This is a genomic window from Embleya sp. NPDC020630, from assembly GCF_044334985.1.
Lineage (GTDB): Bacteria > Actinomycetota > Actinomycetes > Streptomycetales > Streptomycetaceae > Embleya.
In genome coordinates, this window is sequence record NZ_JBIRUB010000002.1 from 568,366 (window position 1) to 626,036 (window position 57,671).

The 57,671-nt window shown below is 70.6% G+C and carries 49 protein-coding genes and 1 pseudogene (2 of these 50 only partly in view); 27 read left to right on the forward strand and 23 right to left on the reverse strand.

What is annotated here, in order from left to right; genetic code table 11:
* From glyA to ACH4XV_RS08795, 13 genes are all read left to right on the forward strand, one after another.
* A protein-coding gene (glyA, locus tag ACH4XV_RS08735; protein WP_395787813.1) for a serine hydroxymethyltransferase crosses the window boundary here: on the forward strand, window positions 1-510 show its 3' end. 774 nt of this gene lie to the left of the window's left edge; the window shows 510 of its 1,284 coding nt (coding positions 775-1,284); its start codon lies beyond the left edge, outside the window; its stop codon occupies window positions 508-510.
* Between the two features lie 256 nt (window positions 511-766).
* Window positions 767-2,122: an MraY family glycosyltransferase gene (locus ACH4XV_RS08740; RefSeq protein ID WP_395787815.1), complete on the forward strand. Its 1,356-nt coding sequence runs from the start codon at window positions 767-769 to the stop codon at window positions 2,120-2,122.
* Window positions 2,123-2,356: 234 nt separating this feature from the next.
* The gene (locus ACH4XV_RS08745; RefSeq protein WP_379994976.1) at window positions 2,357-2,722 is read left to right on the forward strand and encodes a hypothetical protein; all 366 of its coding nucleotides are present in this window, start codon (window positions 2,357-2,359) and stop codon (window positions 2,720-2,722) included.
* A gap of 118 nt (window positions 2,723-2,840) precedes the next feature.
* Window positions 2,841-3,023 (forward strand): AtpZ/AtpI family protein, encoded by a 183-nt coding sequence (locus ACH4XV_RS08750; RefSeq protein ID WP_078975432.1) that lies wholly within the window; start codon window positions 2,841-2,843, stop codon window positions 3,021-3,023.
* 87 nt (window positions 3,024-3,110) lie between these two features.
* Entirely contained in the window at window positions 3,111-3,926 is an 816-nt protein-coding gene (gene atpB, locus ACH4XV_RS08755) for a F0F1 ATP synthase subunit A (RefSeq protein WP_078975431.1), read from the forward strand.
* 76 nt (window positions 3,927-4,002) lie between these two features.
* On the forward strand, window positions 4,003-4,236 hold the full coding sequence (gene atpE, locus ACH4XV_RS08760; protein WP_174861358.1) for an ATP synthase F0 subunit C: 234 nt from the start codon (window positions 4,003-4,005) through the stop codon (window positions 4,234-4,236).
* Between the two features lie 62 nt (window positions 4,237-4,298).
* Window positions 4,299-4,826, forward strand: a complete 528-nt coding sequence (locus tag ACH4XV_RS08765; protein WP_235618905.1) for a F0F1 ATP synthase subunit B — start codon at window positions 4,299-4,301, stop codon at window positions 4,824-4,826.
* Complete coding sequence (locus ACH4XV_RS08770; RefSeq protein WP_379994980.1) at window positions 4,826-5,641, forward strand: F0F1 ATP synthase subunit delta; 816 nt, start codon at window positions 4,826-4,828, stop codon at window positions 5,639-5,641. Before ACH4XV_RS08765 ends, ACH4XV_RS08770 begins: the two co-directional genes overlap by 1 nt.
* Before the next feature lie 145 nt (window positions 5,642-5,786).
* Window positions 5,787-7,430: a F0F1 ATP synthase subunit alpha gene (gene atpA, locus ACH4XV_RS08775; RefSeq protein ID WP_379994982.1), complete on the forward strand. Its 1,644-nt coding sequence runs from the start codon at window positions 5,787-5,789 to the stop codon at window positions 7,428-7,430.
* A 20-nt stretch (window positions 7,431-7,450) separates the two neighbouring features.
* Entirely contained in the window at window positions 7,451-8,359 is a 909-nt protein-coding gene (locus ACH4XV_RS08780; protein ID WP_078975427.1) for a F0F1 ATP synthase subunit gamma, read from the forward strand.
* Between the two features lie 5 nt (window positions 8,360-8,364).
* Window positions 8,365-9,813: a F0F1 ATP synthase subunit beta gene (gene atpD, locus ACH4XV_RS08785; protein WP_395787818.1), complete on the forward strand. Its 1,449-nt coding sequence runs from the start codon at window positions 8,365-8,367 to the stop codon at window positions 9,811-9,813.
* Window positions 9,814-10,020: 207 nt separating this feature from the next.
* On the forward strand, window positions 10,021-10,392 hold the full coding sequence (locus ACH4XV_RS08790; RefSeq protein ID WP_078975425.1) for a F0F1 ATP synthase subunit epsilon: 372 nt from the start codon (window positions 10,021-10,023) through the stop codon (window positions 10,390-10,392).
* Window positions 10,393-10,471: 79 nt separating this feature from the next.
* The gene (locus ACH4XV_RS08795; protein ID WP_395787820.1) at window positions 10,472-11,044 is read left to right on the forward strand and encodes a DUF2550 domain-containing protein; all 573 of its coding nucleotides are present in this window, start codon (window positions 10,472-10,474) and stop codon (window positions 11,042-11,044) included.
* 30 nt (window positions 11,045-11,074) lie between these two features.
* On the opposite strand, the gene ACH4XV_RS08800 is transcribed toward ACH4XV_RS08795, so the two are convergent.
* Complete coding sequence (locus ACH4XV_RS08800) at window positions 11,075-11,647, reverse strand: cob(I)yrinic acid a,c-diamide adenosyltransferase (RefSeq protein ID WP_395787822.1); 573 nt, start codon at window positions 11,645-11,647, stop codon at window positions 11,075-11,077.
* Between the two features lie 88 nt (window positions 11,648-11,735).
* On the opposite strand from ACH4XV_RS08800, the gene murA reads away from it, so the two are divergent.
* The 4 genes from murA (at window position 11,736) to ACH4XV_RS08820 (ending at window position 16,693) form a co-directional block, all read left to right on the forward strand.
* Window positions 11,736-13,016: a UDP-N-acetylglucosamine 1-carboxyvinyltransferase gene (murA, locus tag ACH4XV_RS08805; RefSeq protein ID WP_379994988.1), complete on the forward strand. Its 1,281-nt coding sequence runs from the start codon at window positions 11,736-11,738 to the stop codon at window positions 13,014-13,016.
* Window positions 13,017-13,128: 112 nt separating this feature from the next.
* The gene (locus ACH4XV_RS08810; protein WP_078975422.1) at window positions 13,129-13,977 is read left to right on the forward strand and encodes a 3-hydroxyacyl-CoA dehydrogenase family protein; all 849 of its coding nucleotides are present in this window, start codon (window positions 13,129-13,131) and stop codon (window positions 13,975-13,977) included.
* 159 nt (window positions 13,978-14,136) lie between these two features.
* The gene (locus tag ACH4XV_RS08815; protein ID WP_395787824.1) at window positions 14,137-14,442 is read left to right on the forward strand and encodes an STAS domain-containing protein; all 306 of its coding nucleotides are present in this window, start codon (window positions 14,137-14,139) and stop codon (window positions 14,440-14,442) included.
* A 283-nt stretch (window positions 14,443-14,725) separates the two neighbouring features.
* On the forward strand, window positions 14,726-16,693 hold the full coding sequence (locus ACH4XV_RS08820; RefSeq protein ID WP_395788654.1) for a protein meaA: 1,968 nt from the start codon (window positions 14,726-14,728) through the stop codon (window positions 16,691-16,693).
* A gap of 248 nt (window positions 16,694-16,941) precedes the next feature.
* On the opposite strand, the gene ACH4XV_RS08825 is transcribed toward ACH4XV_RS08820, so the two are convergent.
* Entirely contained in the window at window positions 16,942-19,917 is a 2,976-nt protein-coding gene (locus ACH4XV_RS08825; protein ID WP_395787826.1) for a LamG-like jellyroll fold domain-containing protein, read from the reverse strand.
* A 531-nt stretch (window positions 19,918-20,448) separates the two neighbouring features.
* Here ACH4XV_RS08825 and ACH4XV_RS08830 point away from each other — a divergent pair.
* Window positions 20,449-22,872 carry a hypothetical protein gene (locus ACH4XV_RS08830; RefSeq protein ID WP_395787828.1) on the forward strand — a complete coding sequence of 808 codons (2,424 nt, stop codon included), beginning with the start codon at window positions 20,449-20,451 and terminating at the stop codon, window positions 22,870-22,872.
* Between the two features lie 42 nt (window positions 22,873-22,914).
* Here the strand turns inward: ACH4XV_RS08830 and ACH4XV_RS08835 are convergent, their stop codons facing one another.
* On the reverse strand, window positions 22,915-23,934 hold the full coding sequence (locus tag ACH4XV_RS08835; protein WP_395787830.1) for an LLM class flavin-dependent oxidoreductase: 1,020 nt from the start codon (window positions 23,932-23,934) through the stop codon (window positions 22,915-22,917).
* Window positions 23,935-24,311: 377 nt separating this feature from the next.
* Here ACH4XV_RS08835 and ACH4XV_RS08840 point away from each other — a divergent pair, with 377 nt between their 5' ends.
* Both ACH4XV_RS08840 and ACH4XV_RS08845 read left to right on the forward strand, forming a co-directional pair.
* Entirely contained in the window at window positions 24,312-26,087 is a 1,776-nt protein-coding gene (locus ACH4XV_RS08840; RefSeq protein WP_395787832.1) for a 3-hydroxyacyl-CoA dehydrogenase family protein, read from the forward strand.
* 157 nt (window positions 26,088-26,244) lie between these two features.
* On the forward strand, window positions 26,245-26,544 hold the full coding sequence (locus ACH4XV_RS08845) for a hypothetical protein (protein ID WP_395787834.1): 300 nt from the start codon (window positions 26,245-26,247) through the stop codon (window positions 26,542-26,544).
* Here the strand turns inward: ACH4XV_RS08845 and ACH4XV_RS08850 are convergent.
* The 3 genes from ACH4XV_RS08850 to ACH4XV_RS08860 form a co-directional block, all read right to left on the reverse strand.
* Window positions 26,528-27,316, reverse strand: coding sequence for an aldehyde dehydrogenase family protein (locus tag ACH4XV_RS08850; protein WP_395787836.1), 789 nt, complete (start codon window positions 27,314-27,316; stop codon window positions 26,528-26,530). The genes ACH4XV_RS08845 and ACH4XV_RS08850 overlap by 17 nt on opposite strands.
* Complete coding sequence (locus ACH4XV_RS08855; RefSeq protein ID WP_395787838.1) at window positions 27,313-28,854, reverse strand: long-chain-fatty-acid--CoA ligase; 1,542 nt, start codon at window positions 28,852-28,854, stop codon at window positions 27,313-27,315. The genes ACH4XV_RS08850 and ACH4XV_RS08855 overlap by 4 nt, the downstream gene beginning before the upstream one ends.
* 149 nt (window positions 28,855-29,003) lie before the next feature.
* A complete protein-coding gene (locus ACH4XV_RS08860) occupies window positions 29,004-29,396 on the reverse strand; it encodes an SCO5389 family protein (RefSeq protein ID WP_395787840.1) in 393 nt (130 codons plus the stop codon).
* 382 nt (window positions 29,397-29,778) lie between these two features.
* Between ACH4XV_RS08860 and nucS the strand changes: the two genes are divergently transcribed.
* Window positions 29,779-30,438 carry an endonuclease NucS gene (gene nucS, locus ACH4XV_RS08865; RefSeq protein ID WP_078975413.1) on the forward strand — a complete coding sequence of 220 codons (660 nt, stop codon included), beginning with the start codon at window positions 29,779-29,781 and terminating at the stop codon, window positions 30,436-30,438.
* A 55-nt stretch (window positions 30,439-30,493) separates the two neighbouring features.
* Here the strand turns inward: nucS and ACH4XV_RS08870 are convergent, their stop codons facing one another.
* The 3 genes from ACH4XV_RS08870 to ACH4XV_RS08880 form a co-directional block, all read right to left on the reverse strand.
* Complete coding sequence (locus ACH4XV_RS08870) at window positions 30,494-30,937, reverse strand: hypothetical protein (protein WP_395787842.1); 444 nt, start codon at window positions 30,935-30,937, stop codon at window positions 30,494-30,496.
* 125 nt (window positions 30,938-31,062) lie between these two features.
* Window positions 31,063-32,760 (reverse strand): alpha/beta hydrolase, encoded by a 1,698-nt coding sequence (locus ACH4XV_RS08875; RefSeq protein WP_395788656.1) that lies wholly within the window; start codon window positions 32,758-32,760, stop codon window positions 31,063-31,065.
* Between the two features lie 2 nt (window positions 32,761-32,762).
* Window positions 32,763-33,197 carry a hypothetical protein gene (locus tag ACH4XV_RS08880; protein ID WP_395787844.1) on the reverse strand — a complete coding sequence of 145 codons (435 nt, stop codon included), beginning with the start codon at window positions 33,195-33,197 and terminating at the stop codon, window positions 32,763-32,765.
* Between the two features lie 338 nt (window positions 33,198-33,535).
* Between ACH4XV_RS08880 and ACH4XV_RS08885 the strand changes: the two genes are divergently transcribed.
* Entirely contained in the window at window positions 33,536-34,615 is a 1,080-nt protein-coding gene (locus ACH4XV_RS08885) for a MerR family transcriptional regulator (protein WP_395787846.1), read from the forward strand.
* 4 nt (window positions 34,616-34,619) lie between these two features.
* Window positions 34,620-34,880, forward strand: a pseudogene (locus ACH4XV_RS08890) (TetR/AcrR family transcriptional regulator); the annotation flags it as partial.
* Between the two features lie 61 nt (window positions 34,881-34,941).
* Here ACH4XV_RS08890 and ACH4XV_RS08895 read toward each other — a convergent pair.
* A complete protein-coding gene (locus ACH4XV_RS08895; RefSeq protein WP_395788658.1) occupies window positions 34,942-36,066 on the reverse strand; it encodes an NAD(P)/FAD-dependent oxidoreductase in 1,125 nt (374 codons plus the stop codon).
* Between ACH4XV_RS08895 and ACH4XV_RS08900 the strand changes: the two genes are divergently transcribed.
* A complete protein-coding gene (locus tag ACH4XV_RS08900) occupies window positions 36,062-36,730 on the forward strand; it encodes an FAD-dependent oxidoreductase (RefSeq protein WP_395787848.1) in 669 nt (222 codons plus the stop codon). The two genes, ACH4XV_RS08895 and ACH4XV_RS08900, sit on opposite strands and share 5 nt — an antisense overlap.
* Before the next feature lie 17 nt (window positions 36,731-36,747).
* Window positions 36,748-38,148: a flavin-containing monooxygenase gene (locus tag ACH4XV_RS08905; protein ID WP_395787850.1), complete on the forward strand. Its 1,401-nt coding sequence runs from the start codon at window positions 36,748-36,750 to the stop codon at window positions 38,146-38,148.
* A gap of 25 nt (window positions 38,149-38,173) precedes the next feature.
* Here ACH4XV_RS08905 and ACH4XV_RS08910 read toward each other — a convergent pair whose 3' ends face one another.
* The 12 genes from ACH4XV_RS08910 to mce all read right to left on the reverse strand — a co-directional run bounded on the left by ACH4XV_RS08910 (window position 38,174) and on the right by mce (window position 54,378).
* Entirely contained in the window at window positions 38,174-38,653 is a 480-nt protein-coding gene (locus ACH4XV_RS08910; RefSeq protein ID WP_395787852.1) for an SAM-dependent methyltransferase, read from the reverse strand.
* A gap of 17 nt (window positions 38,654-38,670) precedes the next feature.
* Entirely contained in the window at window positions 38,671-39,258 is a 588-nt protein-coding gene (locus ACH4XV_RS08915) for a GTP-binding protein (RefSeq protein WP_395788660.1), read from the reverse strand.
* A gap of 46 nt (window positions 39,259-39,304) precedes the next feature.
* Window positions 39,305-39,709 (reverse strand): DUF742 domain-containing protein, encoded by a 405-nt coding sequence (locus ACH4XV_RS08920; RefSeq protein ID WP_078979221.1) that lies wholly within the window; start codon window positions 39,707-39,709, stop codon window positions 39,305-39,307.
* Window positions 39,699-40,154, reverse strand: a complete 456-nt coding sequence (locus ACH4XV_RS08925) for a roadblock/LC7 domain-containing protein (RefSeq protein ID WP_078975402.1) — start codon at window positions 40,152-40,154, stop codon at window positions 39,699-39,701. Before ACH4XV_RS08925 ends, ACH4XV_RS08920 begins: the two co-directional genes overlap by 11 nt.
* Window positions 40,151-42,028, reverse strand: coding sequence for an ATP-binding protein (locus ACH4XV_RS08930; protein ID WP_395787854.1), 1,878 nt, complete (start codon window positions 42,026-42,028; stop codon window positions 40,151-40,153). Before ACH4XV_RS08930 ends, ACH4XV_RS08925 begins: the two co-directional genes overlap by 4 nt.
* A gap of 307 nt (window positions 42,029-42,335) precedes the next feature.
* The gene (locus ACH4XV_RS08935; protein WP_395787856.1) at window positions 42,336-43,316 is read right to left on the reverse strand and encodes an ABC transporter permease; all 981 of its coding nucleotides are present in this window, start codon (window positions 43,314-43,316) and stop codon (window positions 42,336-42,338) included.
* A 3-nt stretch (window positions 43,317-43,319) separates the two neighbouring features.
* On the reverse strand, window positions 43,320-44,420 hold the full coding sequence (locus tag ACH4XV_RS08940) for an ABC transporter ATP-binding protein (protein WP_126637283.1): 1,101 nt from the start codon (window positions 44,418-44,420) through the stop codon (window positions 43,320-43,322).
* 178 nt (window positions 44,421-44,598) lie between these two features.
* On the reverse strand, window positions 44,599-45,909 hold the full coding sequence (locus ACH4XV_RS08945; protein ID WP_395787858.1) for an AI-2E family transporter: 1,311 nt from the start codon (window positions 45,907-45,909) through the stop codon (window positions 44,599-44,601).
* 398 nt (window positions 45,910-46,307) lie between these two features.
* Window positions 46,308-47,249: a cellulose-binding protein gene (locus ACH4XV_RS08950; protein WP_020555437.1), complete on the reverse strand. Its 942-nt coding sequence runs from the start codon at window positions 47,247-47,249 to the stop codon at window positions 46,308-46,310.
* A 109-nt stretch (window positions 47,250-47,358) separates the two neighbouring features.
* Entirely contained in the window at window positions 47,359-52,116 is a 4,758-nt protein-coding gene (locus ACH4XV_RS08955; protein WP_395787860.1) for a hypothetical protein, read from the reverse strand.
* A gap of 138 nt (window positions 52,117-52,254) precedes the next feature.
* Entirely contained in the window at window positions 52,255-53,592 is a 1,338-nt protein-coding gene (gene ccrA, locus ACH4XV_RS08960) for a crotonyl-CoA carboxylase/reductase (RefSeq protein ID WP_379995034.1), read from the reverse strand.
* Between the two features lie 348 nt (window positions 53,593-53,940).
* Window positions 53,941-54,378 (reverse strand): methylmalonyl-CoA epimerase, encoded by a 438-nt coding sequence (gene mce, locus ACH4XV_RS08965; protein WP_379997255.1) that lies wholly within the window; start codon window positions 54,376-54,378, stop codon window positions 53,941-53,943.
* A 259-nt stretch (window positions 54,379-54,637) separates the two neighbouring features.
* Here mce and ACH4XV_RS08970 point away from each other — a divergent pair, with 259 nt between their 5' ends.
* The gene (locus ACH4XV_RS08970) at window positions 54,638-55,825 is read left to right on the forward strand and encodes an acetyl-CoA C-acetyltransferase (RefSeq protein ID WP_078979219.1); all 1,188 of its coding nucleotides are present in this window, start codon (window positions 54,638-54,640) and stop codon (window positions 55,823-55,825) included.
* A 140-nt stretch (window positions 55,826-55,965) separates the two neighbouring features.
* The gene (meaB, locus tag ACH4XV_RS08975) at window positions 55,966-56,916 is read left to right on the forward strand and encodes a methylmalonyl Co-A mutase-associated GTPase MeaB (RefSeq protein ID WP_395787862.1); all 951 of its coding nucleotides are present in this window, start codon (window positions 55,966-55,968) and stop codon (window positions 56,914-56,916) included.
* 331 nt (window positions 56,917-57,247) lie between these two features.
* On the opposite strand, the gene ACH4XV_RS08980 is transcribed toward meaB, so the two are convergent.
* Window positions 57,248-57,671, reverse strand: partial view of a MarR family winged helix-turn-helix transcriptional regulator gene (locus tag ACH4XV_RS08980; RefSeq protein ID WP_395787864.1) — the 3' portion only. It continues 86 nt past the right edge of the window; 424 of the gene's 510 nt are visible here — the last part of the coding sequence; its start codon lies off the right edge, out of view; the stop codon is at window positions 57,248-57,250.

The window sequence follows — 57,671 nt, forward strand, 5'->3', positions numbered from 1 at the left end:
GAGCGGATCGACCGCGCGGTGTTCCCGTTCAGCCAGGGCGGCCCGCACATGCACGCGGTGGCCGCGAAGGCGGTCGCGCTGCGCGAGGCGGGCACCCCGGCGTACCGCGCCTACGCACGCCGGGTGGTGGCCAACGCGCAGGCCCTGGCGCAGGGTCTGCAGGCCGAGGGGCTGCGGCCGGTCACCGGCGGTACCGACACCCACATGGCGCTGCTGGACCTGCGGGGGATCGGGGTGAGCGGTCTGGACGCGGAGCGCCGCTGCGAGCGGGCCGGGATCACCCTGAACAAGAACGCGATCCCGTTCGACCCGGCCAAGCCGATGATCGCGTCCGGGATCCGGGTCGGCACGGCCGCGGTGACCACGCAGGGGATGACCGAGACGGACATGAAGGAGATCGCCCTGCTCCTGGGTCGCGCGGTGCGCGAGGACGACCCGGCGGTCCTGGGCGAGGTGCGGGCGGCGGTCGGCGAGCTGGTGGCCACACATCCGGCCTACCCGGGGCGGTGAGAGCCGGCGGGAGTGTTCGGGCCGGCGGGCCCGCCGAGACCTATGCGACCGACGGGCCACAATCGCCCTGCGGGGTGGCTGGGATCAGGGTGTTTGTGGTTACGTGTGGGGCGACGGGCCGGTGGTGGCACCACCGAGCTTGGTGCGATCGTCCCTCGCCGGTGCAGGTTCGGCGATTCTCCCGGTGAGCGGCGGCACGTCTAGTCTGATGCCCGTGCTGCCGCTGGGATGTGCCGAAGCCGGGGACGGTTGAGTCTTGCGCGAATACCTGCTCACGCTGTTCGTCGCCGCCTCGGTGACCTACCTGCTGACGGGCGCCGTCCGCCGCTTCGCGATCGCCGCCGGGGCGATGCCCGAGATCCGCGCGCGCGACGTGCACAAGGAGCCGACGCCGCGCCTGGGCGGGTTGGCGATGTTCGGCGGATTGTGCGCGGGCCTGCTGATGGCCCGGCATCTGCCGGTGCTCTCCGAGGTGTTCACCGCCGCGACCGACGTGCAGGCGCTGCTGTCGGGGTGCGCGCTGATCTCGGTGCTCGGGGTGATCGACGACAAGTGGGGCGTCGACGCGATCATCAAGCTGCTCGGCCAGGCGCTCGCCGCGGGTGTGATGGTCTGGCAGGGCATCGTGATCCTGTGGTTGCCGATCCCCGGCTACGGCCCGGTCAGCCTGACGCCGACCCAGGGCACGCTGCTGACCATCGGGATAGTGGTCATCACGATCAACGCGGTGAACTTCGTGGACGGCCTGGACGGCCTCGCGGCCGGGATGGTGTGCATCGCCGCACTCGCGTTCTTCGGATATTCGTACCGCTTGTGGTTCGGTTACGGTGTCTCGTCGGCGGCGGCACCGACGCTGTTCAGCGCGCTGTTGATCGGCATGTGTGTCGGCTTCCTGCCGCACAATCTGCATCCGGCGCGCATCTTCATGGGGGACTCGGGGTCGATGCTGATCGGCCTGATGCTCGCCGCGTCGGCGGTCACCCTCACCGGGCGGATCGACCCGGAGGCGATCACCGCGCAAAACGGCGGTTCGATGGCCTTCACCACGCACAAGCTGGTGCCCGTCTACATTCCGCTGGTGTTGCCGTTCGCGGTGCTCATAGTGCCGCTGATGGACCTGGTGATGGCGGTCGGCCGGCGCGGCTGGGCCGGGCGTTCGCCGTTCGCGGCGGACAAGGGACACCTGCACCACCGGCTCCTGGAGATCGGCCACTCGCACAGTCGCGCGGTGCTGATCATGTACTTCTGGTCCGGGCTGATCGCGTCGTTCACGGTGCTCATCTCGGTGCGGCCGGAACGGCGTCCGATCGTCTACGCGGGATTGGGCCTGATCGCCATCGGCCTGGTGTTCCTGATGCTCCCGCGGTTCAAGCCGCACGTGCCGACGGAGCTGCACAACGTGGTTCCGCCGCGCTATCGGCGGCTCCGGCGCGGGAGGCGCGGTGCGAACGTTCCGGCCGACACGATGGTTCCCGGCGAATCAGACGGCGTACGGCTGAACGGGGCAACCGCCACACCCGCAACAGAGTCCTCGAAGAACCCCACGGACCCCTCCCGACCTGCGCATTTGCCTGCGGGGAGAGGGGCGCGAAAGGGTGGTGCAGGGCTGTGAGCTTGTACACACGAACGGGTAAAGCTCTGCTCAAATAGTTTGTGATATCGTTCACGAACCAGGATCAATGGCCGATGAACCCCCAGCAACGAGGGTTCTGGTCCTTCACGGCCAATCCCGAGCGTTGCGTCGCTCCGAGCCCTGCTCGGACGACTGATCCGCCCCCTGCCCCCCACTGATGCCGGAGTCACCGACATGCAGGCCAACGACGTCCGCCTTCTCCGTGGTTCGGTCGTGCCCACGACCGCCGCCGGAGTGATCGCGGCAGTCGCGGCTCTGCTCGCGGCCGGTGGCAAAGGACTTCTCGGCGCGGTGTTCGCCACCGTCGTCGTCCTGGCCTTCTTCGTGATCGGCCAAGTCGCGATCGGTCGGATCTCGCGCGACAACCCCATGATGATGATGAACATGGCGTTGTTCACCTACATCGTGCAGATCCTGCTCCTGGGGTTGGTTCTGTTCCTGTTCAAGGACACCGAGGCGTTCGACACGAAGGTGTTCGGACTCACCATCCTCGGGGCCACGCTGGTCTGGGTCGCCTCGCAGGTGTGGGTCTTCACCCGGCTGAAGATCGCCTATGTCGAACCGGATGGAGAGCGATGACATACGCACAGCGCCCTTCCGGGCCGGCGCGGTGTTCAGCCTCGCCGCCGGTACTGCTAATGTCCGGGGCGTCATGAGCGAGAGAGGCCCCCGTCCACCGGACCGAGAGAATCGGGCGATGGACGGTGCCGCATGGTCGAGTGTCGGTTATCTGCTGAGCGGCATGCTCATCTACGGCGGCATCGGCTGGCTGATCGACCGGTGGACCGGCCACTCCGCACTGTTCCTGCCGATCGGCCTGGTCGTCGGAATCGCTCTGGCCCTTGTTCTGGTCTTTGTCCGCCACGGCAGGTCCTCCTGACCGGGCCCTGTTGCGTGCCGCTCCGTGGCCCCTCGCCACGCCGACACATCGAGGTAGCCGAAAACATGCTTCACGACGAAGGAGTCGGTGGTGACTGCTGACGTCCAGACGCTCGCCAGCGAGAGCGGATGTCACCTGTTCTCCGGGTGCGGCTTCCCCTCGCCCGGGCTGAACGTCTTCGAGTTCAAGCCGATCTTCTCCATCGGGGCCTTCGACTTCACGAAGCCGATGTTGCTCGCGCTCATCTCGATGCTGCTGGTGATCGGCTTCTTCTGGAGCGCGTTCGCCAAGCCCAAGATGGTGCCGCGCGGCGCGCAGAACGTCGGCGAGTTGGGCTACCTGTTCGTTCGCGACAACATCTCGCGGGAAACGATCGGCAAGAAGGGCGACCCCTACGTCCCCTTCCTGTTCTCGATCTTCTTCTTCGTCTGGGTCATGAACGTGATGGCGATCATCCCGTTCGCCCAGTTCCCCGCGACCTCGCGAATCGCCTTCCCGGCATCGATCGTCGGCATCGTGTGGGTGACCTACCTGGTCCTCGGCATCAAGAACCAGGGCTTCGTCGGTTACTTCAAGAACATGATGTTCCCGCCCGGTCTGCCGAAGGCGATCTACTTCCTCCTCGCCCCGATCGAGCTGCTGCAGGGTCTGATCACCCGGCCGTTCACCATGGCGGTCCGACTGTTCGCGAACATGTTCGCCGGACACATGCTGATCGTGACGTTCAGCGTCGGCGCCTGGTACCTCCTGGGCTTCCACATCGGGGCGCTCTACTCGGCCACCTCGTTCATCGTGGTCGTCGTGCTGACCGCGTTCGAGCTGATGATCCAGGCGCTGCAGGCGTACATCATCACGCTGCTCGCGGCGTCCTACATCTCGACGTCGCTCGAAGCCGAGCACTGAGAGACCCACAGACCTTTCTCTCCTCGACCGTCGTCCGGTGGATCGTCCATCGGCCTCGAAAAAAGGATCAGTTCCCATGATGAACCTCGCCGCCGACGGCGTTTCTGGCAGCCTCGGTTCCATCGGTTACGGCCTCGCCGCGATCGGCCCCGGCATTGGTATCGGCATCATCTTCGGTAACGGTGTCCAGGCGATGGCCCGTCAGCCCGAGGCCGCCGGCCTGGTTCGCCAGAACATGCTGCTCGGCTTCGCCCTCGCCGAGGCGCTCGCCCTCATCGGCGTCGTCATGCCGTTCGTCTACGGCACCTGATCAACCCGCTACGGACGGAAGGTCCTCACACCGTGATTGACTTCGCCAACAGCGAGGAGAAGATGAACCCTCTTCTCCCGCCGCTCGACGAGATCATCATCGGTGGCGTGGCGTTCCTCATCGTTTTCGGTTTCCTGTGGAAGGTCCTCCTTCCCAAGATCGCGAAGACGCTGGCGGACCGTACGGACGCCATCGAGGGCGGTCTCAAGCGCGCCGAAGAGGCGCAGGCCGAGGCCCAGGCCGAGCTGGAGCGCTACCGCACCCAGCTCGCCGAAGCCCGTCGCGAGGCCGGTCGCCTCACCGAGGACGCCCGCGAGCAGGGTGCCGTCGCCATCGCGGAGATGCGCGCCGAGGGCCAGCGGATCAAGGACGAGATCGTCACCGCCGGCCACACCCAGATCGAGGCCGACCGCAACCAGGCCCAGAACGCGCTGCGTCAGGACGTCGGCAAGCTCGCCGTCTCCCTCGCGTCGCGCATCGTCGGGGAGTCGCTCGAGGACGAGGCGCGTCAGCGCCGGGTCGTCGACCGCTTCCTGGAGGAGCTGGAAGTCAAGGCTTCCGCCGGAGCGAGCTCGGAGAAGGTGCGCTGATGCAGGGCGCCAGCAGGGAATCCCTCGCCGCGGCTCGCGAGCGCCTGGACGCGCTCGCGACCGCGACCGGTACCGACATGGTCGCGTTGGCCCAGGAACTCCACTCCGTGGTGATCCTGCTCGACAAGAACGTGTCGCTGCGTCGGGTCCTCACCGACTCGACGCGCTCCGGGGAGGCCCGCGCGGCCTTCCTGGCAGAGCTTCTGTCCGGTCAGATCTCCGGAACCGCGGCGGATCTGCTCGGCGGACTCGTGCGTACGCGCTGGTCGCGGCCGACCGACCTGGTCGACACGATCGCCGAACTCTCGGTGTCCGCCGAGCTGATCGCCGCAGAGCGCGACGGCAGGCTCGACGAGCTGGAGGACGAGCTCTTCCGTTTCGGCCGGATCGTGGCGGGCGAGCGCGAACTGCGCTCGACCCTGACCGACCCGGGCGTGGCGAACGAGCGCAAGGCGGAGCTGGTCTCCGGCCTGCTGGAGGGTCGGGCCCAGCCCGTCACCCGGCGACTGGTCGCCAGGCTTGTCGCACACCCGCGCAGCCGTAATCTTGAACACGGGCTCGAGTCGTACGCGCGCCTCGCCGCCGATCGCCGGCGTCGCATGGTCGCGTTGGTCACGGTCGCCCTGCCCCTCACCGAGGAGCAGCGCACCCGTCTGGCCGCGGCGCTGGGCCGGATGTACGGCCGCGAGATCCACCTCAACGTGGAAATCGATGCCGACGTCATCGGCGGGGTCCGCGTGGAGATCGGTGACGACGTCATCGACGGCACCGTGACCACACGTCTCGAAGAGGCGGGCCGACGGCTCGCCGGTTGAGACACCGGACGACAGGGGTGTCGTCGACCATCCGGGAAAACCCCCGGACCGGACCGGCGACCCCCACAGCAGCACCGCGGTTCCGTACGACAAGCGACGGACAGCGGACCGTTAACCCCACCACCTAGGAGAGCAGGGACACCAGATGGCGGAGCTCACGATCCGGCCGGAGGAGATCCGGGACGCGCTGGAGCGCTTCGTCGCCTCGTACGAGCCGGAGACTGCCGCGCGCGAAGAGGTCGGTACCGTCACCGAGGCGTACGACGGCATCGCCAAGGTCGAGGGCCTGCCCTCGGTCATGACGAACGAGCTGCTCAAGTTCGAGGACGGCACCCTCGGTCTGGCGCAGAACCTCGACGTCCGCGAGATCGGTGTCGTCATCCTCGGTGACTTCAGCGGTATCGAAGAGGGCCAGAAGGTCCGTCGTACGGGCGAGGTTTTGTCGGTTCCGATCGGTGACGGCTACCTGGGTCGCGTCGTCGACCCGCTGGGCCAGCCGATCGACGGCCAGGGCGAGATCGAGTCCGAGGGCCGTCGTGCCCTGGAACTGCAGGCCCCCGGCGTCATGATGCGCAAGTCGGTCCACGAGCCGATGCAGACCGGCATCAAGGCGATCGACGCGATGACCCCGATCGGCCGCGGCCAGCGTCAGCTGATCATCGGCGACCGGCAGACCGGCAAGACCGCGGTGTGCCTGGACACGATCATCAACCAGCGCGACAACTGGCGCTCGGGCGACCCGAAGAAGCAGGTTCGCTGCATCTACGTCGCGATCGGCCAGAAGGGCACGACCATCGCGTCCGTGCGCCGCTCGCTCGAAGAGGCCGGCGCGCTGGAGTACACCACGATCGTCGCCGCCCCGGCCTCCGACCCGGCCGGCTTCAAGTACCTCGCCCCGTACACCGGTTCGGCCATCGGCCAGCACTGGATGTACCAGGGCAAGCACGTGCTCATCGTGTTCGACGACCTGTCGAAGCAGGCCGAGGCGTACCGCGCCGTGTCCCTGCTCCTTCGTCGTCCGCCGGGGCGCGAGGCCTACCCCGGTGACGTCTTCTACCTGCACTCGCGTCTGCTCGAGCGTTGCGCGAAGCTCTCGGACGAGCTCGGCGGCGGCTCGATGACGGGTCTGCCGATCATCGAGACCAAGGCCAACGACGTGTCGGCGTACATCCCGACCAACGTCATCTCGATCACCGACGGCCAGTGCTTCCTGGAGTCCGACCTGTTCCTGCAGGGCGTGCGCCCCGCGGTCAACGTCGGTATCTCGGTCTCGCGAGTCGGTGGTTCGGCGCAGATCAAGGCGATGAAGAGCGTCGCGGGTCGACTCCGCGTCGACCTGGCCCAGTACCGCGAGCTGGAGGCGTTCGCGTCCTTCGGTTCCGACCTGGACGCCACCTCCAAGGCCTCGCTCCAGCGTGGTGCGCGCATGGTCGAACTGCTCAAGCAGGGTCAGTTCGAGCCGTTCGCGATCGAGCTCCAGGTCGTCTCGATCTGGGCCGGTACCACCGGCAAGCTGGACGAGGTGCCGGTGCAGGACATCCGCCGCTTCGAGAAGGAGCTGCACGACTACCTGCAGCACAAGCACGCGGGCCTGCTCACCGGGATCGTCGAGACCGGCAAGCTGGAAGACGACACCGTGATGGCGCTCACCGACGCGGTGGACTCCTTCAAGCAGACGTTCACCAAGTTCGACGGCGAGCCGTTGATCCAGGACGTGGCGCCTGCCGGTCTGACGAAGGAAGACGTCGGCCAGGAGAAGATCACCCGTCACGTGGCCAAGTCCGAGTAAAGAACGGAGAACCCTGACCAATGGGAGCCCAGCTTCGGGTCTACCGGCGTCGGATCCGTTCCGTGTCGGCGACCAAGAAGATCACGCGCGCCCAGGAGCTCATCGCGGCGTCGCGGATCGTGAAGGCGCAGCAGCGCGTCGCGGCCTCCAAGCCGTACGCCGACGAGCTGACGCGCGCCGTTTCCGCGGTCGCCACCTTCTCCAGCACGCAGCACCCGCTGACCACCTCGGTGGAGCGGCCCACCCGGGCCGCGGTGCTGTTGGTTACCAGTGACCGCGGTTTCGCGGGCGGCTACAACTCGAATGCCATCAAGGCCACCGAGCAGCTGGTCAAGCTGCTCGAGGACGAGGGCAAGACGGTCGACCGCTACGTGATCGGGGCCAAGGGCATCGGATTCTTCCAGTTCCGCGATGTGGACCTGGCCGGGCAGTGGAAGGGATTCTCCGACCGCCCCGAGTACTCCGACGCCAAGAAGGTGGCAGGTGAGCTGATCGACGCGTTCGTGACGCCCACCGACGAGGGCGGTGTGGACGAGATTCACCTCGTCAGCACCGAGTTCGTCTCCATGCTCACGCAGAACCCGGTCGCGGTGCGGGTGCTCCCGTTGGCGGTCGAGGAGACGGACGAGCCGCCGGCCGGCGGTCCCTTCCCGCTCTACGACTTCGAGCCCTCGGCCGAGGGTGTTCTCGACGCACTGCTGCCGCGGTACGTGGAAAGTCGCATCTTCAACGCCCTGCTGCAGTCCGCCGCTTCCGAGCACGCGGCCCGCCGGCGGGCGATGAAGTCGGCGACCGAGAACGCCGAAGACCTCATCCGGACCCTCTCTCGTCTGGCGAACAATGCCCGCCAGGCCGAGATCACCCAGGAAATCAGCGAGATCGTCGGTGGCGCCAACGCCTTGGCCGACGCGACCGCGGGGAGTGATTAGACATCATGACTGCCACTGTTGAGACGGCCGCTGCCACGGGCCGCGTCGCCCGCGTCATCGGCCCGGTCGTCGACGTGGAGTTCCCCGTCGACGCGATGCCGGAGATGTACAACGCGCTGCACGTCGACCTGGACCTCTCGGGCCAGGGCGAGGGGGAGGGCAAGACCACGCTCACCCTCGAGGTCGAGCAGCACCTTGCCGACGGCATCGTGCGCGCGATCTCGATGCAGCCCACCGACGGCCTCGTTCGCGGCGCCGTCGTCACCGACACCGGCTCGCAGATCTCCGTCCCCGTGGGCGACGTCACCAAGGGCCACGTGTTCAACGCCCTCGGTGAGGTCCTGGACGTGGACCGGGCCTCCTTCGAGGTCACCGAGCGCTGGCCGATCCACCGCCAGGCGCCGGCCTTCGACCAGCTCGACTCGAAGACCGAGATGTTCGAGACCGGCATCAAGGTCATCGACCTGCTCACCCCGTACGTCAAGGGTGGCAAGATCGGCCTGTTCGGTGGCGCGGGCGTCGGCAAGACGGTGCTCATCCAGGAGATGATCGTCCGTGTCGCCCGTCTGCACGAGGGTGTGTCGGTGTTCGCCGGCGTCGGCGAGCGCACTCGTGAGGGCAACGACCTGATCGAGGAAATGAAGGAAGCGGGCGTCTTCGAGCAGACGGCGCTCGTCTTCGGCCAGATGGACGAGCCCCCGGGCACCCGTCTGCGCGTGGCGCTGTCCGGTCTGACCATGGCGGAGTACTTCCGCGATGTGCAGAAGCAGGACGTGCTGCTCTTCATCGACAACATCTTCCGGTTCACCCAGGCCGGTTCCGAGGTGTCGACGCTGCTCGGCCGTATGCCCTCCGCGGTGGGTTACCAGCCGACGCTCGCCGACGAGATGGGCACCCTCCAGGAGCGCATCACCTCGACCCGCGGTCACTCGATCACCTCGATGCAGGCGATCTACGTCCCCGCGGACGACCTGACCGACCCGGCCCCGGCCACGACGTTCGCGCACCTCGACGCCACGACGGTGCTCTCGCGTCCGATCTCCGAGCTGGGCATCTACCCGGCCGTGGACCCGCTGGACTCGACGTCCCGGATCCTGGACCCGCGCTACGTCGCGCAGGACCACTACGACTGTGCGATGCGCGTCAAGAGCATCCTGCAGAAGTACAAGGACCTCCAGGACATCATCGCGATTTTGGGTATGGACGAGCTGTCCGAAGAGGACAAGCTCACCGTGCACCGCGCGCGTCGCATCCAGCGCTTCCTGTCGCAGAACACCCACGTGGCGAAGCAGTTCACCGGGCTCGACGGATCGGACGTCCCGCTGTCCGAGACCATCGAGGCGTTCAACGCGATCGCCGACGGCAAGTACGACCACGCTCCCGAGCAGGCGTTCTTCATGCTCGGTGGGCTGGACGACCTCGAGAAGAAGATCGCCGAGCTCAACAAGGGCTGACGATCGCCTGATCGACGAGGGGCGGTCCCGCACGGGTCCGCCCCTCGTGTCGGTTCCCGGTACCCGCCGCGCGCGGGTACCGGAAACCCGCCGGCGTTCGAGCCGGTTGGAGCCAGGCCCGTCCGGGCCACTATCCTTGGACACCACCCGCCCCTCGAGGGCGGAGGCGAAGACCCGCGTGTCTTCGACCCGACATGAGGAGCCACGTTGGCTGAGCTGCACGTCGAGCTGGTCGCGGCCGACCGCAAGGTGTGGTCCGGCGAGGCCACCATCGTCATCGCACGCACCGCGGACGGTGACATCGGCATCCAGGCCGGTCACCAGCCGGTCCTCGGAGTGCTCGAATCCGGCCCGGTGACGATCCGTCAGGCCGACGGTTCGGTCGTCATCGCGGCGGTCCACGGCGGGTTCATCTCGTTCGCGGACAACAACCTTTCGCTGCTCGCCGAGATCACCGAGCTGGCCGACGAGATCGATGTCGCCCGCGCGGAGCGGGCGCTCGAGCGCGCCGGCGCGGCGAAGGACGCGGGCGCCGAGCGGCGCGCGGAAACGCGTCTGCTCGCCGCCCAGCGGCGCTAGATCCGGTAGCGGCACCAGAGCCCGGACCGACACACGGCCGGGACCACTGCTCAACGCGCGAACGAGGAGGTCGATCGGGATGGTCCTCGTCGTGCTGAGCGTGGTGTCGGCCGTCGTCGTGGTGTTGGTCGTCGGTGTCGCGGCGTTCGCGTTGCGTCGTCGACTCATCCAGCGACCGGGCGGCACCTTCGACTGTTCGTTGCGTACGCGCCCACCGGTATCCCCGGCCGGCGCAGCCGGTTCCACCGCCGCGGCGTCCCCCGGACAGACTCCGGGAGGCGCCGCGTCGTCGTCCCCGGAGGGTGTAGGGAAGGCGGCGGACGGCGATCCGGCCGCGCCGTCGGCCGATCCGGACCACGGCAAGGGCTGGGTCTTCGGGATCGCCCGCTACAGCGGCGACCGGATCGAGTGGTTCCGGGTGTTCAGCTACGCGCCGCGCCCGCGTCGGGTGTTGCAGCGCGCGGGCATCCATGTGATCGGTCGGCGGGAGCCGGCCGGCCAGGAGGAGTTGGCGCTGCTCGCCGGCGCGGTGATCCTGGTCTGCGAACACGCCGGCGACCGGATCGAACTGGCCCTGAGCGACGACGCGTTGACCGGCTTCCTGGCCTGGCTGGAAGCGGCACCGCCGGGACAACGCGTCAACGTCGCCTAGCGGCGCGCACTGCCGCGATCCGCCGCCGGTTCAGCGGTTGGCGCCCGGTACCCACAGGACGTCGCCGACTTCGCGGTTGGCGTGCCGGGCGAGAATGAACAGCAGGTCGGACAGGCGGTTGAGGTACTTCACCGTCAGCGGGTTCATCGAGTCGCCGTGCACCTCCAGGGCCGCCCAGGTGGTGCGCTCGGCACGGCGGGCGACGGTACGGGCCTGGTGCAGCAGGGCCGCGCCCGGGGTGCCTCCGTTGAGGATGAAGCTGCGCAGCTTCTCCAGGTTCTCGTTGTACGCGTCGCAGGCCCCCTCCAGGGCGTCGATGTAGCTCTGCTCGACCCGCAGCGGCGGATACTTCGGGTCCTCGACCACCGGGGTGGACAGGTCGGCGCCCAGGTCGAACAGGTCGTTCTGGACGCGGGTGAGCAGCGTGACGACGTCCTCGTCGAGGTTGCCGAGCGAGAGCGCGACGCCGATCACCGCGTTCGTCTCGTCCACGTCGGCGTAGGCCGCGAGCCGCGGGTCGGTCTTGGCCGTGCGCGACATGTCGCCGAGGGCGGTGGTGCCGTCGTCGCCGGTGCGGGTGTAGATCCGGGTGAGGTTGACCATGTACGCACCCTAACGGCGCGCCTGCGTCTGGCTTTGTCCCGGCTTGGTGCCGTCCGTGGGCGGGTCCCGGAATCAGTACGATTCTCCGATGGACAGGTTCCGGGTGACAGGTGGTCAGCGGCTCGCCGGCGAGGTGCGGATCACGGGCGCGAAGAACAGCGCGCTGAAATTGATGGCGGCCGCGTTGCTCGCGGAGGGCACCACGGTGCTCGAGGAGGCTCCCCGGATCCTCGACGTCGAGATCATGAGCGAGTTGTTGCGGCGCCTCGGGTGCGAGGTCGAGGGCGAGACCACCGGGACGGTGCGGATCGACGTGCCGGCCGCGCCGCGCTTCGAGGCGGATTACGACCTGGTGCGCAGCATGCGGGCGTCGATCTGCGTGCTCGGGCCGCTGCTCGCGCGCTGCGGCGAGGTGCACGTCGCCTACCCGGGTGGGGACGCGATCGGCTCGCGCGGTCTGGACATGCACATCGAGGGCCTGGTCAAGCTCGGCGCGACCGTGGAGAACTCGCACGGCGTGCTGATCGCCAAGGCGCCGAAGGGGTTGAAGGGCACCACGGTCTGGCTGGACTTCCCCAGCGTCGGCGCGACCGAGAACATCCTGATGGCCGCGGTCCTGGCCGACGGGCGCACGGTGATCGACAACGCGGCCCGTGAGCCGGAGATCGTGGACATCTGCGCGATGCTCACCGAGATGGGCGCGCGGATCGAGGGCGCGGGCTCGTCCACCCTGGAGATCGAGGGCGTCGACGGGCTCAAGCCGGTACGCCACCGCACCGTCCCGGACCGGATCGTGGCCTGTACCTTCGCGGTCGCGGCGGCGATGACGCTGGGCGATGTGACGGTGCGCAACGCGCATCCGGAGCATCTGGAGATCGCGCTCGACAAGCTGACCCTCGCCGGCGCCGAGGTCTCGCACGTGCGGGACGGCTTCCGGGTGGTGATGGACCGGCGGCCGAAGGCGGTGGACGTGGTGACGCTGCCGTACCCGGGGTTCGCGACCGACATGCAGCCGTTCTTCGCGGCGATGAACTCGATCGCCGAGGGCTCGGCGATGATCACCGAGAACCTCTTCGAGGCACGGTTCGTGTTCCTCCAGGAACTGCTCCGGCTCGGCGCGTCGATCCGCACCGACGGGCACCACGCGATCGTGCGCGGGGTGGAACAGCTGTCCGGCGCCCCGGTGTTGACCGCCGACATCCGCGCGGGCGCGGGTCTGGTGCTGGCCGGTCTGGTGGCCGACGGGGACACCACGGTGAGCGGGGTGCACCACATCGACCGCGGTTACACGGGCCTGGAGGTACAACTCCAGTCGCTCGGCGCGAAGATCGTCCGGGAGCCGGAGCCGGAGAGTACCTCGCGTTTCTGACGGGTCGTCAGGTGGGGGTGTGCGGATCCCGGGGCCGCTGCGGCTACGCTCCGGGCGAAGGGCGTTCGTGCGCGGACGCCGGCTCGGGATCGTGTACTGGAGAGGTTGCGCAGTGACCAAGAAGATCGCCGTCGTCGGGGCCGGGTTGATGGGATCGGGCATCGCCCAGGTCGCTGCCCGGGCGGGCCACACCGTCGTGTTGCGCGATGTCACCGACGCCGCGCTGGCCCGGGGTCTGAGCGGGATCGAGGCCTCGTTCGAGAAGTTCACGGCCAAGGGCACGCTGACCGCCGAGGACGCCTCGGCGGCGCTCGCCCGGATCACCACCACCATCGACCTGGACGCGGTGGCGGACGCGGACGTCGTGGTCGAGGCGGTGTTCGAGAAGGTCGAGATCAAGCAGGGCGTCTTCCGTGAACTGGACCGCATCTGCAAGGCCGACGCGGTGCTCGCGACCAACACCTCGGCGATCCCGATCACCGAGATCGCCGCGGTCACCGGACGCCCGGAGGCGGTGGTCGGCATGCACTTCTTCTCCCCGGTGCCGCTGATGAAGCTGTGCGAACTGGTCCGCGGCTTCAAGACCTCTGACGAGACGCTGGCCGCCGCGCGGGAACTCGCCGAGGAGATGGGCAAGACCTGCATCGTGGTCAACCGGGACGTGGCCGGCTTCGTGACCACCCGGCTGATCACCGCGCTCACCGTCGAAGCGGTCAAGCTGTACGAGGCGGGTGTGGCCACCGCCGAGGACATCGACATCGCCTGCCGGCTCGGGTTCGGACACGCGATGGGTCCGCTGGCCACCGCGGACCTCACCGGCGTGGACATCATGCGCAACGCGACGAGCAACATCTACACCGAGACCAAGGACGAGAAGTTCGCGCCGCCGGAACTGCTGAACCGCATGGTGGCCGCAGGCGACCTGGGGCGGAAGTCGGGCAAGGGTTTCTACGCCTACTGAGCGGGTGGCGCAACGGGTGGTGCGCAATCGGCGCATCATCCGATCAATCGTCACCGGTACGAGTGAAGTCCGCTGTGATGAGTGAGGATTATCGGGTTTTGGGTGTTCTGCTGGGGAGTCGGACCGTCATAGAACGGACGGACTCCCCAGGAGGAGACGATGCGCGTTTGGGGCGACCCGCGTGAGCTGCACTTGGAAGGCGTGCTCGACGTGCGGTCCACCGCCGACGTCCGGTTGGCGCTGCACGACGCGCTGGACCACGGCGACGGCGACCTGATTCTCAACCTCACCCATGTACCCGCGCTGGATACCACCGGCCTGGGTCTGATCGTCGGCGCGCATCGACGTGCGGGCAGACGCGAGCGCCGACTGGTGCTGATCGGGGTCAATCCCGAGGTGCACCGCGTCTTGGTGCTGACTCGATTGCACCGCATCCTCACCCTCCGCCAACCAACCGCCGCCTGATCGGGACGGTGCGTCGGCCGGCGCCGACATACTGTCAGGCAGGCCGGGAAACGACTTGCGGGCTGTGGTCGATCACACCTGTCCGGAGCGGTTACCCGTCAGTACACTCCGTGGTAAGCAGGGCCGAACCAGGCGCGGTGACAGCGGACCAGCGGGGTTGCCCAGGCCGGTAGTCGCCGAGATCCGGTCGGCCCGGAACCTCCGGAGGTATTCCGTGGCGAGCCAGACGCCCTCAGCTCAGCCCTCGCAGCCGACCCCGGTCGAGCGCGACCGCCCCTGGGTCATGCGCACCTACGCCGGTCACTCCTCGGCCGCCGCGTCCAACGCGCTGTACCGCCGCAACCTGGCCAAGGGCCAGACCGGTCTGTCCGTGGCCTTCGACCTGCCCACCCAGACCGGCTACGACCCCGACCACGAACTCTCCCGCGGCGAGGTGGGCAAGGTCGGCGTACCGATCTCGCACATCGGCGACATGCGCGAACTCCTGGACGGCATCCCCGTCGAGGGCATGAACACCTCGATGACGATCAACGCGACCGCGCTGTGGCTGCTCGCGCTGTATCAGGTGGTCGCGGAGGAGCAGGGAGCCGACGTCGCCAAGCTCACGGGCACCACGCAGAACGACATCATCAAGGAATACCTCTCGCGCGGGACCTATGTCTTCCCGCCCGGCCCCTCGCTGAAGCTGATCACCGACACGGTCGCCTACACCGTCTCGCACCTGCCCAAGTGGAACCCGACCAACATCTGCAGCTACCACCTCCAGGAGGCGGGCGCGACGCCGGTGCAGGAGATCGCCTACGCGATGTGCACCGCGATCGCCGTGCTGGACGCGGTCCGCGACTCCGGGCAGGTGCCGCAGGAGCGCATGGGCGACGTGGTCCAGCGCATCTCCTTCTTCGTCAACGCCGGTGTGCGCTTCGTCGAGGAGATGTGCAAGATGCGGGCGTTCGTGCAGTTGTGGGACGAACTCACGCTGGAGCGCTACGGCGTGCGCGACGCCCGGCAGCGCCGGTTCCGCTACGGCGTACAGGTCAACTCGCTCGGACTGACCGAGGCGCAGCCGGAGAACAACGTCCAGCGCATAGTGCTGGAGATGTTGGCCGTGACGCTGTCCAAGGACGCCCGGGCCCGGGCGGTACAGCTGCCGGCCTGGAACGAGGCGCTGGGCCTGCCCCGGCCGTGGGACCAGCAGTGGTCGTTGCGGATCCAGCAGGTGCTGGCCTACGAGTCGGACCTGCTGGAGTACGGCGACATCTTCACCGGCTCGCATGTGATCGAGGCCAAGGTCGCGGACCTGGTGGCGGGCGCGCGCGAGGAGATCGACCGGGTGCAGGCGATGGGCGGCGCCGTCGCGGCGATCGAGTCGGGCTACATGAAGTCGCAGCTGGTCGGCTCGCACGCGGCCCGGCGGGCCCGGATCGAGGCGGGCGAAGAGGTGGTGGTCGGGGTGAACCGGTTCGAGACCACCGAGGAGAACCCGCTCACCGCGGACCTGGACGCGGCGATCATGAGCGCCGACCCCGACGCCGAGCGCTCAGCGATCGAGAAGGTCCGGGCGTGGCGGGCGGCCCGCGATCCGCAGGCGGCGGAGGCGGCGATGGCGCGGCTGCGCGAGGACGCCCGGTCGTGGAAGGCGGCCGACGCGGTGAACCTGATGCCGGCCACGCTGGCGTGTGTACGGGCCGGGGTGACCACGGGGGAGTGGTCGCAGGCACTGCGCGAGGAGTTCGGCGAGTATCGCGCGCCGACCGGGGTGTCCGGGGTGGTCGGTGTGCAGGACGGCGCCGGGCTCGGCGAGGTGCGTGGGGCGGTGCGCCGGACCGGGGAGGAACTGGGCGGGCGGCTGCGGTTGTTGGTCGGGAAGCCGGGGCTGGACGGGCACTCGAACGGGGCCGAGCAGATCGCGGTTCGGGCGCGCGATGTCGGGTTCGAGGTGGTGTACCAGGGGATTCGGCTGACGCCGGCGCAGATTGTCGCGGCCGCGGTGGAGGAGGACGTGCACTGTGTGGGGCTGTCCATCCTGTCGGGGTCGCATCTGGAGTTGATCCCCGACGTGCTCTCGCGCATGCGCGGCGCGGGGATCGGTGATGTGCCGGTGGTGGTGGGCGGGATCATTCCTGCCGCGGATGCGGCGTCGTTGTTGGCGCAGGGGGTGGCGGCCGTGTTTACGCCGAAGGACTTCGGGATCACGGAGATCATGGGGCGGATTGTTTCGGTGATTCGGGAGGCGAACGGGCTGCCCGCCTGAGGGGGTTGGGCCGGGTCGTGGTGTGGGCCGAGGTCGGCTTGCCGTCCTCAAACGCCGGACGGGCTGGGATGGGTGGGCTCGGGTTTGTGGCCGGCCTTGTGAGGTTGGTGGGCTTTCCTGTGTCCTCAAGCGCCGGACGGGCTGGTTTGGGCTCGGGTTTGTGGCTGACCCTGTGAGGTTGGTGGTTTTCCTGTGTGCTCAAGCGCCGGACGGGCTGGGAAGGGTCCGTCCGGCGCTTGGGGGTTTGGTTATGGGATCGGGGTGGTCATGTCTTTGGTGATTTCTGTGGGGGTCAGGGCTCGGTTGTAGATGCGGATGTCGTCGATCAGGCCGGCGAAGTGTTCGCCCCAGATGGTGTTTCCGCCGATTTTGAGGGCGCCGCCCTCGTCGATGATCGGGCCGGTGTGTGGGGTGGCCCGGACCTGGATGCCGTTGACGTAGAGGCGCAGGGTGGTGCCGTCGTACGTGGCGGTGAGGTGGGTCCAGGTGTTGGTGGGTATTGGTGCGGTGCCGTCCGCGTAGGTGTCGTTGTTGGTGCCTGTGGTGTTGATGGACGTGTTGGGTGCGGTGGTGCCGTTCGCGTACAGGGCGTAGGACAGGCCGCCCCCGCGTTCCTTGAGGAGGATCGAGCGCCAGCCGGTGATCGCGGTGGGTTTGACCCACGCCTCCAGGGTCATGCCCGTGGTGAGGGTCAGGCGGGCGCTGTGCGGCACCGTGACCATCGATGAAGTGCCGTTGAAGGAAAGGGCGTTGCCGGTGCGGCCGGGTACCCATGTGGCGCCGGCGACGGAGCCGTCGTTGCCCTGTCCGGTGCCGTCGACCAGGACCGTGCCGCCGGCGGCGTTGAAGCCGTATTGCGCCATCAGCCCGGGTACCGGCCCGTCGACCTCGCGGAACGTGGCGGTCAGGGTGAGCGGTGTCGCGGGTGCGGTGATGTTGTGTGCCGCCGCGCCGCCGTCGGACCAGGACGCGAACTCGTAGCGTTTGCCGTTGAGCGTCTGCGGCGACGGTGCCGCGATCGACGAGGTGCCGCCGACGATCACCGTGCCGGTGAACGGTGCCGGGCGCTGGGACGAGAACAGGCCCAGGGTCAGGCCGGGCGGATTCGAGGCCAGGGTGATGTCCACCGTTCGCGGATCCAGGCGCACGCTCGTGGTTCCGGTCAGGCCGCCGGAGTCGGTTGCGGTCAACCGCAGTTCCAGCCAGGACGGGTACTCGTGGTCGACCGCGGTGAAGGTGCCGGAGGCGCCGTCCTGTGCGGTGATCTGGTGCTCGTGACAGCTGGTCGGCGTGGTGCAGTGGTGCATGACGATGCGCCAGTTCAGGCCGCTGCCGGGAATGGCGCCGTCCTGGGGGTCGGTCGCGTGCCCGGTGAAGGCGATCGGGTCGCCCACCTTCCAGGTCAGCGTCGAAGCCGGGGAGTCGATCACCGGTACCGGCGGCGAGTTGCCGGCGGTGATGGTGATCGGGGCCGAATCGCCGGTCAGCCCGACCGGGTCGGTCACCCGCAACCTGGCGCGATAGGTGCCGGGCACGGTGTACGTGTACGACGGGTTCGCCGCGGTCGAGTCGTCGAACGCGCCGTCGCCGTCGAGGTCCCAGGCGTACGTGAGAGTCTCGCCCGGATCGGGGTCGGTGGAGGCCGATCCGGTGAAGGCCACGGTCAGCGGGGTGCCCCCGGTGGTCGGCGTGGCCGAGGCGACCGCGGTGGGCGCGCTGCCGGTGTAGCGGATCCGGTGGATCGCGCCGTCCTCGAAGCCGACGTAGTACACGTCGCCCTCGGGGCCGGTGGTCAGCTGCACCGGATTGGCGTTGGTGACGAACGCCTGGCGGGTGGCCGGGTCCGGGAGGCCGTCGGCGCCCGCGCGCATGCTCCAGACGCACCGCCGACTGTGGTCGGCGAAGAACATCGCGTTGCGGTACGCGGCGGGGTAGCGCTGTCCGCTGTAGAAGGTCACCCCGGAGATCGCCGAGCCGTTGCCGGTCGGGCAGCCGTCACCCGGCGCCACCACCGCGCCGTGCTGGTACGCGAAGTAGGGCGCCTTGACCGCGCCCGTGCCCTCCGCGTACAGGTCGGCGCACAGGTTCAGGCCGATCGCCTCGTAGCCGCCCTGGCGGGCCGAGCCCTCGTAGCAGGGCCAGCCGAAGTTGGCCACGGCCGTGCTCGACGGGGTCAGTCGGTCGATCTCCTCCCACGTGCTCCAGCCCACGTCGCCGACCCAGACCTCGTTGGTGCCCGGCCGGAAGTCGAACCGGAACGGGTTGCGCAGGCCGGCGGCCACCAGTCGGCGGGCGTTGGCGTCGGCGTTGCCCGCGAGCGGGTTGCCGGGCGCGCCCGCGCCGGTGACGGGGTCGATCCGGATGATGCTGCCGTTGAGCGCGAACGGGTCGCCCGGGGTCCGGAAGTCCTGGGCCCGCAGCGCGCCGCCCTCGGCGTTCGGCGCGGTCAGTACGGTGCCCACCGCCGCGGTGCCGTCGGCGCACGGATTCGCCGGTATCGGCTCCTTGCCCGGGATCGCGCCGCTCGCCGGGGTCTGCCCGTAGTCCGCCCAGTCGAAGCTGGCGCCGTCCCCGGCGGACGCGTAGAGGTAGCCGTCCGGGCCGAAGGCGAGCGAGCCGACCGAGTGCGACGGGAACTGCTGGCACCAGCCCTCGACCAACACCTGCTCGGGACCGGCGGTGTTCCCGGTCGCGGTCAGCCTGCTGATCCGGCCGGTGATCAGACAGCCCTTCGCCTGGGCGCCGGGCGGGTCGGGACACCCGTCGTCGGCGCCGGTGGCGGTGCCCCAGTAGGGTGCGGAGCCGCCGGGGCGCGCGTCGTGCGCGTACATCACGTACACCGACGGGTCGGTCGGGAAGTTCGGGGCCAGGGCCAGGCCGAGCAGGCCGCGATCCCAGAAGTTGTGCACCTGCGCCCGCAGATCGGTGAACACCGTGGGAGTGGTGTCGGTGATCGAGTCGTACACCTTGACGACGCCGGACTTCTCGGCGACGAAGACCCGGCCGTCCTTGGCGAAGGCCACGTCGATCGGCTGGGACAGCCCGGTCAGTACCGATTCGTCGGCGAACTTCGGCGGTACGGCGGCGGCTCGGGCCGTCGCGTCGCGCGCGGCCGGCGGGGAGCCGAAGAGTTCGGGGCCGGGTGGGCGCGTGGATGTGCTCGACGTGCTCGTACTCGTGGTCGCGGCCGGCGATGCGCCGGCCGAGGGTATCGACAGTGCCAAGGAGGCGAACAGCGCGACGGCGCACGCAAGCCGGGTTCGTCCCCGGTGCACCTGCCGTCCCGCGTGTCGCGAGTGTATGGAACCGGACATATATGTCCCCCTGTTCCCCCTGTGCGCCCGGCAGTTGTGGCGCCACATCTGCACCATAGGGTGACTTGCCGGGCGCAGGCCGACTTTTCGGCAACCTCGTCCGTCTCCGGTCACCCGCGTGCGCCGGCCCCCGTGACCAGTTGCGGACGCGCGCGTTGTTGTTGTGAAGAGGGAGCGAAGGTCGGCCCGGAGACGGTCCGCTCGACGGCGGGAGGTGGCAAGGTGGAACGTGGTACGACGGGGACACACGATGCCCATGCTCGGCCGCCTCGGTGCGCGCCGCGTCGGTGCTCAACGATCTTGTCACGAACCCGGCGCCGGGTATCGGTGCGCCGGCCGCGCCCGGCACACTGATCACCGGTTTCCGCCCCCGGGTGCCCGGACTCGTCCCAGGTCGCACCGGTGCGTCGAGAAACCACGACGGGGAGCACAGGGAGTGGCATGAACGGCGGCGGCAGGCAACGGTCGGAAGAGGACGGGGAGCAGCACCTCGGGGACGAACCGCCGCGGCCGAAGGCCGGCGACCGGGAGGTCTCCGGAGGCGAACCGTGGAGCGATTCCTGGGGTGACGACGCCTATCTGGACGAGTTGTTCGGGCCGCGCCCGGGGCGAGGCGCGTCGGCGCCTCGGCAGGACGCGGACGATTCGGGCGGGTTCCGGACGGACGGCTCCGACGGGTTCGGGACGGACGGCGCGGGCGGGTTCGGCGGGAGCATGGCGGGCTTCGGCGCCGCGAAGTCGGCTGGGAACGCTCCCGGGTTCGGGACGGACGGGTCGGGCGAGCGGCCTTCGGGGCGGGGCGAGCCGATCCGGATCGACGACGACTGGTCGGACCCGGCCCCGAGCGGCCGCGCCGGCACCGACGAACCCGGGCCGGGCGTGCTCCGGCTGTACGCGGGCGACCTGCTTCTGACCTTCGGCGGCGCGGACGGCACCGACGTCGCGCCGGTGCCGGCCGGCGCCCGGCCGCCGCGCTCGTCCAGGCTGCCCGGCTCGGTGCCCTCGACCGGCCCCGAACCGCTGGGTCGCGGCGTCGAGATCGCCGAACTCACCGGGCTGCTGCAACGCGGTACGTCGGTCCGGATCGGCGGGCCCGCCTCCAGCGGGCGCACGACGCTGCTGCGCCGGCTTGCCGCGCTCGATCCCGCCCAGGCGCCGGACGGGGTGATCCTGCTCGACGGGCGCCGGCGCGGCCTGGACGATCTGCTCCAGCAACTGCACGACGCGTGCTTCGCGGGACCCGCCTACCGGCCGACACGTGTGCAACTGGCCCGGATCCTCGCCGACGTGGCCGCCCTCGTGGTGATCGACGACCTGGACATCGGCCAGGAGGACATCGCCGAACTTCTGCGTATCGCTCCGGAATGCGCTTTCCTGGTGGCCGGGCCCGAGCAGGTCGACCCGATCGCGCGCCGGGATTCGCCGCTGCACGAGATCACCCTGCGCGGCCTGCCGCAGGAGGCGTCCTTCGATCTGCTGCGCCGGGTCGCCGGGCGCGAGCTCGACGACGAGGAGCTGTCCTGGGCCTCCGCCCTGTGGTTCCAGGTGGGCGGTCATCCGGGACGGTTCGTCCAGGCGGGGGCACTGCTCGCGCGGCGCGAGCGCGGTCGTTACGGGTTGCTCGACGACGGCGCGGCGGACGGCTCCGGCGAGTTGCCCTCGCCCGGCGAACCCCGGCAGTTCGTACCGCGCCTGGTGCCTCTGGTGTCCGCGTCGGCCCAGCAGGTGTTGCGGCTGGCCTCCGCGCTGGACGGCGAACTCCCGGACCCGGTACACCTGCCGGCCCTGACCGGTGCCGTGGACGCGGTGGGCGCCGCCGACGAGCTGGTCGAAGCCGGGCTCGCCGCCTGTGAGTTCGGCCGGTATCGGCTCACCGGAGGCACCGCCGAGGCGGTCGCCTCGATCGTGCGTGGGCCGTCCTCGTGGGCGGTGGCGGCCATACAGCACTTCACCTGGTGGGTCTCCCACCCGTCGGTGACCCCGGCCGAGATCGCCCGCGAGGCGGACACCATCCTGGCCTGCCTGCGCGAGTCCGAGCGGCTGGGCAAGGCCGGTTCGGCGCGGGCGCTGGCCCGGGCGTCGGCGCCCGCCTTCGGTGCCTCGGCGCGGTGGGACACCTGGGGCGAGGTGCTGGAGCTGGGCTTGGCCTCGGCGCGCGAGGCGGGCGCCTCGGCGGCGGCAGAACACGCCTGGTTCCGCCACGAGTTGGCGATCCTGGCGTTGTGCACGGGCGATTCGGAGGGCGCGCGCGAGGAGGCGGTCGCCGCCACCCGGATGCGCGACGTCGGCTCGGACAAGCGCGGACTGGCCGCCGACCGAAGGGTGTTGGCGCTGGCCGGCGGCGATCGAGCGGCGGTCGCGGCGGTCGGCCAGGAAGGCGCGGCCGGGGCCGAGCGGGGTGGGATCGGTCGGCGCGGCGTGTTGATGACGGCCGGTGCGGCGGTGGTCCTGGTGGTCACCCTGGCGGCGGTGGTCGCGATGGGTTCGGACTCGCCGGACCGGGGCGATCATCGTAATCCGGTGGGTTCGACGGGCTCGGCGACGTACGACCCGAGCACGCCGAACCGGGGGCCGGAGGCCGACCCCAGGGTGGACCGGGACAAACCGCCGCCCCCGACGGGCAGCCGCAAGCCGGGGGCAAGCGGGACGACGTCCTCGGCCGCCACGACGGCCCGCGAGACGACGGCGCCGAACACGAGTGCCCCGGCCACCGCGCCGCGCTCGTCGAATCCGGCCGACTCGGCGTCACAGAGCACGAGTCCCGCCCCGACGAGCGCTCCACCCACCACCACGCGCGCGCCGTCGCCGACCTCGACGACCCCGCAGTCCCCCGTCGGCGACGTGAACGTGCCGGTCGGGGCCTGACCACCACCCGCGCCGGCCGGGGTGGGCGGGTCCGGCCCCGGGTCAGTGTGCCGCCTCGCGCAGGGCGGGGAGTACCTCCTTGCCGAGGCGGGCCACGTTCTCCAGGGTTGCCTTGCCCGCACCGGCGCCCTCGGTGAACAGCAGGAATCTGTTGATTCCGGTGCGCTCGGCGGTGCGCGAGAGGCGGCGGACGCAGTCGGCCGGCGCGCCGACCGGGTGGACGCGGCACAGGAAGTCGGTGTAGTCGACCGGGTCCCGCATGTGCCGCTGCCGGCCGTCCACCGTCACGTGCGCCGACAGGCCCCGGCGCAGCCACTTGGGCATCGCGTGACGCAGTACCTCGACCGCCTCGCGCCGGGTGTCCGCGACGTAGGCGACCGCCGCCGCGGCGTGCTCGACCGCCTTCGGGTCCCGCCCGCACGCGGACGCCGCGCACTCGTAGGTGCGGACCATCGCCGCCTTCTCCGCGTCGTCCGCGTGCATTCCCAGGAGCATCGGCAGCCCGTGCCGCGCGGCCAGCGACGCGGTCTCCCGGGAGGTGCACGCGACGATCACCGGAGGGTGCGGGTAGGTGCGCGGACGGGGCACCACCGGCACCTTCCGGAAGGAGAAGTGCTCGCCCTCCGCGCCCACCCGCTGGTGGGTCAGCCAGCGCATCAGCAGGTCCAGCGACTCCGCGAACGCCTCGTCGTGCCGCCGCAGCCCGGTGCCGAAGACCTCCAGGTCCACCCACGGCCCGCCGCGCCCCACGCCGAGGGTGAAGCGCCCCCCGGACAGCTGGTCGAGCAGCGCGGTCTGCTCGCCCAGGGCCACCGGATGCTGGTTGGACAGGACGCTGATCGCCGTACCCACCCCGATCCGATGGGTACGCCCCAGTAGCATGGACGCGAAGGTGACCGCCGACGGGCACAACCCATACGGCACGAAATGGTGTTCGGCGATCCACGCCTCGTCGAATCCGGCCTCCTCCGCGGCGATTCCCGCGTCCATGGCGGCGGTGAGCACCGCACCGTGGTCGCCCGCGTCGAACTGTGCCGCCAGCAGGAAGATGCCCACCCTCATCGCGTCCTCCTCGTCGTGTCGTGGCCGCTGCCGACCGGCCGGTCCCGCCGGACGTCGCCGGCGGGGACGGTGGTGTGGGGGACAGGGCGCCCACACGACAACACAACGCGTGAAGGCGTGTGTAGGTAATCCTTCACGCGTGATGGTTTTTTTACCCGATCGGGCGGATATCGGCGCCCACGACGTCATCCGTCGAACATGGGGCCGAATGTCCGAACGCACGTTCGGGACGGATCGAGGCGAACGGCACATCCCACCGGCCTGTGCCTGTTCGACAGGGACTGCGATACTCCCTGGAAACCCGCGGTACTACTTCGCAGTAACCAAGGCGTACTCCCGGTCGGGAGACGCCATTTCAGCAGCGAGGAGCACAGCAGATGAGCCGTGACATCAGCACGGTCGGCGTGGTCGGCCTGGGCACCATGGGCGCCGGCATCGTCGAGGTCCTGGCCCGGGCCGGACTGACCGTCGTGGGCGTTGACGTCTCCGCCGAGGCCGTCGCGCGCGGCCGGGCCCGGATCGCCGAGTCGACCGCCCGCGCCGCCGCGCGCGGAAAGCTCACGCAAGCGCAGCAGCACGACATCTTCGAGCGGGTCACCCTCGGCACCGACCTGACCTCGGTGGCCTCGGCCGACCTGGTCCTGGAGGCCATACCCGAGCAGCTGGCGCACAAGCAGGCGCTCTTCGCCGAGCTGGACAAGATCTGCGGCCCGGAGACGATCCTGGCCACCAACACCTCGTCACTGTCGGTCACCGAGTTGTCGGTGGCCACCACCCGCTCCTCGCGCGTGGTCGGGCTGCACTTCTTCAACCCGGCGCCGGTGATGAAGCTGGTCGAGGTGGTCCGCACCGTGGTCACCGAGCCCGACGTGCTCGCCGACGTGGTCGCGCTCGCCGAACGCCTCGGCAAGTCGCCGGTGGTGGCCGGCGACCGGGCCGGGTTCATCGCCAACGGTTTGTTGTTCGCCTACCTCAACCACGCGGCGTCGATGTACGAGCAGAAGTACGCGACGCGCGAGGACATCGACGCGGCCATGCGCTTCGGCTGCGGCCTGCCGATGGGTCCGCTCGCGGTGCTCGACCTGGTCGGCATCGATACGGCGTACGAGATCCTGGAGCAGATGTACCGCCAGTCGCGCGATCGCCTGCACGCGCCCGCGCCGATCCTCAAGCAGATGCGCACCGCGGGGCTGCTCGGGCGCAAGAGCGGTCGCGGCTTCTACACCTACGAGCAGGCCGGATCGCCGGTCGTGGTGGCCGAGCCGGGCGGGGCCGCGGCGGTCGCAGGCACCCCGCGCGAGGTGCACGCGGTGGGCGTGGTCGGCACCGGGACGATGGCCACGGGCATCGTCGAGGTGTTCGCCAAGTCCGGCTACGACGTGGTCTATGTGGCGCGCAGCGAGGACAAGGTCGAGCGCGTGCGCGGGGCGCTGGTGCGCTCACTGGACAAGCAGATCCAGCGCGGTCGGCTGACCGAGGAGGCCAAGGCCGAGGCGCTGGCCCGGGTGACCGGTACCACCCGGCTCGACGATCTCGCCTTCGCCGACCTCGTGGTGGAGGCGGTGGTCGAGGAACTGTCGGTCAAGCAGGCCCTGTTCGAGAACTTCGACGAGATCTGCAAGCCCGGCGCGATCCTGGCCACCACCACCTCCTCGCTGCCCGTGATCGACTGCGCGGTGGCCACCTCGCGGCCCGCCGACGTGGTCGGCATGCACTTCTTCAACCCGGCGCCGGTGATGAAGCTGGTCGAGGTGGTGCGGACGGTGGCCACCTCCGACGACGTGGTGGCGACCATCCACGAGGTGTGTCGACGCACCCGCAAGCACGCGGTGGACTGTGGGGACCGGGCGGGCTTCATCGTCAACGCGCTGCTGTTCCCGTACCTGAACGACGCGGTGCGGATGCTCCAGGCCAACTACGCCGGCGCCGACGACATCGACACCGCGATCAAGCTGGGCGCGGGATATCCGATGGGCCCGTTCGAACTGCTCGACGTGGTCGGGCTCGACGTCTCGCTGGCCATCCAGAAGGTGCTGTTCGCGGAGTTCCGCGAGCCGGGCTGGTCGCCGGTGCCGCTGCTCGAACACCTGGTCACGGCGGGCTACCTCGGGCGCAAGACCGGGCGGGGCTTCCGGGACTACGCGAAGCGGTAGGCGAGCGGTCGCCGGGCGAGCCGGCGGTCGGACCGCGTCGGACCGCGTCGGACCGCGCCGGACCGCGCCGGACCGCGCCGGACGGCGTGCCGGGCGGAGCTAAGTAATACGAGAGGGGTACGGGCGCATGCGGTGCGTGCACCCGTACCCTTTTTGTGTGCCGCGTCGTAACAAGCCAACCAGCCGCTCCCGGTTCGTCGACCGGGGCGAGCCCCGCGACCCCGGCCTCGGTTTCGAGGAGCGCGAGTCGGGGGCCGACGGGGAGTGGCTGGTGCGCCCGATCAGCGGGCAGGCCGCGACCAAGACCTATCGATGCCCGGGGTGCGACCACGAGATCGCCCCGGGTGTGCCGCACGTGGTGGCGTGGTCGGCCGACGGGCGGGTCGAGGAGCGTCGGCACTGGCACCGGCCGTGCTGGAACAGCCGAGGGCAGCGGCGAATCACCCGGCGGCGGTAGCGGCCTCGTCGACGGCGGGCATCCGGGTGCCCCGGGCCGGCCGGGTGGCGGCGGTGGCGGCGCCCAGGAGGGCGAGCGCGGGTACGGTCACCGCGAGGACGAGCGGCACGAGCAGCGCGGCGGCGGAGACGGCCACGTGCAGGCCGGCCGAGCCGACCAGGCCGGCCCGGGAGCGGGCGCCGGTACGCAGTCGGTCGCGCAGGTTGAGCGCGGCCCAGACCGACCAGATCGCGACGACCAGGCCGAGCAGCGCGAAGAAGCCGATGCCGACCGAGCCGACCAGCGCGCGGTTGTCGGTGCCGCGGTCGTTCAGGGTCTTCAGGACCAGGATCGGCGCGACCACGCCGCAGCCGAGGACCGCGGCCACTGCTTCGGCGAACAAGGTCGCGATGGCCGCGTACGTCACGATCCCCCGGGTGAACGTCATAACGCGCGATCGTGCCGGTTGGGCGAGGGTTTGTCGAGAGTGCGTTCGAGAGGTCGGGGTGTGTTCCAGGCCGAGCAGCAGTTCCAGGAACGCGTCGTCGTGCGGCTTGCCGTTCTCCTCGTGTACGAGCAGGCCCAACGCGTGTCGGGAGCGGACGAGTTCGGCCGCCCACGCGCGCATCCGGCGGCGCCGCTCGGCCGGTCCGAGGCCGGCCCACCACGCGCCGCCGACCCGGGCCCGGGCCACCGCCTCGCGCACGTGCTCGGCGTCGTGGATCGGGTAGCGGGCCAACTCCTCTCCCGTGGCCGGGGCCGGCGACGCGAAGGTCTCCCTGGTCGGACTCACCACCGGCTCGTCCTTTCGCGCAGCACGGACTTGCGGACCTTGCCGGCCGCCGTCAGGGGCAGCGCGTCGACGAACTCGACGCTCCTGGGCGCCTTGTACCCGGCGATCAGCGTCTTGACGTGGGCCCGGAGCCGCTCGGCGGTCAGCTCGTGGCCGGGGTGCGCCACCACGACGGCGTGCACCCGCTCGCCCCACCGGGGGTCGGGCAGTCCGATCACCGCGCAACAGGCCACGTGCGGATGGGCGTTGATGGCGTTCTCCACCTCGGCGCTGTACACGTTCTCCGCGCCGGTGACGATCATGTCCTTGAGCCGGTCGACCACGGTGAGGTAGCCGTCGGCGTCCATGAAGCCGAGGTCGCCGGTGTGCATCCAGCCGTCGCGCAGGGCCTGTTCGGTCTCCTCCGGCCGGTTCCAGTAGCCCGTCATCACGTGGTTTCCGCGCGAGACGATCTCGCCGATGTCGCCGCGAGGCAGCTCGTTCCCGTCCGGTCCGACCACGCGTACGTCGGCGTGCAGGCAGGGGCGGCCCGCCGAGCGCAACTTCGCCGGGTCGCCGGCCAGATGGTCCTCGGGCAGCAACAGCGTGGCCAGCGGCGACAGTTCGGTCTGACCGTACGCCTGCACCAGGGCGACGCCCGGCAGCGCCGCCAGGACCTGCTCCAGGAGCGCGCTGGTGATCGGCGAGGCGCCGTAGGTCAACATGCGCAGCGAGGACAGGTCGTGGTCGGCGAACTTCGGGTGGTCCAGCATCATCCGGAGCATGGTCGGCGCGAGGAAGACCTCGGTGATCCGCTCCCGCGCGATGGTCGCGGCGGCCCGCTCGGGGTCGAAGACCGGCAGTACCACCTGGGGGATGCCGAGGATCGAGGCCATCAGCGACACTCCGAACCCGGCGATGTGGAACAGCGGGGCGGCGTGCAGCACACGGGCGTTCGGGGTGATCCGGTAGGCGGCGGTGGCGACCAGGCCGCCCATGGCGGAGGCGAGCAGGTTGTCGTGGGAGAGCATCACGCCCTTGGGGAAGCCGGTGGTGCCGCCGGTGTAGAAGACGCCCGCCAGGTCGCCGCCGCCCCGCTGCGCGTCGGGAATCGGGGCGGTCGCGGCGATCAGGTCCTCGTAGCCGTGCGTGCCGGAATCGGCCGGCGGATCGCCCATGTGCACCACCACGCGCAGACTCGACGAGGCCGCCCGCAGGGCGGGGACCATGGCGGCGAAGGCGTCGTCGACGATCAGTACGCCTGTCCGCGAGTCGTCGAGGGAGAAGGCGATCTCGGCCGGGCTCCAGCGGATGTTGACCGGGTTCAGTACGCCGCCGGCCCAGGGGACGGCGGTCAGGCACTCCAGGTAGCGGGCGGAGTTCAGGGCGAGGACGGCGACCCGGTCGTCGGGGCCGACGCCGAGGCCGCGCAGCGCGCCCGCGAGCCTGGCCACCCGCTCGCGGAGGTCGCGGAACGTGGTCGACGCGGCGCCGTCGACGACGGCTTCGCGGTCGGGGGTCTGCTGGGCCCAGCGGTGCAGCGGCAGGGTGATGCCCATGGGACGACTCCTCGCGGGGGAGGGAGGGGTGGCCGACGGGGTGCGGTGGCGGCGGTGGCCGGTTCGCGGGCTCGGGCGCCGGGTGGGAATGCGACGGCGCGGGCGCGCCGTGGGGCCCGCCCGCGCCGCCGAAGGGTGCCGATGCGGGATCAGCAGTCGCGCAGGGTCGGTGACTGGTTGAGCAACTGGCCGCGGATCGAGGTGAACTTCGCGTACCGGTCCTCGTCCAGGCCCTCGATCGGGAAGACCGCGACCCGGTGGCAGTTCTGGAACGCGAGTTTGACCCCGAAGTGCCGTTCCATCGAGCCGCGGATCGCGTCCGAGGCCAGGGCGCGCAGCAGTTGCCCACGCTCGGTCTCGGTGGCGGGCGGCACCTGGTTGTCCGCGAACGCGCCGCCATCCACCCGCAGTTGTGTCGCCAGGGCGGCGACGAGATTCCAGGCGTAGGGCAGCGAGTCACGCACGCAGTCGACGAACTCCGCCTCGTCGACCTCACCCTGTTCGGCCTGCTCCAACAGCTTCGGAGGCACATCGAGCGACATCGGTGCTCCTTCCGGCCGGGACGTACGCAAGTTCGCCCGGCGGTTCGGGTCGTGTCTCGTACGTGGCAGTGGCTGGTGGCACCCGTGCATAGCCCACGGCACGCCCCGAACGCGCATCCGCCCGGCCCGCACCGTCTCCGGACTCACCGTAGGTCATCGCCTACGCATTGCTCCAGAGCGAACCGGGGGTGAACGCGGCTCGGGCGAGGGCACGCGCCCGGCGGGCCGCTCCCCCGTTCGATCGTCGTGCCGTGTCCGCGACGGCGGTCATGCGTGGAGTTCGACGTGGCCGAAGGTCGGCACGATGAGGTGCGTCACACGGGTCGCGGTCGGGGCCGGGGGATGGCCGAGGGAGGGGCCTCGGAGGCGGTAGCGTCGGGGCATGCGTCTCGTCATCGCCCGTTGCTCCGTGGACTACGTCGGGCGACTCACCGCCCACCTGCCGTCCGCCCCCCGGCTCATTCTGGTCAAGTCGGACGGGAGCGTGTCCATTCACGCCGACGACCGCGCGTACAAGCCGCTGAACTGGATGAGTCCGCCGTGCACCCTCAAGGAAGGGGACGGCGTGTGGACGGTGATCAACAAGGGCGGCGAGAAGTTGATCATCACGATCGAGGAAGTCCTCCACGACACCTCGCACGAGCTGGGCATCGACCCCGGCCTGGTCAAGGACGGCGTCGAGGCGCACCTCCAGGAGCTGCTGGCCGACCGTCTCGACGCACTCGGCGCGGGCTGGACGCTGATCCGGCGCGAATACCCCACCCCGATCGGCCCGGTGGACATCCTGTGCCGGGACGCGGACGGCACCACCGTGGCGGTGGAGATCAAACGCCGAGGCGAGATCGACGGCGTCGAACAACTCACCCGCTACCTCGAACTCCTCAACCGGGACACGCTGATCGCCCCGGTCAAGGGCGTGTTCGCGGCCCAGGAGATCAAGCCCCAGGCGAGGGTCCTGGCGGTCGACCGGGGCATCACGTGCGTGACGCTGGACTACAACGCGCTGCGCGGCACCGAGGACGACAAGCTGAAGTTGTTCTGATGGGGGCCGCGTTCTGCGGCCGGCCGGGACCCGGCGAGGGCCACCTCGTACTCGCTTACGAGGGCCGGCTCGCGCCGGGCTGGGCCGAGGGGTCGGTTTGCCCTTCGGGCGCCCGCTCCAGGCACGGGCTGGAAATCATGATTCCGATCTCCTCCGGCGGGGAGGTGCTGTGGAGCGTGATCTTGAAGCCATCCTCGGAATTCATCGCGATCAGATTGCCGGCCCCCGCGCCGCCGACCGAATTTGTCGCGAACTCTTGCATTCTGAATCCCATGCTTTCGATGATCCCCCGAGCCTTCAGGAACGTTGCCTCCTGATTTTGCGGGGACACCACTACATTCTCCACGTGGAGCGCCCAGAAGTTCTTGACCATGGAGTTCTCGTTTCCGCACGGACTGGTGTCGCTCGACGGCTTGCTCTTCGCCCGGGGGGCTCCGAGGGCATCGACGATTTTCCTGGCATATTCCTCGGAAGCGGCCATCGCCTGCTTCTCGGACATCCTGGGGATTTTCGTTCCCGGCTTGTCCACCGAACCTCCACATGCCGATATCAGGGTCAAAAGAATCGCTGCCGACAGGACCATGGGCCTACCCGGCAAGCGGCGAACAATCACGTGGAGCGCCCCTACTTGAGTTTCGGGTGTTGCAGCGGATTCGGATCGTTGTACATGCCCATGACGATCTTGGCCTGGTTCGTAAGGCTTTCGCTTCCGGGGTTCCAGTATTCATCGTGGGCATGAGCATCCCCGCTCATGACGTTCCCGCCGAATTCCTTGTCCGTCGGGGTGATCGGATCACTACCTTCGCCCAGAATCGTGTCGACGAGACTGCGACCGCCCGGTTTGTGGTCGGCGCCGTGAGAATATGCGCCACCTTCCACGACAAGTGTGTCCTTGGACGTGCCCACCGCGCGTTCCGCCCACACGTGCGTCGGATCCATGTGCAGGTCCTGTGCTCGCTTGACGTGCATGCCGGGGCTACCGAGAGAAACGACGTCATCCACCGCCAGACCGCTTCCGGCGCGCGCCGCGTCTCCGACCACCGTAGTCCCATAGCTATGGGCGATCATCGTGATGTGGTGGTCGTTTCCCTGGGCGCGAACTCCGTTGACGAACGAGTTCAGTCGCGACGCCCCTTCCTGTGACCGATCCCATCCGATCATGCTCCCGGAAAGCCCCGACGCCCCCTTCTCGGGTGCGTCGTAGTCGAGCCAGAACACCGACGCCACATTGCTGCTCCCACCCGGCGTCAACGTGTCGACGGCGTGTTGCATGGCATCGATCCGCTTGATTCCCCCCTCCAAGCCGTTGGTGACGGTCGCGTCGGTCCCGGGCACCGAAATGGAGACGTTCTTGGCCTTGTCGGGATCGCCGACGGACATGATCACCTGGCCGTCGAGGAATTTGTCACCGAACTTGAGCAGCAACAGTTCCTTGCCGGGCGGACGAGTGTAACCGGCCACCAGTTGCTTCTTGATCTCCGTGAGATTTTCCCACTCGCGTTTGTCGTGGTTGGGGGACTTGCCGCCGGCCAGTGCAGGGGCGAGTTCGGTCAGGCGTTGGTCCAGGGCGGTGCGGTTGGCCGTGTCGCGAACGGCCGCCGGGAGGCCGTCCATGCTGCCGAGTCGGCGCGGATATGCGGCCAGGTACAGGGCTCGCTGTTCGTCGGACAGGCCGCGCCACCAGGCCGCCGTCTGTGTGGGATCCAGTGTCGGGACCGGGCCTACGCCGTAGAGCCCGGCCACGCGCTGGGTGTCCTCGATGCTGTTCTGCCAGGCGTCCAGCCGGGTTTCCGCGACATCGGCCGGCATCAGCGTGGTCAGTGTCGCGGCGAATTTGGCATCGGCCTCGCTCGCCTGGCGCAGCAGTGTGTCGAATCGGGCCACGAAGCCGTCGATGGCGCTCTGTTGCCGTGCCGCGTCTGCCGGAGTGGGATTGCCGGCCGCTTCGGGCGGGCCGGCGGCCTGCACGGTGTATCCGCCCGGGTTTTCCACGATTTGGAGACCGGAGGTCTCGGCCTCCTGGATGGCTGCGCGGAACATGGTTTGAATCGCGGGGAGTTCGGATGCCGCACGTTCAGTCGCGATAGCGATGGTCTGCGCCTGGCTTGCGGAGACGGCGATCTGTCGCACCGTCACTTCGAGGTCCTGGTCGGCTGTTCCGGCGGCCTGTCCCTTCCATCCGGCCGCCTCCACACCGTCGTTGACCCCGGTCCGGAACGTGTTCTCCAGTTCGGCGAGCTTGCCGGCGGTGGTCCTCCAGGCGCGGGCGGATTCCCGCCAGCTCTCGAAGTTCGCGGCCCTGAGTTCGATGAAGCCGACCATGGTCACGACCCCGCCGTGAAGTCGGTGGCGATGCTCGTCTCGGTCTGGGCGTATTTGGTTCGCGTGCGGTAGATCTTGTCGGCCCCGGCCTGCGCCCGGTCGGCGAGATGGGCGATCGCGCCGCCCCACTCACGGCTCAGCTCGCCCAGTTGGAAACCGGTCATGAACCCAGGCGTTCCCGCCGGCGGGCCGTGGTTTATGTCCGCGCCCAGACTTCTCAGTTCCATGGCCACCGAGACCGCCTTGCCGGCGGCCGGGGCCAGCTCTTCGATTTTGACCCGGAAGGAGGAATCCGAGGGCGCCGCCAAGGTCGCGTGAGAGGGCTCCGCCGGCGGAATGATGCTGCTCTTCGGGGCGCCGCTCGTCGGATCGGTGCGAAAATACTCCGGCGACAGGGCTCGATTTATGGCCGTGTCGGCGATTTCCTGCTCGGGCATGCCTGTATTCTCCTGCGGGCCTTTTGCGGGATTGTCGGGTAAATCCGACAATTCATGCGAAGGTATGTCGGTCGAGTGTTCGGCGGTGCCGTCCGGCGGCGGGGCGCAAAACAGGTTATGGATCGACCGGTGAACAGCACAACCCGATCCGGGCAGTGGGAGGAAGGCTCGGGGCGTCCCGGAATCACGAATTCCGATGAGCGATTGTCGACGGGCCGACACATTGCGCGGAATCACGGGTTCCACATGGCGCACGGCCAAGCCCGCCGACCGCCGGGCCGGCGTCGGGTCCCGACCGGTGTTGACCTTCGAGTCGGATGAAGCCCAAGGATGTCGGGATGCCGGATACCGAGTTGATGCCGATCGGGGCCTTCGCCCGACACAGTGGTTTGACCTCGAGTGCGCTGCGGTTCTATGCGGACTCCGGGTTGCTGCACCCTGCCGAGGTCGATCCCGTCTCGGGCTACCGCTACTACAGCGCCGACCAGGTGGCGCGGGCCACGGCGCTGCGTCGACTGCGTGAGATCGCGATGCCGCTGGCCGAGGTCGACGCCGTCCTCGATGCCGGACCCGAGGAGGCGTCGCGGCTGATCGACGAGCATGTCGCCAAGGTGCTCGCGGATGCGGAGGCGGCGCGGCGGAAGGCCGCCGTGGTCAAGTCCTCGTTGGCGGGGGCGCCGACCGGTGTGCCGATCGCCGCCCTGAAGGGGCCGGTACTGGCCGACGCGATCGAACAAGTCCTGACCGCGACCGTACGGGAGCCGGGCGTGCCGGTACTCGGCGGCGTGCGCGTCGAGGCGAACCGGGAGGCGATCACCCTGACCGCAACCGACCGCTACCGCCTCTCGATACGAACCCTGGCGCCCGCCGAGGCGCCGACCACACCGTGGGCGGCGACGGTCGCGGGCGACGATCTGCGAGCCGCCGCCGCGGCCGTCCGACGCAGCGCGTTGGTGCGGATCGAGGCGACCGCGCATGGGATGTGGCTACGGCCGGCGGGCGGTGAGGACCGGCATTGCCGGTTGTTGTCCGAGGAGTTCCCGGATTACCGGTCGATGCTCGCCTCGTTGCCTGCGGCCGGCACCCGCCTGACGATCGGGAAGAACGCACTCCTGCGCGCCCTGGCGGAGCATCCCGGCGAGCGGATCACGTGGCACGTGACCCGCCGCGGGATCGATGTCCCGTCGATCGGCGACGGGCATCCGGATGTCGCGATTCCGGCCGCCGTGACGGGGCGGGACCTTCGCATCGTGTTCGAACTGACCACGCTTTACCCGGCCGTCGGCACCGCGATCGGCCCCGATGTGATGCTCGACCTGAGGGGACCCGACCAGCCCGTCACGATTCGCTCCGCCGACCGCGGCGATCTCACCACCCTGGCCATGCCGGTCGGGCCCGACCGGCATGGCTCCGCCTGAAGGGCACCTGTGGGAGCGCTCGCGGGCCACCGCGCGGCACGACGAGCCGCGACCGGCTGTCGCGTCGGCCATGCGGCGCACGGTCGAGCTGTGGAACGCGCACGGCACGGTCATGCGCACCGCGATCGACCTGTCGTCGACGGTTCCCGAGATCGGCGAACTGTGGAGCCGCACCGCCGACTCGCAGGAGTCCCCGGAGAAGTTGCCGGAGGCCGCCGCGACCTGCGAGCACATCCGGCTGATCAGCGCCGGCCCGAGCGACTGAGGGGGCGGCCGGCGCGGCGCGGGTGCACGAGGGCCGCGTCCGGTACCCGGCTTACGATCGACTACCGCCGGTGCCGGCGCAGGTCGCGGCGGGTGGCGAGTTGGGTGCGGGCCTCGGCCAGTGCCGTGCGCAGGACCTCCGCGCGAGGCACGCCCGGGTGCGCCGGCGTGCGGGCCAGGAGGGCGGCCATGGTGGTCGGGGGGAGGAGTTCGGCGGGTTTGCGGACGCGGGAGTAGACGTCGAGAAGGGGCCGGGCGCCCGTGGGTCCGGCGGCCGGCGAACACAGCAGGGTCTCCTCCAGCGGAGTGACGGCGGTGGAGCGGGCCGGTGTGTTGGTCCAGTGGTACGTCTCGCGGCACTCGTGGTCCCGGCGCCGCTCCCAGGAACTCGTCGCGGTGTCCAAGCGGTTCGAGTCGCCCAGGTACGGGGCCGCCGCCTCGCCGAGCAGCCGGCCGAAACGCAGCGCGTCGCGGATGCCCTGCGCGGTGACCGGATCCTTGAAGTGGCCCGCGTCGCCCGCCAACGCCCAGCCGGGGCCGGTGGAACGGCGGAAGTAGGACGGCAGGTCGACGGCCCGGACGATCTTGGTGGTCCGGGCGCAGCCGGCGAGGCGTTCGGCCAGGCCGGGCAGGAGGGCGACGGTGCGGTCGTACTCGCCTTCCAGGTTCAGGCGGAAGGCGTCGGCGCGTTCCTTCGGGGGCATCAGCAGCACCAGGGCCAGGCCGCCGTCGCACGGGAACGCGGTGCCCAACTCCCGTTCCGTACGCCACATCGCGGCGGTGCCGCGCCACTCGGTGCGCGGATCCTCGTAGTACGCGTAATAGCAGGCGCGTCGATTGGCGTTGACGGTGTGCGGCTCACCCACGCCGACCTCGCGGGCGACCAGGGAGCGGCGGCCGTCGGCGCCGATCACGAGTGGCGCGTGAAGCGTGTACGGCCCGGCGCCGCGCTCGTCGACCCGAACTCCCGTGACCCGGCCGTCCGTCCACACCAGGCCGGTGACCCGGGCGCCCTCGCGCACCTCGGCGCCGGCGGCGCGCGGTGTCCACCAGCGCCTTGTCCAGGCCCGATCGCCGCACGCACAGGCCGTACGCGATGTCGTCGACCGGGGCTGTAGCCGCCTCGGGCCCGCCCGTCCGGCAGCTCGATGTACGCCTCGCCGTGGTGCGGCCCCCAGCCTGATGATCTATCTGCGCCGGCCCACCCCGATCACCCACGGCCACGTCGCCTGCATGGACTCGCCGTGGGCGATCACCTCGATCGGCCAGGCCCAGTTCCGGCGCGGGGACTTCGCCGCGACGTACGGCGACGGCAGCGTGCAGGACATCCTCTCGCTGGACCTGTGCGACTGGGACGATCCGGGCATCGTGTACGGGGTGAACGCGCGCAAGTCCCCCCGGCAGATCGTCGACGAGGTGCCGGCACAGGTGCGGGCGAACCTGGACGACGGGGCGACGCTCGTGCCGGACGCGCAGATCCACTCGTGGTTCCTCGACCCCGGGATCACCGACGCGGGGCTGCCGAGTGCGGCCAACGACGAACTGCTCCTGGTGAACACGACCGGGTCGTGGGACGACCGGCCCTGGGCCACGACGCGGGTGCCCAACCTGTTTCCGGCTGGCGACTATGTACGCAACACCATCAACCCGGCCACCATGGAAGGGGCCGACGAGAGCGGGCGCGCGGCGGCCGACGCGGTGTCGCGCGCGGCCGGTTCGAGCGCCACGCCGGCCACCGAGTTCGCGCTCTACCAGGAGCCGGCCCTGGCCCCGTGGCGGCGCGCGGACGACGTGCGCTACCGCCTCGGCCTGCCCAACGCGTTCGACCTCATCCGGCCGTATCGGCCCTGACGCCAGGGAGGATCGCGATGCCGGGGACGGCGATCATCGGGGCCGGGTTCGCCGGGATCTGCATGGCGATCCGGCTGCGCCGCGCCGGCATCGAGGACTTCACCGTCTACGAGAAGGCCGACGACCTCGGCGGCGTCTGGCGCGACAACACCTATCCGGGCGCGGGGTGCGACATCCCGTCGATGTTGTACTCGTACTCGTTCGCGCAACGGGCCGACTGGTCCAGGGTGTTCCCCGAACAACACGAGATCCTGCGCTATCTGCACGAGTGCGCCCGGAAGTTCGGCATCCTGGCCCACCTGGCGCTCGGTACCGAGGTGTCCGCCGCACGCTGGGACGAGACGGCCCAGGTGTGGCGGATCGAGACCTCGCGCGGATCGGCGACCGCCCGGGTGCTGGTCTCGGCCGTGGGTCAGCTCAACCGGCCGCGCTATCCCGACCTGCCCGGCCTGGACTCGTTCGCCGGCACCGCGTTCCACTCCTCGCGGTGGCGGCACGACCACGACCTGAACGACCGTACCGTCGCGGTGATCGGCACCGGGCCCAGCGCGGTTCAGTTCGTGCCGCGCATCGCCGCGCGGGTACGCCGGCTGTACCTCTTCCAGCGGTCCGCGAACTGGGTGGTGCCCAAGCCGGATCGGGCCTACGGGCGGATCGCGCATCGGATCTTCCGCCGGATCCCGCCGGCCCGGACGGCGGTGCGCGCGGCGACGTATCTGCGCGGCGAGACCGCGGTCTACTGGGCGGTGCGCGGCAACCTCGGCGCCCGTCTGGCCCGGCACGCGGCACGCCGGCACCTGGCCGCGCAGATCGCCGATCCGGCGCTGCGGGCCCGGCTGACCCCGGACTTCCCGATCGGCTGCAAACGCATCCTGATCTCGGCCGACTTCTACCCGACGCTGACCCGGGACAACGTGGAACTGGTCACCGACCCGATCACCGAGATCACCCCGAGCGGGCCGCGCACCGCCGCGCGGGACTACCCCGTGGACACCCTGATTCACGGCACCGGGTTCCTGGCCACCGAATTCCTGCGGCCGATGGAGATCGTCGGGCGCGACGGAGTGCGGCTGCACGACGTGTGGCGGGAGGGGGCGGCGGCCCGACTGGGAATGACCGTGCCGCGTTTCCCGAACCTGTTCCTGCTGTACGGACCGGGGACGAACCTGGGCCACAACTCGATCATCTACATGATCGAGAGTCAGGTGGCGTACGTGGTCCGCAGGATCCGCGACGGGCGGGTGCACGAGGTGGGCGCGGCCGAGTACGAGGCGGACCGGCGAGCGCTCGCGGCCGGCGTGGCGGGCACCGTGTTCGGGGCGGGCTGTACGAGCTGGTACAAGGGCGCCGACGGGCGGGTGACCACCAACTGGCCCTGGCACACCTACCGATACCGGTGGGCCACCCGACGCGCCTGACCACCACGACCCGCCACCGCCGCGCTCAGTCGGCGTAGTAGTCGGTCATCAACTCGCTCGACCACGTTGCCTGGCGAAGCTCGCCGCGCGGGCCGAACTCGGCGAGATAGGGCTTGAGATCGAGCACCGGCGTGCCGTCGACGGCGTCGAGGCCGCGCACGTGGACGTCCAGGCCGTCCACTCGCTCCAGCGAACAGCGGGAGACGGCAATGCGGTTCGGGCGGTTCTTGCCGCGCTGGGCGAAGATGCCGACGAGCGGCCAGGCCGGATTGCCGCGCGGCCGGCGGGCACCGGTCTCGACGGCGGTGTCCGGGACCCGGTGGAAGTGGAAGACCACCTCCAGATGGGAGAAGTCGTCAAGGCCGAACAGCGCCTCGGGGCCGAAGCGTTCACCGTCCAGGCGGATCACCGAGGACACGTTCCCCCAGTGATCGTCAACGAGTTCCACACGCGGGGCAGACACCCGCCCGATCGCACGCAGGGTGATATCGGGCAGCGGCGCCACGGGTGTGCTCCCTTCCGTTACGGGGTCAGGTCCAGGGCGTGGACGACCAACTCGGCCAGCGCGTTCACCGCGCTCTCCCGGTCCCGCGCGTCGCATTCGGTCATCGGCGTGCGCGGGCCGATCGACAACGCGTCGCGCAGGTCCTCCTCCGGATAGCGCGGCGCGCCGTCGAAGAGGTTGACCGCGACCACGAACGGGATCCCGGACCGCTCGAAGTAGTCCACCGCCGGGAAACTGTCCTCCAGCCGGCGGGTGTCCACCAGGACGATCGCGCCCACCGCGCCGCGCACCAGGTCGTCCCACATGAACCAGAACCGGTTCTGCCCCGGGGTGCCGAACAGGTAGAGCACGAGGTCGGCTTCCAGGGTGATCCGGCCGAAGTCCATCGCGACCGTGGTGGTGCGCTTCTCCGGCAGGCCGGACAGGTCGTCGACGTCCTCGCTCATCACCGTCATGACCGACTCGGTGGTCAGCGGCGGGATCTCCGACACGGCGGCCACCAGCGTGGTCTTGCCGACGCCGAAACCGCCCGCGACCACGATCTTGGTCGAAGTGATCGGCGGCCCCTCGCCGATCCGCCGACCGGACGCGCCCGCAGCCGGCATCGGAATGGCCGGGACCTCGTCGCCGAGGCCGCCGACACCGCCGAGGTCAAATCTTGCGTAGTCCACCGAGCACCCTCTCCAGCAGCGCACGATCGGGTCGGCCGGCCTCGTGCTCGGCCTGGTACACACTGATCCGGCCCTGCGAGGCCAGGTCGCTGATCAACACCCGGACCACGCCGAGCGGCATGTGCAGGATCGCCGCCACCTCCGCCACCGACCGCACGCCGCGGCACAGGTGCACGATGCGGGCCACCTCGGGCATGTCGCCGGTCTCGTCCTGCGGGCAGTCCAGGGTGGTGACGAGCGTTTCGACCAGCAGCACGTGTCCGTAGCGGGTCCGGCCGCGGGTCAGCGTGTAGGGACGCACGCGCGAGGTGCGACCGCCCGGTTCGGGACGGGCCGGAAAACCCCCTGCGTCGTCGTAGTCGGAATAACCGCCGTCAGGAGCCAACGCGACCACCTCCACGGTCCTGGTGCATCTGTGCGCGCAGGGCCGGCGTCAGGACGTGACCGGCGCGCCGAACGAACGAGGTCATCTGGTAGGCGATCACGCCCAGATCGGCGGACCCGCCCGCGTGCACGCCCAGACAGGAGCCGTCGCTGATCGACATCGCCACGACGTAGCCCTCGGCCATCGTGACGATCTCCTGGCGGACCGCGCCCATGTCGAGCACCCGCGAGGTGCCCTCGGCCAGGGCCACCAGGCCGCTGACGATCGCGCCGAGTTGCTCCTCGGCGTCACCGGCGGCGCCGGCCGCCTCCGGGCCGCGCGCGCTGGCCAGCATCAGGCCGTCGGAGGAGACCAGGACCACCTCGCGGACCCCCGGGACATCCCCGGCCAGCCCGGCCACCAGCCAGTCGACATCGCGGGCCGTGGTGCCATTCGATCCGGTCACCGGTCTCCACCTCCTGTCTCCTCCCGCACGTCCGGCGGGAAGGTGGGTTCTTCGTCGGTCGACACGATCGGCCCGGACGAGCGGATCGGACCGGTCGGTTCGTCCTCCCGGCGGGCCGCCTCCAGACCTTCCTGAAAGCCCGTCAGCCGTCGGCGCAGTTCGGCGGCCGAAAGCGTCGCGGTGTCCCGGGCGGGGTCCGTGGCGGGCGTGATCGCGAACGCGCCGCTGTCGTCACCCGTCGTCAGCCGCTTGGGCAGACCGCGCCGGGTACGCCCGACCGCGGAGGCCGCGGGGCCCGTACCGTCCCCGCCGATCGCCGGCCGCGGCGCGACGGACGGCGTCGCGGCGGCGGTCTTCGCCGTCGCGCCCTTCGCCGTCGCACTCTTCGGCGCCATGCTCTTCGCGGTCGCACTCTGCGCCGCCGTGCCCTTGCCCGCCGCGGTCCCCGCCGCCGTGCCCTTCGCCGCGCCGGTCCTCGGCACCGCGGCCGCGTTCGCCACCGGTGCCGGGTTCGCGCGACGCGCGGGCGGCGCGACCTCGGGGCGCGCCGTCGACCCGGTCGCCTCGAACAGCGCGCCCGGCGCGACCAGTTTCGCCGCCGGCGCCTCCGGGACGGGCGGATTGGCCGCCGGGGTGCGCTTGGGCAGGCCCTTGGGCGTCTTGACCGGCGGCGCGGCGTCCTCGCGGGGCACGATCGGCCCACGCGGCGCGGCGGTCGCGGACCGGGGACGTTCGGCGGCGGGCGCAGCAGCCGGCGCGGCACCGGCCGGCGCGGGCGTCTCGGTCGCGGGCAGCGCGAGCCGGGCCGCGCCGGGCGGGATGGCCCGAGCACCCGGCGTCACCCCGGGGATGGCCATCCGGTCCCGCTCGCGCTCCTGCTCGCGGTCGCGCTCGGCGGAGAACTCGGCGGGCGAGGGCCCCAGGCCGTGGAAGGTCGAGGCGGGGATCACCACGACGGCGCTCAGGCCACCCTGCGGGCGGGGCCGCAACTGCACCCTGATCCCGTGCCGTCGGGCCAGCCGGCCCACCACGAAAACGCCCAGGCCGCCGGCGCCGCCGGCCGCCTCCTCCTCGGTGCTGTCCCGCTCGATCTGCGAGTTCAACTCGGTGAGCCGGTCCGCCGGTACGCCGATCCCGTTGTCGTCCACCGACAACACGACCTCGCCGTTCTCCAGCGTCCAGCCGCCGATCTCCACCCGGGACTCCGGCGCCGAGTAGGCGGCGGCGTTCTCCAGGAGTTCGGCCAGCAGGTGGCCCACGTCGTCGGCGGCGCGCCCGAGCACGTCGGCGCGCGGCACGTGGCCGACGTCGATCCGCTCATAGCGCTCGATCTCCGAGACACCGGCGCGGACCACGTCCAGGAGCGGGATCGCCGGTCGCCGGCCGCGCCGTTCGTCCGCGTCCGCGAGGACCAGCAGGTTCTCGCTGTTGCGGCGCATCCGGGTGGCCAGGTGGTCGAGCCGGAACAGGTCCTGCAGGCGCTGGGGTTCGTCCTCGCCGTGTTCCAGCTTCTCGATCAGGTCCAACTGGCGCTCGACCAGGGTCAGCGTGCGCATCGACAGGTTGACGAACACGTCGTGCACCCGGCCGCGCATCAGCGTTTCCTCGTCGGCGAGCGCCGCCCGCCCGCGCAACAGCTCGGTGTGCTCCGCCTCGAGCCGGGCGCGTTCGGCCTCCAGGCGGGCGCTCTCCGCGGCCTGACGTACGGTCAACTCACGCAGTCGGGCGATGCGCTGCTCGGCGACGCGATGCCGCAACCACGCGGCGATCGAGGACAGCGCGACGGCGGCGGTCAGCAGCGTGCCCGCGAGGGCCGACTCCCACAGTGTGTCGGTGTCGCCCAGCAGGACGATGGCGGTCGCGATCCCCGCCAACGCGAAGACGGCCGCCGCGGAACCGAACCCCGCGGCCGGTCCGCCAGCCGAGCGCCGGCTCCGGTGAACGGGTTCCGGAACGCGTACGGGTGCCGCGTCCGCCGCGTCGGGTGTTCCTGGATCCCCCTGCCCATACATGAGACGTGAGCATATCGTCGGACCCTCTTTTGATGTGGTTTCCGAAGCTACGCGAGTCGGCCCGAAAACGGCCGAAAAGGCCCCACCCGACACATGTCGGGTGAGACCTTTTCGGTATACGGAGCAACTTTTTTGACGATCGGTCAGGCAAATGCCCCAACCGACCCGATCACACGTCGCGCGAGCGCAGCCGGATCCCACCGGCGATCAGCACGATCGCCGCGTAGGTCGCGATCAGCAACAGCGAGGGCCACGGCCCCGGACCGCCTTCCCCGTCGCTGCCGCCGATCAGCTTGCCCAGCGCGAACATCGGCGAGTACTCCATGACCTTCGAGCCCACCGAGTGCGGCAGGAACGGCCCGATGATCATCGGCAGCAGGATGGCGCCCATCAGCGCGGTGATCGCGCCCGCCGAGTGCCGCAGCAGCACCCCGAGCCCGAGCCCGAACAGACCGATCACGGCCAGGTAGAGCGAACTGCCGACGACGCTGCGGAACAGGTCCACGTCGGCGGTGGAGTCGCCGATCCTGGAGGTGAACATCGCCTTGCCGAGTACCGCGGTGATCCCGATCGTGACCAGACCGACCACGAACATCAGGCCCGCGAACACCACGCCCTTGGCGACCAGAACCTGGATGCGGCGCGGGTACGCGGTCAGCGTGGTGCGGATCATGCCCGTCGTGTACTCGGCGGAGATGGTCAACACGCCCAGCGTTGCGGCGGCGAGCTGGGCGACGATCACGCCGATCAGCGAGATGCTGACGTAGTCGTCGTCGGGCTTCGGGTTGGCCAGCCCGGCGATCAGCATGCCCAGACCCAGGATCAGCGCGACCATCACGATCAGGGTCCACACCGTGGAGCGCACCGTGCGGATCTTGGTCCACTCGGAGAGCAACACCCGGCCGAAGCCCGCGTTGCCACCGCCGATGTTGCCGCCGACATGCGGGGGATGACCCGCCTGCTGGCCGGGCGGGAACTGCTGACCGGACAGCTGCTGCGCCTGCATCTGCTGCCCGGGCAACTGCTGCCCGGGCAACTGCTGGCCCGGCGCCTGCTGCGCCTGCATGTGCTGGTGCATCGGGGCCGGTTGGCCCTGTGGGAGCAGGTGCGGCGGGCCCTGGGGCATCGGGGGCGGAGTGTTCTGTGCCATCGCTCAGCCCTCGCTTCCGTTGGATCGCGGCATGGACGGGGACGGGGCGCCGGCGGGCGCGCCCCACGGGGCGCCGGGCGCGCCCTGCTGCGCATACCCGGGCGGCGGACCGGCGAACTGCGGGCCGCCCTGCTGCGGGTATCCGGGCGGCGGCGCCGCTCCGGGCGGACCCCACCCCGGCGGCGGTCCGCCCGGCAGGCCCGCGCGGTACTCCACGCTGTGCTGGGTCATCCGCATGTAGACCTCTTCGAGCGAGTCGAAGCGCGGCGACAGCTCGTGCAGCGCGATGCCGTGTTCGGCGGCGAGGTCACCGATCACCACGGGCGACAACTCGTGCACCCGAAACGAGCCGGCCACCGCCTGGTCGGGCGTGACCGTGGCGCCCTTGGCCTGGAGCAGCGCGTTGAGCTTCTCCGCCTGCGGCGAGCGCACCACGGTGAACGACTGGGAGTTCGTCTCGATGAAGTCGCGCATCGAGGTGTCGGCGATCATCCGGCCCTGACCGATCACGATCAGGTGGTCCGCCGTCACCTCCATCTCGCTCATCAGGTGACTGGAGACGAAGACGGTGCGACCCTCCGAGGCCAACTGCTTCATCAGGTTGCGGATCCACAGGATGCCCTCGGGGTCGAGCCCGTTGACCGGCTCGTCGAACATCAGGATCCCGGGATCGCCGAGCAGAGCCGAGGCGATGCCGAGCCGCTGGCCCATGCCGAGCGAGAAGCCCCCCGCGCGCTTCTTGGCGACCTGGGTCAGGCCGACCATCCCGAGCACCTCGTCGACCCGACGGTTCGGGATGCCGTTGCTCTGCGCGAGACACAGCAGGTGGTTGTACGCGGTCCGGCCACCGTGCATCGCCTTGGCGTCGAGCAGTGCGCCCATCTCCCGCAACGGGGCCTGGACGTGGTCGTACGGGCGGCCGTTGACCGTGACGTTGCCCCCGGTCGGCGTGTCAAGGCCGAGGATCATCCGCATGGTGGTCGATTTGCCGGCCCCGTTGGGGCCGAGGAAGCCGGTCACCGAGCCCGGACGCACCTGGAAGGAAAGCTGATCCACCGCCAGCTTGTTTCCGTAGCGTTTGGTGAGCCCTCTTGCTTCGATCATCTGTTGCCGCACTCCCAGGAAGACTTCGGGGGGATGGTGCCGGACCGACTGTCGAGCCGACCGGGCTTCGAGCTTAGGCCCGAACCCCGGCTGCCGACGGCCGCCGTACGACGGGCCCGTGTTGGGACATGGGTTCGAGGGAAGTCCCGCAAGTCATACCAGAGGACGATTGACAAGCTCAGGCCTGGTTCTGGCGAGGCGTGACCACTTCGCGCAGAATGAGCAGGACGGCCGCCGCGATCGGAATCGCGAGCAGCGCCCCGGTCACCCCGAGCAGCGCGCCGCCCACCAGAGCCGCGATCACGGTGATCGCCGGCGGCACGTTCACGGCGCGGTTCATCACGCGCGGGTAGATCAGATAGTTCTCGAACTGCTGGTAGGCCAGGAAGAAGATCACGCAGGTGAGCGCCTTGCCGGGGGAGTCGAAGAAGACCACGACCGACACCACCGCCGCGCCCACCGTGGCGCCGATCATCGGGATCAGGTCGGTGATCGCGATCACCAGGGCCAGCGGCAGCGCGTAGTCGTTGCCCAGGATCATCAGGAAGACGAACGAGGACAGGCCCGCGCAGGTGGCCACGATCAGCGCGCCGTTCACGTAGCCGCCGATCCCGGACAGGATCTCGTCGCCGAGCAGCCGCACCCGGGCCCGGCGCGACTTCGGAAACAGGTTGTACAGGTGCTCCTTGATGCTGGGCAGCGCGCCCAGGAAGTACAGCGTCAGGACGATCACGGTGAGCGTGTCGAACACCGAGGTCAGCACCATCTTGCCGAAGCCCCACAAACCGCCCGCCACGTTCTCCGCCGTGTTGGCGTTGGCCGCCCAGTCCTTGGCCCGGTTCACCAGGTCGTACTTCTCGTCCAGCTGCCGGAATCTCTCGTTGTTCCGCAGCTCGGTGAGGCTGTCGGGGATCGAGTTGATCAGGCTCGACGTCTGCTCGACCAGCGGCTGGGCGATCGCGGTGACGAAGGCCGCGGCGAAGAGGACGAACCCGAACGCGACGGTGCACACCGCCCAGCGTCGGGGCATGCCGCGCTTTTCGAGGCGTTCGACGAACGGGTTCAGGCCCGCGGCCAGGAAGAACGAGATCAGGATGATGATCAGGACGTGCTGGATACCCATCACGGCCTGGGCCAGGAACCACGCGGTGATCAGGCCGAGTCCGCCGAGGAAGCCGATGTAGAACGGCGAGGAACGGCGCAGCGGGCGACCCGGCTCGCCGAACCGTGAGCCGACGCCGGTCCACGGCTGGACCCGGGTGGGGGCCTTGGCGTCGTCGGGGGCGGGGGAGGGTACGCCGGGGTCGGTGGCCGGGTCCGGGGCGGTCGGAGACGCCGGGCCGGGTTCGGCCGTCGCGATCTGGGCGGGCACCCGGGCGGGGGCCGCGTCGGTGCTCTTGCCGGCGGCCCGGTCGCCGACCGACGCGTCGACGGAGGCCGGCACCGCCGACGTGTCGGCCGTCCCGTCGCCGCTGTCGCTACCGTCCACAGTCGCCTCCGCCGTGCTCCCGGCGGGCGTGCCACCCGGGGTCGGTCCGGCGGTGGTCGTGCCCTCGTCCGCCGTCGAAGGCGCCCCGGTGGGCCCCGCGTCCGCGCTCGGCGCGGTCGCAGGTGCTCCCGTGGATGCCCCGTCCCCGTCCCCGGCCGGTGTCGGCTTCCCCGGTCTGCGGCGCGGTCGGATATTGCCCAGTCGGCCCATGGCCCCGTACTCCTCGTCCCCTGCCCGGGCCCTCGGCGGCCCGGATCCGGATGTGCCCGCGCCGACGCGCCCGGGATCACCTCATGAAAAATGCGGCCGGGCGGCGGACGGGTCCCCATGGAACCTGCCCGCCGCCCGGCCGCCGAAGCCGGCCGAAATACCAGTCGCCGATGCCCCGCCGAGGCGCGTCAGCGGCTCTGCTGAGCCGGCACACCCGGCATCTTGTCGTCGTCGTCATCGATACTGACACCCGCGGCGGCGACGGCCGCGCCGGTGAGCGTGGCCAGCATCTCGCGCACGTTGGTCAGCTGCGCGTTGATGCTGTCGCGGCGGTGGGTCAGCGCGGCCAGCTCGCGCTCGGACTCCGAGCGGATCCGGTCGGCCTTGGCCCGCGCGTCGGCCACGATGTCGTCGGCCTGGCGCTGCGCGGTCTCGATCGTCTGACGCGAGCGGCGCTCGGCGTCGGTACGCAGCTTCTCGGCCTCCAGGCGCAGCTGTTCGGCCCGGTGCTCGACCTCGGACAGCCGCTTCTCGGCCTTGGCCTGACGGGCCGCCAGGTCGCGCTCGGACTGCTCGCGGCGCTTGGCCAGGTTCGTCTCGAAGTCGGCGGCGGCCTGGGCGGCCTTGGCCCGGGTCTCCTCGAAGAGGGCCTCGGCCTCCTCGCGCTTGGCCGACGCGTCCTTGGCCGCCTCGCCACGCAGCTGTGCGGCGTCGCTCTTGGCCTTGTCGAGGATCCGCGAACCCTCGTCCTCGGCCTTGGCCTTGCGCTCCTTGCCGTACTGCTCGGCGTCGGAACGGACCTGCTGCGCGGCGGCCTCGGCCAACTCGCGGTGCTGATCGGCGGCGCGGCGGGCCTCCTCGCGCAGGTCCTTGGCCTCTTCCTCGGCGAGGCGGAGGATCTTCTCCACCCGTGCGCCGAGGCCCGCGTAGGACGGTTCGGCGTCGGCGAGTTGGGCCTGCGCGTTCTGGCTTTCGAGGTGCAGTTCCTCGATCCGCTTCTCCAGCGCCGAGATCCTCGCGAGCGCGCTGTCACGGTCCGACACGAGCTTCGTGATGCGGTCGTCGACCTGCGAACGCTCGTACCCACGACGGACGATGTCGAAGCCGTGCGGAGAGTTAGTGTCGCTCATGGGGTTCCTGTCGTATGACGGGTGCGGTGAATGAGGTGACGGGTGGAATCCTGGCACGAATCGGGCGGAGCATCGACCTGACCGGGAGATAAGAACCGGCCGGCATCGCTCAATCGGATGACGACGAACCGGAGCCCTTCGCCGCGGGGCCCTTGCCCGACGAGGAGTTGCCCTTGCCGGCCCCGAGGCCCGCGGGCGCGGCGAGCGCGTCCAACACGCCCTGCACGCGCGACATCTCGGCGGTGATGTCCTTGCGTCTGCGGTTCAACTCGTCGAGTTTGCGCTGTCCGTCGGCGCGGTGACGGTCGGCTTCCTTGCGCGCCTCGGTGCGCAGTCGCTCCGCCTCCTTCCGCGCCTCGTCGAGAACCTTCTCGGCGTCCGCGGCGGTCTTGCGACGGACCGCCTGCGCCTCCCGCTGGGCGGCGGCCACCTGTTCGGCCACCTTCGCCCGCAGGTCGTCCGCGCCCTTCTGGGCGTCGGCGAGCCGCTGTTCCGCTTCCGAGAGCAGCGCCTCGGCCTTCTTCACCGCGGCAATACGTACCCTATCCGCCTCGGAACCGGCCTTGTCGCGAATCCGCTCGGCTTCCTCGGCCGCGGCCACCTTCATCTTCTCGGCGTCCACGCGGGCCTCGCTCACCTGTTCCTCCGCGGCGGCCACCAGGTCGTCGACCCGCTTGCCCGCCTGCTTCAGACCCTCCGCGGCCTGCCGGCGGGCACGTTCGACGACCTGCTCGGCCTCGCGGTCGGAACGCTCGCGCGTGGCGGTGGTGTCGCGCCGGGTCTCGCCGATCATCGCGTCGGAGTCCTGGCGCGCCTTCTCTATCACCGCGGTCGCCTCGGCGCGCAGGCGTTCGTCCTCCGCCTCGGCCTCGGCGATCAGCAGGTTCGCCGCCTCGGTCGCCTCGGCGAGCCGCTTCTCGGCCTTGCGCTCGGCGGTGCCGACGATCTCGGTGGCCCGGCCCTTGGCCCGAACCAGCAGCTCCTCGGCGTCGTTCGTGGCGCGCTCCAGCTCGGCGCGGGCCTGCTCGCGCAGTTGCGCCGCGGCCTCCTCGGCCTCGCGCATCTCCTTGTTCGCCGCCTCGCGGCCGGCCGTACGGGTCTTCTCCGCCTCGCGGTCGGAGTCGGACTTCATCCGGTCGGCGTGCTTGCGCGCGGCGGTGACCGTGGCATCGGCCTCCGCGCGGGCTCGGACCAACGTGGTCTCCGCGTCGTCGCGGGCCTTGGCCAGGTCGCGTTCGGCGAGCGCGGTGAGCCGGTCCGACTCCTCCCGGGCGGCGTCCTCGATGCCCACCACCGCGGCGCGTACCGCCTCGGCCTCGGCCTGCGCCTCGGCGACCGTGCGGGCCGCGTCCTCCTTGGCCAGCCGGGCCTGGGTGGTGGCGCTCTCCAGCAGGTCGGTGCCCCGCGCCTCGGCCTTCTCCAGCAACTCGCGGGCCCGCGCCTTGGTGCGATCGCGCAACTCGGCCGCCTCGTCGCGCGCCTCCTCCAGCGCCTGGGCGCCCTGGGTACGCAGCCGGATCGCCTCGGCCTCGGCCTCCTCGCGCAGCCGTGTGGCGTCGATGTCGGCCTGCTCCAGCCGACTCAGCGCGGCCGTCTCGGCCTCGTCGCGCATACGCTCCGCGTCCGCGGTCGCCGCCTCCAGCGCGGCGGCGGCCTCCTCGCGCAGCGTGGTCGCGTCGGCGTTCGCCGAGGCCAGCGTCGCGGTGGCCTCGGTGTGCAGGCGCTGCGCCTCGCTGCGCGCCGCCTCCAGCGCCTCGGCGGCCTCCCGGCGCAGCGTCCCGGCCGCCTGCTCGGCGTCGGCGCGCACCTGTTCGGCATCGCGCTCGGCGCGCTCCAACAGCGCGCGGGCGGCGGTCTGCGCCTCGGACCGGGCCCGGTCCGCGTCGGTCTCGCCCTGGGTGCGCATGGTGTCGGCGTCGGCCTTGGCCGCGGCCAGCGCGGCGGTGGCCTCCTGGCGCAGCGCGCGAGCCTCGCCGTCGGCCTGCTCCAGGATGCCGAGCGCGGTCTCCTCGCCCTCGGCCCGCATCCGCGCGGCGTCCTTCTCGGCCTTGTCCAGCGCGGCGCGCACGGCCGCGGCGGTCTCGGTGCGCAGCGTGTGCGCGGCGGCCTCCGCCTCGGTACGCATGCGCTCGGCCTCGGCGTCGGCCTGCTCCAGCACCGAACGCGCGGTCTCGGTGGTCTCCTCGCGCAGCGTGCGGGCGGCCGTCTCGGCCTCCGTGCGCATACGCTCGGCCTCCTCGTCGGCCTGCTCCAGGACCGAGCGGGCGGTCTCGGTGGTCTTCTCGCGCAGCGCCTGGGCGGCGGCCTCCGCCTCGGTGCGCATCCGGGTCGCGTCGGTGTCGGCCGCGGCCAGCCGGGCGCGGGCCTGCTCGGTGCTCTCCTCGCGCAGGGCCGCCGCCGCGCTCTCCGAACTCTCGCGCAGCGCCCGCGCGGTCTGCTCGGTCTCCTCGCGCAACGCGCGGGTCTCGGCCTCCGTCTGCTCACGCAGCGCGCGGGTCTCGGCCTCGGTCCGCTCGCGCAGCGCACGGGTCTCGGTCTCCGCCTCCTCGCGCATCGAGGACGCGTCGCGACGCGCGGCCGAACGCATCTGGTCGGCCTCCTCGCGCGAGTCGGCGAGGGTCTTCTCCGCTTCGGTCCGCGCCTCGGTGAGGGCCTTGTCTGCCTCGCGGCGCGAGTCGGTGCGGACCTTCTCGGCCTCTTCCCGGGCCTTGCCGATCAGTTCGTCGGCCTTGACCGCGGCCGACTGGGTACGGGCGCCCGCCTCGGCGCGAGCGCGCTCCATCGTGGCCTCGGCGTCGGCCCGAGCCCGATCCAGCGCGGCCTCGGCCTCGGCGGCCGACTGCTCGGCCCGAGCCCGCAGTTCCTCGCTCCGGGCATGCAACTCGGCGGCCTGCCGCTCCGCTTCGGCGCGCATCGCCTCGGCTCGGGCCTGGGCCTGGTCGCGCAGCTCGGCCGCGGCCAGCTCGGCGGAGCGGATCAGCTCCTCGGCGGCGCGGTTCGCGTCGGCGCCGGCCTTCTGCGCCTCCGCCCGGGCCTTGGCCACCAGTTCCTCGGCCTCCGCGTGCGAACGGCCGGCGTTCTCGGCTGCCTCGGTACGCACCCGCTCGGCCTCGGCACGGGCCGCCTCGACCCGCTCCGCCGCCTGCGCCGCGGATTCCTCGCGCAGCTGCTCGGCGGCGGCCGCGGCCTCGCTGCGCAGGGTCTGCGCCTCGATCCGGGCGCGCTCCAACTCCTCTGCGGCCTCCGCCTGTTGGCGGTTGGTCATCTCGCGCAGGCGGTGCGTGTCGGCGACCGCCTTCTCGCGCAGCTTGCCGGAGTCGGCGCGGGCCGCCTCGAGCAGCTCCTCGGCGCTCTCGGCCGCCTGGGCACGCACCTGCTCGGCGTATTCGCGCGCCTCGTGCGCCAGCCGGTCACTGGACACGCGGGTGCGCGTCTCGACCGCCTCGGCGTCGGCCTGGGCCCGGGCGCGCAACTCGTCGGCCTCGGTGCGGGCCTCGCTCTGTACCCGCTCGGCCTCGGACCGGGACTTGGCCATCAGATCGTCGGCGGCCCGTGCGGCGGTCTCCAGGCGCTCGGCCGCGCCGGCTTCGGCGTTGGTGAGCAACTGCTGTGCCTCGGCCCGCAGTCGGTCCACCTCCTGCCGGCGGCGCTCGATCTCCGCACGCGCCCCGGCCTCCAACTCGTCGACCCGGGCCAGGGTTTCCTCGCGGGCGGTGTCCAACTCGGCGCGGGTGTCGGTACGCAGTGCCTCGGCCTCGGCGCGGGCCTCGTCGCGCAGCCGCTCCGCCTCGGCGATCGCCTCGGCGCGCAGCCGCTCGGCGGCGGCGCGGGCCTCGGCGGTGAGCTTGTCCGCCTCCGCGCGGGCCTTGGCCAGATGCGCCTCGGCGTCGGTCGCGGCCTTGCCGAGCTTCTCGCCCGCCTCGGCCTCGGCGCCCTGGAGCAGCCGTTGGGCCTCCGCCTGGCGGCGGTCCGCCTCGCCGGCCGCCTCGGCGCGCAGCCGCTCGATCTCGAACTGGGCGGATTCGAGCAGTTTCGCGGTGTTCTCGGAGGCGCCCTGGGCGCGGGCGCCGGCCTCGCCGGTGACCCGCTCGGCCTCGGCCCGGGCCTCGCCGATGATCCGGGCGGCCTCCACCCGGGCGTCGCCGACCAGGCTCTCCGCGCGGGTGCGGGTCTCGGTGCGCAACTGCTCGGACTGGTCCACGGCGGCGCTCGCCCGGGCCTTGGCCTCGGCGACCACCCGGTCCGCGTCGCTCTGCGCACGCGAGAGCAGCGACTCGACCTCGGCGCGCGTGCTCTCGTTGGTGCCGGCCGCCTGCTCGCGGGCGGCGGCGGCCACCCGCTCGGCCTCGGTGCGGGCGTTGTCCAGGAGTTGGCGGGCGCGCTCCTCGGCCTGGGCGCGCAACTGCTCGGCCCACGCGACGTTCTCGTTGACCCGGGCCTCGGTGGCCTGACGCGCCTGGGCCAGTTCCTCGTCGAGGCGCCGACGGCGCTCCATGACCTCGGCCTGCCACTCGGCTTCGAGCCGGGCCGAGCGGGCGGCGGCCTCCTGGAGCAGGCGTTGAGTGGTCGCGCGCGACTCCTGCAACTCGCGCTCGGCGTCGGCGCGGACCTGGTCGGCCTGTAGTTGCGCGTTGCGCAACATCTGCTCGGCCTGGCCGCCGATGCTGTCGAATCGGGGTGTGGCGAGCTGGCGGCGAAGGTCATGCAGCTTCGCGCGGAGAACCTCGACCTGATAGCCGAGGTCCTCCGCGTGGGCGACGGTGTCGTCGCGCTCCTTCTTCAGCCGCTTGATCTCGTCGTCGAGCTGTTCGAGATGCTCGTCGACTTGGTAGCGGTCGTAGCCCCGCACTGTGGGGTCCCACTCCATCCCCTGGCCGCGTACGTTTCAGTACTGCAAATCGGCCGTTTCCGACCGGTTGGTGACGAAACGACCCCGAAAACCATCCGGAACCGCCCGTACCGCATTGACTACCAGGGAGAATGGTCTCAGATCCAGGGACCGCCGTCAGACGTTACGAAAGCGGTTGATGGCGTCGATATGCCGCGCGCGCATCTCGACGTCCCGAACCCCCAGGCCCTCCTCCGGTGCGAGACACAGTACGCCCACCTTGCCCTGGTGCAGGTTCCGGTGGACGTCCCGGGCCGCCTGGCCCGTCTCTTCCAGAGCGTAGGTGCGCGACAACGTCGGGTGAATCCTACCCTTCGCCACGAGCCGGTTGGCCTCCCAGGCCTCCCGATAGTTGGCGAAGTGCGAGCCGACGATCCGCTTCAGGCTCATCCACAGGTAGCGGTTGTCGTACTCGTGCATGTAGCCCGACGTCGAGGCGCAGGTCACGATGGTGCCGCCCTTGCGGGTGACGTAGACCGAGGCGCCGAACGTCTCGCGGCCCGGGTGCTCGAAGACGATGTCCACGTCCTCGCCGCCGGTGAGTTCGCGGATGCGCTTGCCGAACCGGTTCCACTCGCGGGTGTCCTGGGTGTGCTCGTCCTTCCAGAAGCGGAAGTCCTCGGCCCGCCGGTCGATCACCAGCTCGGCGCCCATGTCCCGGCACAACTGCGCCTTGTCCTCGGAGGACACCACGCAGATCGGCGTCGCGCCGCCGGCCAGGGCGAACTGCGTCGCGTACGAGCCCAGGCCGCCGGAGGCGCCCCAGATCAGCACGTTGTCGCCCTGCTTCATGCCCGCGCCGTTGCGCGAGACGAGCTGGCGGTACGCCGTCGAGTTGACCAGGCCCGGCGAGGCGGCCTCTTCCCACGACAGGTGCGCCGGCTTCGGCATCAGCTGGTTGCTCTTGACCAGGGCGATCTGGGCGAGGCCGCCGAAGTTGGTCTCGAAGCCCCAGATCCGCTGCTCGGGGTCGAGCATGGTGTCGGCGTGCCCGTCGGGGCTCTCCAACTCGACGGACAGGCAGTGCGCGACCACCTCGTCGCCGGGCTTCCAGGCGTTGACGCCCGCGCCGGTGCGCAGGACCACGCCCGCGAGGTCGGAGCCGACCACGTGGTACGGCAGATCGTGCCGCTTGGACAGGTCGGACGCGCGGCCGTACTTCTCCAGGAAGCGGAACGTGGAGACCGGCTCGAAGAGCGAGGTCCACACGGTGTTGTAGTTGATCGCACTGGCCATCACGGCGACGAGGGCTTCGCCGGGGCCGAGTTCGGGCAGCGGCACGTCATCGACGTGCAGCGACTGGCGCGGATCCTTGTCCCGCGATTCCACGCCCTCGAACATCGTCTCCTCGTCCTTGTGGACGGTGACGGCGCGGTACGAGTCGGGAAGCGGGAGCGCTGCGTACGCCTCCTTGGGGGTGTCCCCCGCGAGGATGGCGTCGAGGATCTCCTTCATCGTCGGCCTCCATGGGTCGGCGGTTGAAGCATGAGAAACATGAGGGATTGCCGAGCTTCGCTGAACTTACTCGCTGGTAACGCTAGGCGTTCGGCATAAAAGCGACAAGGGGCGAAGTCACAGGAACTGCGCCGCCGCTTTGACGATCTGTCTGTTGACGAGCCGCCGGCTCCGCGGGATGGCGCGGCCGGTCGGGCGCCGCCGCGGGATGCCGCGGGTCGGCGCGCTGTCGTGCGCTGTCATGCGCTGTCACGGGTGGTCGCGCGCGGTCGCGCGCTGTGTGACGAGTAGCCGCGTGATGTCGGCGGGCCGAATCCGGGCCCGGTGGTCGACGCCGGGCCCGGTGGCTCAGTGCTCCGTGTCGGGCGCGGCCGAGGTCACCAGTTCGGTGAGCACGCCGTGACAGTCCTTGGGGTGCAGGAACGTGATGCGCGAACCCATCGAACCACGCCGGGGCTCGTCGTACAGCACCCGGACGCCCTTGGCCCCGATCGCCGCCGCGTCCCCGTCCACGTCGGCGGTGCCGAACGCGATGTGGTGCACACCCTCGCCGTTCTTGGCCAGCCACTTGCCGACCGCGGAGTCCTCGCGGATCGGCTCCAGAAGCTGGAGGTAGGACGCGCCGCCGTCCGAGGTCTCGTTGATCTTGAGCATCGCCTCGCGGACGCCCTGCTCCTCGTTGATCTCGGTGTGGAACACCTCGAATCCGTAGGTCGTTGTGTAGAAGTCCACCGTCTCGTCGAGGTTGTGACAGGCGATGCCGATGTGATCGATACGCGTGAGCACCATGGCCTCCCGAGGCCGTCGAGAAATGCGGGTTACCTGCGAGTAGATACCCGACCCTTCGTCACGAGACTATGGGCGAGAGCACACCCGATTCGTGCCGGGCGTGAGGGTGGGTTCCGTCACATCGGGGCCCCCTGCACCGGTCGGCGCCCTTCCGGGTAGGTTCCGGAACAACTTCACGTCCGTCGCGGGGATGCCGCACGTCGCCCGGCCCGCCTGGCGATGGCACCCCGACCATAAAGTTGTGGAGGCCACCCTCATGGCCGGTTCTGTCATCGTCGCCGGGGCCCGTACCCCCATGGGTCGACTGCTCGGCTCCCTCAAAGGCTTCTCCGGCACCGACCTCGGCGCCATCGCGATCAAGTCCGCGCTCGAGCGCGCGGGCGTCACCGGGGACCAGGTCCAGTACGTGATCATGGGCCAGGTGCTCCAGGCGGGCGCCGGGCAGATGCCCGCCCGACAGGCGTCGGTCAAGGCCGGCATCCCGATGAACGTGCCCTCGCTCACCGTCAACAAGGTCTGTCTGTCCGGCCTGGACGCGATCGCGCTGGCCGACCAGCTGATCCGCGCGGGCGAGTTCGACATCGTGGTCGCGGGCGGCATGGAGTCGATGACCAACGCCCCGCACCTGCTGCCCAAGTCGCGCGAGGGCTTCAAGTACGGCGCGGTCGAGATGCTCGACGCGATGGCCTACGACGGCCTCACCGACGCGTTCGACAACATCCCGATGGGCGAGTCGACCGAGCACCACAACACGAAGCTGGACATCTCGCGCGAGGAGCAGGACGCGGTGGGCGCGCTGTCCCACCAGCGCGCCGCGGCCGCCGCGAAGAACGGGATCTTCGACGCCGAGATCGTGCCGGTGGAGATTCCGCAGCGCCGGGGCGAGCCGGTCGTGTTCGCCGCCGACGAGGGCATCCGCCCGGACACCACCGCGGAGTCGCTGGGCAAGCTGCGTCCGGCGTTCAGCAAGGACGGCACGATCACCGCGGGTACGTCCTCGCAGATCTCCGACGGCGCCGCCGCGGTCGTGGTGATGAGCAAGGCCAAGGCCGAGGAGCTGGGCCTGGAGTGGCTGGCCGAGATCGGCGCGCACGGCAACGTGGCGGGCCCGGACAACTCGCTCCAGTCGCAGCCCTCGAACGCGATCAAGCACGCGCTGGGCAAGCAGGGGCTGACTGTCGACGACCTCGACCTGATCGAGATCAACGAGGCGTTCGCGGCGGTGGCCGTGCAGTCGATGCGCGACCTCGGGGTGAGCACGGACAAGGTCAACGTCAACGGCGGCGCGATCGCGCTCGGCCACCCGATCGGCATGTCCGGCGCCCGCGTGGTGCTGCACCTGGCGCTGGAGCTCAAGCGTCGCGGCGGCGGCACGGGTGCGGCGGCGCTGTGCGGTGGCGGTGGCCAGGGCGACGCGCTGATCCTCACCGTTCCGGGCGCCTGAGCGACCGTACGGTTCCGTGTGATCGATCCACCTGAAACGATCTCGCAGTCGCGGGGCGCGCACTGCGGTGTGGCGCCTCGCCGATTGCGGGGTCGTTTCGGCATATCCGAGCAGGGAAGCGGTGGCGCATGAGGTCGGGGATGGATGTCGCGACGTTGGTGGCCCAGGCCCGGGAGGGCAAGCCGCGGGCGGTGGCCCGGCTGATCTCGATGGTCGAGGACGCCTCGCCGCGGCTGCGCGAGGTGATGGCCGCGCTCGCGCCGCTGACCGGCAACGCCTACGTCATCGGGCTGACCGGCTCGCCCGGGGTGGGCAAGTCGACGTCCACGACCGCGCTGGTGAGCGCGTATCGCCGGCTGGGTCGGCGGGTCGGCGTGCTCGCGGTGGACCCGTCCTCGCCGTTCTCGGGCGGCGCGCTGCTCGGGGACCGGGTGCGAATGCAGGACCATGCGACCGACCCGGGCGTGTACATCCGCTCGATGGCCTCGCGCGGGCACCTCGGCGGGCTGGCCTGGTCCACGCCGCAGGCGCTGCGTGTGCTGGACGCGGCGGGGTGCGACGTGGTGATCGTGGAGACGGTGGGGGTCGGCCAGTCGGAGGTGGAGATCGCCTCGATGGCGGACAGCACGGTGGTGCTGTTGGCGCCGGGCATGGGCGACGGGATCCAGGCGGCCAAGGCCGGGATCCTGGAGATCGGCGACCTGTACGTGGTGAATAAGGCGGACCGGGACGGTGCGGCGACGACCGCGCGTGAACTCGGCCACATGCTCTCGCTCGGCGAGGCGCGGGGGCCGGGGGACTGGCGTCCGCCGATCGTCAAGACCGTGGCCTCGCGCGGGGAGGGTGTCGACGAGGTGGTCGAGGCGCTGGAGAAGCACCGGGCCTGGATGGAGGCGGGCGGCGAACTGCGGCTGCGGCGTCGGCGGCGGGTGGCGGACGAGGTGGAGGCGATCGCGGTCACCGCGCTGCGGGCGCGGATCGGCGACCTGCGGGGTGGGCGGCGGTTGGAGGAGTTGGCCGACCACGTGCTGTCCGGGTCCACGGACCCGTACTCGGCCGCGGACGAACTGATCACGGGCCTGGGCGCCTAGCGGCCTCGCAGCTTCGCTGTTCACGTGGTGGGCCGGGTTCGGCTCGCCGTCCTCAAACGCCGGACGGGCTGGGTGGGGCTCGGTTTGGTGCGTGGGCTGCGGTTTCGTTGATCGTGTGGTGGGCCCGGTCCGGCATTTCGTCCTCGGACGCCGGACGGGCTGGGGTTGGTTTGGGCGGGCTCGCAGGCTGCGATCCGGTCACCGCAGCTCAAGCAGGGGAGCCGAGCAATTCAGCCCGTCCGGCGCTTGAGGACGGCGAGCCGAACCGGGCCGACATGTCTCAGCCTGTCCGGCGTTTGAGGACCCGGCACGAGGTGGGTCGACACAGGCGTCAGCCTGTCTCGCATTCTTCTGTGGAAGGGCAGACCGTGGCGCGTGCGGCGGGGCGTAGATGGGCGGCTACCGCGCCGAACGCTTCGCCGACCGTTTGTTTTTGGGCGGGCGTCATCACGTCCATCAGGTGCTCGCGGACGCTCTCGACGTGCGTGGGCGCGGCGGCCCGGAGCGCGGCCCAGCCCTCCTCGGTGAGCACCGCGTAGGCCCCGCGGCGGTCCGTCGGACAGTTGCGGCGCGCGACCAGGCCCGCGTTCTCCATCCGGGTCATCTGGTGCGAGAGCCGGCTCTTGGACTGCTGGGTCGCCTCGGCCAGATCGCTCAACCGCACCTCCTGCCGCGGGTGCTCCGAGATCTGCACCAGGATCTGGTAGTCGTGCAGGGACAGGCCGTGCGTGCGCTGGAGTTCGCGCTCCAGCCGC

Bases quoted from the DNA above. Each gene is read 5' to 3' on its own strand.
- ACH4XV_RS08935 (WP_395787856.1), bottom strand. From the start codon at position 43,316: ATGGCACAGAACACTCCGCCCCCGATGCCCCAGGGCCCGCCGCACCTG.
- ACH4XV_RS08830 (WP_395787828.1), top strand. From the start codon at position 20,449: ATGAACGGCGGCGGCAGGCAACGGTCGGAAGAGGACGGGGAGCAGCAC.
- ACH4XV_RS08970 (WP_078979219.1), top strand. From the start codon at position 54,638: ATGGCCGGTTCTGTCATCGTCGCCGGGGCCCGTACCCCCATGGGTCGA.
- ACH4XV_RS08795 (WP_395787820.1), top strand. From the start codon at position 10,472: ATGGTCCTCGTCGTGCTGAGCGTGGTGTCGGCCGTCGTCGTGGTGTTG.
- atpA (WP_379994982.1), top strand. From the start codon at position 5,787: ATGGCGGAGCTCACGATCCGGCCGGAGGAGATCCGGGACGCGCTGGAG.
- ACH4XV_RS08835 (WP_395787830.1), bottom strand. From the start codon at position 23,934: ATGAGGGTGGGCATCTTCCTGCTGGCGGCACAGTTCGACGCGGGCGAC.
- ACH4XV_RS08765 (WP_235618905.1), top strand. From the start codon at position 4,299: ATGAACCCTCTTCTCCCGCCGCTCGACGAGATCATCATCGGTGGCGTG.
- murA (WP_379994988.1), top strand. From the start codon at position 11,736: ATGGACAGGTTCCGGGTGACAGGTGGTCAGCGGCTCGCCGGCGAGGTG.
- ACH4XV_RS08900 (WP_395787848.1), top strand. From the start codon at position 36,062: ATGATCTATCTGCGCCGGCCCACCCCGATCACCCACGGCCACGTCGCC.
- ACH4XV_RS08875 (WP_395788656.1), bottom strand. From the start codon at position 32,760: ATGGTCGGCTTCATCGAACTCAGGGCCGCGAACTTCGAGAGCTGGCGG.
- ACH4XV_RS08885 (WP_395787846.1), top strand. From the start codon at position 33,536: ATGCCGGATACCGAGTTGATGCCGATCGGGGCCTTCGCCCGACACAGT.
- atpE (WP_174861358.1), top strand. From the start codon at position 4,003: ATGATGAACCTCGCCGCCGACGGCGTTTCTGGCAGCCTCGGTTCCATC.
- ACH4XV_RS08840 (WP_395787832.1), top strand. From the start codon at position 24,312: ATGAGCCGTGACATCAGCACGGTCGGCGTGGTCGGCCTGGGCACCATG.
- ACH4XV_RS08950 (WP_020555437.1), bottom strand. From the start codon at position 47,249: ATGAGCGACACTAACTCTCCGCACGGCTTCGACATCGTCCGTCGTGGG.
- meaB (WP_395787862.1), top strand. From the start codon at position 55,966: ATGGATGTCGCGACGTTGGTGGCCCAGGCCCGGGAGGGCAAGCCGCGG.
- ACH4XV_RS08820 (WP_395788654.1), top strand. From the start codon at position 14,726: ATGCGCACCTACGCCGGTCACTCCTCGGCCGCCGCGTCCAACGCGCTG.
- ACH4XV_RS08860 (WP_395787840.1), bottom strand. From the start codon at position 29,396: ATGTCGCTCGATGTGCCTCCGAAGCTGTTGGAGCAGGCCGAACAGGGT.
- ACH4XV_RS08905 (WP_395787850.1), top strand. From the start codon at position 36,748: ATGCCGGGGACGGCGATCATCGGGGCCGGGTTCGCCGGGATCTGCATG.
- atpD (WP_395787818.1), top strand. From the start codon at position 8,365: ATGACTGCCACTGTTGAGACGGCCGCTGCCACGGGCCGCGTCGCCCGC.
- ACH4XV_RS08955 (WP_395787860.1), bottom strand. From the start codon at position 52,116: ATGGAGTGGGACCCCACAGTGCGGGGCTACGACCGCTACCAAGTCGAC.
- ACH4XV_RS08940 (WP_126637283.1), bottom strand. From the start codon at position 44,420: ATGATCGAAGCAAGAGGGCTCACCAAACGCTACGGAAACAAGCTGGCG.
- ACH4XV_RS08870 (WP_395787842.1), bottom strand. From the start codon at position 30,937: ATGTCCGAGAAGCAGGCGATGGCCGCTTCCGAGGAATATGCCAGGAAA.
- ACH4XV_RS08780 (WP_078975427.1), top strand. From the start codon at position 7,451: ATGGGAGCCCAGCTTCGGGTCTACCGGCGTCGGATCCGTTCCGTGTCG.
- ACH4XV_RS08800 (WP_395787822.1), bottom strand. From the start codon at position 11,647: ATGGTCAACCTCACCCGGATCTACACCCGCACCGGCGACGACGGCACC.
- ACH4XV_RS08815 (WP_395787824.1), top strand. From the start codon at position 14,137: ATGCGCGTTTGGGGCGACCCGCGTGAGCTGCACTTGGAAGGCGTGCTC.
- ACH4XV_RS08770 (WP_379994980.1), top strand. From the start codon at position 4,826: ATGCAGGGCGCCAGCAGGGAATCCCTCGCCGCGGCTCGCGAGCGCCTG.
- ACH4XV_RS08750 (WP_078975432.1), top strand. From the start codon at position 2,841: ATGGACGGTGCCGCATGGTCGAGTGTCGGTTATCTGCTGAGCGGCATG.
- ACH4XV_RS08880 (WP_395787844.1), bottom strand. From the start codon at position 33,197: ATGCCCGAGCAGGAAATCGCCGACACGGCCATAAATCGAGCCCTGTCG.
- ACH4XV_RS08915 (WP_395788660.1), bottom strand. From the start codon at position 39,258: ATGCCGGCTGCGGGCGCGTCCGGTCGGCGGATCGGCGAGGGGCCGCCG.
- ccrA (WP_379995034.1), bottom strand. From the start codon at position 53,592: ATGAAGGAGATCCTCGACGCCATCCTCGCGGGGGACACCCCCAAGGAG.
- ACH4XV_RS08855 (WP_395787838.1), bottom strand. From the start codon at position 28,854: ATGGGCATCACCCTGCCGCTGCACCGCTGGGCCCAGCAGACCCCCGAC.
- nucS (WP_078975413.1), top strand. From the start codon at position 29,779: ATGCGTCTCGTCATCGCCCGTTGCTCCGTGGACTACGTCGGGCGACTC.